Origin of the sequence: Collinsella sp. AF37-9 (assembly GCF_003475115.1) — a bacterium.
GTDB lineage: Bacteria > Actinomycetota > Coriobacteriia > Coriobacteriales > Coriobacteriaceae > Collinsella.
This window is the reverse complement of the sequence record NZ_QROQ01000001.1, coordinates 1-57,671: the sequence shown is the minus strand read 5'-3', so window position 1 is coordinate 57,671 and position 57,671 is coordinate 1. Positions and strand designations below refer to the sequence as shown.

The following is a 57,671-nucleotide window of genomic DNA, read 5'->3' as shown; positions in this document are numbered from 1 at the left end:
GCGGCATCATGGACACCCATTCGCGTACCGCCGACTGCCGCGCGGAGATTCTGGCCGCCCACGCGGCCTTGGCCGGCGCGGGCGCGAAGACCGTGCGCGAGATCATGTCGTCGGTCACGACCACGGCGGCGCTCGAGGTAATCGAGGCCGCCGGCGTGGGGGACGCTGCGCGCGCCTCGCTCGCTGCGGCAATCGAGGACAGGTTGCGCCGCCGCGCGGCGGGCGCATGCGACATCGCCGCGGTCGTGTTCGACGCGGAGCGCCGTGAGCTTTTCCGCACGTCGGGCGCCGATGCAGTTATCGGGGAATTGGGGGCGACGTATGAGTAAAGGCGTGCTGTATGGGGTGGGCCGCGCAATCGGCTGGCCAGGGACGAAGGTGGCTATGAAGGCGCGCCGCTCGCTTGCGGACACGAAGCGTATCCTTCGCGAGGAGGGCACCTTCGACGGTGCCGAGCTCGTAGAGGACTGTGGGCTTCCGGGCGAGCGCGTGTACCGCTCGCTCGACGATGTGCCCGATCGGGGCAGCTACTTCTCGACGATGGTGGTGCGCTAGATGAGGGTTTCCTGCATAGCGTTCACTGAGAGGGGGTATGCGTTGGCGGAGCGCACCGCACGCGCGCTTTCCGATTGCGCGCAGACAGGTGAAGATGACCCTGGCTGGGACGTTTCCGTTTCGCGCGGGTTCGGCGAGGGGAAGGCCGACCTGCGCGCATGGACGGCGCTCACGTGGGAAGCGTCGGACGCGCTTCTGTTCGTGGGCGCGGCGGGCATCGCCGTGCGGGCGATCGCGCCGCATGTCGCCTCGAAGGTAAACGATCCCGCGGTTGTGGCGATCGACGAGGCGGGGCGCTTTGCCGTCCCGCTTTTGTCGGGGCATTTGGGCGGTGCGAACGAGCTTGCGCAAACTGTGGCACGCGCGGCAGGGGCCATCCCCGTCATCACCACGGCGACCGACGTCCGCGGCGTGTGGGCGGTGGATACGTGGGCGCGCTGTGCGGGGCTCCCCGTTTCGAATCCCGAGGCCATCAAGCGAGTGTCGGCGCGGCTGCTTTCTGGCGGGCGCGTGGCGCTCTATTCCGACATGCCGATTTCGGGACAACCGCCTGAGGGAGTTGACATTGCGTCCGACCGCGCTCGGGCCGATATCGTCGTGTCGCCGTTTGCTGGCGCGAATGAAGGTGCGTCCGTTCGCGTGGCGGAGACAACGGGCAAGGTCGTGCCCGCCGGTGAGACGGGGAAGCCGGCGGGCGTGCGGGCGCAGGCGCCTGCGCCCGAGCCGCTTCGCCTTGTCGTGCCCTGCATCGTTGCGGGCATTGGGTGCCGTCGCGGTGCGTGCGCCGAAGCGATCGAGGAGGCGTTTCTTCTCGCGTGCGGGCAGGCGGGTATCTCGCCTTCGGCCGTGCGCAAGGCGGCGACGATTGACGTGAAGGCGCACGAGGAGGGTCTGCTCGCCTTCTGCCGCGCGCGCAACATTCCGCTTGCGACGTATTCCGCAGATGAGTTGTCGCAAGTCGAAGGCAGCGTTTCGCCATCTGATTTCGTGCGCGCGACGGTGGGGGTTGACAACGTGTGCGAGCGCGCGGCGCTCGCGGACGGGGGCAAACTTATCTTCCCGAAGCTCGCTCATGGCGGCGTGACCGTCGCGTTTTCCAAGGTAACTATCGAACTTTCGTTTAAGGAGCGGTGATGGGAAAGCTCTTCGTGGTGGGGATCGGCCCGGGCGGCCCCGACGGCATGACGATTGCGGCCCGGCGCGCGCTCGAGGCGGCCGACATCGTTGTGGGGTACACGAAATACGTGGAGCTCGCGCTCGCCGCCGTGCCCGACGCGGCGCATCTCGCGACGCCGATGATGCACGAGGTCGAACGGTGCCGCCTGGCGCTTTCGCGCGCGCAGAGCGGAGAAGCCGTGGCGCTCGTGTGCAGCGGTGACGCGGGCGTGTACGGCATGGCGAGCCCCGTGCTGGAGCTTGCGGAGGACTACCCCGATGTAGACGTGGAAGTTATCGCCGGGGCCACCGCGGCTCAGAGCGGGTCGGCGGTGCTCGGCGCCCCGCTTGCCCACGACTTCGCGGTCGTGTCGCTCTCCGACCTGCTCACGCCGTGGGAGGTCATCGAGCGCAGGCTCGCCGCCGTGGCGAGCGCCGACTTCTGCATCTGTTTGTACAACCCGCGCAGCAGAAAGCGCGCCGACAGGCTCTCACGCGCGGCGAAGATTATGCTCGAATGGAAGGCCCCCGACACGCTCTGCGGCTGGGTACGCAACATCGGGCGCGAGGGGCAGCAGTCGGGCATGTGCAGGCTCTCCGAGCTGGGGGAGATCGACGCCGACATGTTCACCACCGTGTTCGTCGGCAACGCGGACACGAAGCTCGTAGGCGGCCGTATGGTCACGCCGCGCGGGTATCGGGAGATTCCATGCGAAAGGTAACGATCATCGGGGCGGGGCCCGGAAACCCCGACTTGCTCTCGCGCGCGGCGCTCGACGCGATCGACATCGCCGATGTGGTCATCGGCGCTCATCGCGCGCTTGCCGGCATCGACGTGCCGCCCGACGTGGTGAGATGCGAGCTCGTGAAGACGGCGGACATCGTCGCCGCGCTCACCGATGCGGCGTCGTGGCAGCGCGCCGTGGTCGTGATGACGGGCGATGTGGGGCTGTTCAGCGGCGCGCGCCGCCTGGTGGAGGCGCTCTCCGGCAACGCGCAGGTGGACGTGCGCGTCATTCCCGGCATAAGCTCAGCGTCGTATCTCGCCGCGCGCCTCGCGCGTCCATGGCAGGATTGGCGCTTTGCGAGCGCTCACGGCGTGGCGTGCGACATCGTGGCCGAGGGCGAGCGCGCAGGTGAGCTCTTCCTCGTCACGTCGGGCGGGGAAGACCCCTCGCGGCTTTCCGGCGAGCTTGTGCAGGCGGGCTTCGGGGACGCGCGCGTGACGGTGGCCGAGCGCCTGTCGTACCCCGACGAGCGCATCATCTGTGCGACCGCAAGTGAAATCGCAGGTCAGACGTTCGACGACTTGAACGTGATGCTTATCGATTTCGCAGGCGGCGCCGGGTCGCCTGCGGGCTCTAGCGCAGCCTCCGAGGCGCCGGCCGGCGCGTCTGCGCCCGCGGCGACTTCTTCCGTGGTGGACTCTGCGGGCGCATCCCGCGCCGCGAGCTCCCGCTGGCCGTACGCTTCCTCGGGCATTCCCGACGAGCTCTTCATCCGCGGTGACGTTCCCATGACCAAGCAGGAGGTGCGAGCCGTCGCGCTCGCGAAGCTGCGCCTTACCGCGACCGACACCGTGTGGGACGTCGGCGCCGGCACGGGGAGCGTGTCGATCGAGGCGGCGCTCGTCGCGCGAGCGGGGTCGGTATGGGCGGTCGAGCGCAACGCGACCGGCGTGCGGCTCATCCGAGAGAACGCGGATGCATTCGGGTGCGGCAACGTGTATGCGGTCCCCGGCGTCGCTCCCGAAGCGCTCGCGAAACTGCCCGTCCCCGACGCCGTGTTCGTCGGCGGGAGCGCGGGCGAGCTTCCCTCCATCGTGGAGGCGGCGCTCGAGAAGAATTCGCAGGTTCGCCTGTGTGTGCCATGCGTCACCATTGAGACACTCACTGAGGCGTGCGCGCTCCTCTCGGGTTCGCGCTTTAAGGGGTTCGAGGCGTGCCAGGTGTCGGCCGCCCGTGCCGAGGCTGTAGGCTCGCATCATCTTATGAAGGCGCAAAACCCCGTGTTCCTCGTCAGCGCGCGTGGTGCAGGTGGGGAAGGCGGTGCCCGGTGAGCACGTCCATCCCGCGCTTCATGGTCGCTGCGCCCTCGAGCGGGAGCGGCAAGACGGTCGTAACGTGTGCGCTCCTGCGCGCGCTCGCGCGCCGCGGCCTTGCATGCGCGGCCTTCAAATGCGGCCCCGACTACATTGACCCGCTCTTTCATCGCCGCGTCGTGGGTGCGCGCTCGGGCAACTTAGACGGTTTCTTCACCGACGCCCCGACGCTGCGCGCCCTGCTCGCACGCGGCGCCGCGGGCGCGGATGTCGCGGTGCTCGAGGGGGTCATGGGCTTCTACGACGGCATGGCGCCCGGCGTGGCCTACGCGAGCAGCTACCAGGTTGCGCGCGACACGGAAACGCCGGTCGTTTTAGTGGTGAACGGGCGCGGGGCGTCTTTATCGCTCGCCGCCGTAATCCGCGGCATCGCCGAGTTCCTGCCTTGTGCGAACGTGCGCGGCGTCGTGCTGAACAAGACGAGCGCCGCTGCCTGCGCCTACGCGAAGCCTGCGATCGAGAAGCACACGGGCGTCGCGGTTTTGGGGAATATCCCCGCCGACGAGGCGTTCTCGCTCGAAAGCCGGCATCTGGGGCTTGTGACCGCCGACGAGGTCGAGCAGCTCTCCGCGCGCATCGACAAGATGGCCGAGCTGGTGGAAAAGAGCGTCGACGTCGACCGCTTGCTCGAAATAGCGGTGACGGCACCCGATATCCGCGAGGAACCTTACCGGTTGGAGCCGATCGCGGGAGCGCGGCCCATCGTCGCCGTCGCGCGTGACGAGGCGTTCTCGTTCTACTACGAGGAGAACCTGCGCGCGCTCGAGGACCTGGGTTGCGAGCTGGCCTTTTTCAGCCCCTTGTGTGATAGCGAGTTGCCCCGGGGGACAAGCGCCCTCTATCTGGGGGGCGGCTACCCGGAACTCCATGCGCGGCAGCTCTCCGAGAACGCGCCGATGCGCGAGGCGGTGCGGCGCGCGGTGGAATCCGGCATGCCGACGGTCGCCGAATGCGGTGGGTTTCTGTACCTGCAGCGCGAAATCGCCGATAGCGAGGGGCGGCGCTGGCCTGTTGCGGGCGCCCTTGAGGGCGCAAGCGAGAACGGGGGAAGGCTGTCCCATTTCGGGTACGTGGAGCTCACTTCCCAACGCGACGGGCTCTACGGGCCGCGCGGCACACGCATCCGCGCGCACGAGTTCCACTACTGGCAGTCCGCCTACCCGGGCGGCGACTTTTGGGCGCAGAAGCCCCGGCGCGACAAGGGCTGGCCGTGCATGACGACTACCCCGTCCCTGGTGGCGGGCTTCCCGCATGTGTACTATCCTGCGAACCCCGACGTTGCGCGCGCGTTCGCGTCTGCCGCAGCGTCGTTCGTAGAGAGGAGACTGCATGGCTGAAGCAACCGAAACCGCGCTTGCCTGCATCCGCGAGGAAGTCGAGCGTGCGTTCTCGTCGGCGCCGGGCGCCGTGCTCGAAGCCACGCTTTCCCGGATCGCGCCCGCAGACGAGTGTGCCCGCGCCGCCGCGTACGCCGCGTGGGATTCCATCGCGCACCCCTTGGGGGGATTGGGCGACTTTGAAGACGCCGTCGCGTGTATCGCCGCAGCTCAGGGGAGCGCCGAGGTGGCCGAGTTTCCCCGTGCGCTCGCGGTATTCTTCTCCGACAACGGGGTCGTTGCCGAAGGCGTGTCGCAAAGCGGGCAAGACGTGACGCGAGCCGTCGCGCGCAACATGTGCGAGGGGGCCACGAGCGCCTGCCGCATGGCGGCGTTCGCGGGTGCCGAGGTCGTGCCCGTCGACGTGGGTATGGCCCGGGGCATAGAAGACGCGCGCATGGTGCGCGCGAACGTGCGGCGGGGGAGCGGCAACATCGCGCACGGCCCCGCTATGTCTCGCGATGGGGCCGTGCGCGCGATCGAGGTCGGTATCGCCGTCGCGTGCGGGCTTGCCCGCGCCGGCGTGCGCCTTCTGGCCTCGGGCGAGATGGGCATCGGCAACACGACCACCTCGGCGGCGGTGGCCGCAGTGCTCATCCGGGCGGACGCGCGGAGCCTCGTCGGGCGCGGCGCGGGGCTCTCGGACGCATCGCTCGCGCGCAAGCGCGACGTGGTCGAGCGCGCTATCGACGCGAACTCGCCCGATCCCGCCGACCCGATCGACGTGCTCTCGAAGGTGGGCGGCTTCGACATCGCGGCGATGTGTGGCTTCTACCTGGGGGCCGCGGCCTCGAAGGCGCCGGCGCTCCTCGACGGGGTCATATCCTGCACGGCGGCCCTGTGCGCGGCGCGCCTGTGCCCCAACGCCTTGGGCTACCTCGTGGGCACCCACGCATCAAGCGAACCCGCAAGCCAGGAGCTCCTTCGCGAGCTCGGCATAAAGGCACCACTCGACGCAGGCATGCACTTGGGCGAGGGCGCGGGCGCCATGGCGTATCTGCCCCTTCTGGATTCGGCGTTGCGCGTGTACCGGGATGGGAAGACGTTCACGGCGACTGGCATGGCTGCTTACGAGCATTTCGAGGCCGGGAAATGACGGTGACACTCGTCATCGGCGCCGCCGCGAGCGGCAAGAGCGCCTACGCCGAGTCCCTGTGCCTCGGGCACGACGGCCCCCGCGTGTACCTGGCAACGATGGAGCCCTTCGGGGAAGAGGGCGCCCGCCGCATCGCGCGCCATCGGGCGCTGCGCGAGGGCAAGGGGTTTTCTACCCTCGAGTGCACGCGTGACGTGGGCGCCGCAGTGCCCGGGCTTCCGCGCGGCTGCACGCTTCTTTTGGAGGACGTGGGCAACCTGGTTGCGAACGAGCTCTTCGCGGAAGGCGGCTTGTCCCCGCGTGACCCCGACGCTGCGGCGCGCGAGGTGCTCGGAGGCATTGAACGGCTCGCTCAGGCCGCTGCGTATACGGTGGTGGTCACCGTCGACGTGTTCGCCGATGGGATGCGCTACGATGAAGGGACCGAGGCATGGAGGCGCGCGCTCGCGCGCGTGAACGCGGGTGTGGCGGCGCTGGCCGACCGCGCAGTCGAAGTGGTATGCGGGATTCCCGTGTGGATGAAAGGCGAAGGACCTACAAGGTGAAGATAGTAGAGGCAATCGGCGCGGCGTTCGGAACGTTCTCGCGCATCCCCGTCCCGAAATCGGCCTGGACCGATTTCGGGTCAACCCATGCGCTTGCCGCGTTTCCCCTGGTGGGCCTTGCGGAAGGCTTCCTCATGACGGCGTGGGGGTACGTGGCGAACTTGCTCGGCGTGCCCGCGACCATCGTCGCGGCCGTGCTCGTGGCGCTGCCTGTGGCGGTGACGGGAGGCATCCACCTAGACGGGCTCTGCGACACCTCCGATGCGCTTGCAAGTTGGGCCCCGCGCGAGCGAAAGCTCGAGATCATGCACGACCCGCGAGCGGGCGCCTTCGGGGTCATCGGTGTTGTTGTGTACCTTATTCTGCAGTTTTCCCTTTTCACCGCGCTGTCGCTTACGGCGGGGGCGTTCCTCGCGCTTCTGTGCTCTCTCGTGTTCTCCCGCTCGCTTTCGGGGCTCGCCGTTGAATGCTGGCCTGCCGCGCGGGCGGACGGCATGGCCGCGGGGCTCTCGCCTGCGAAGAAGCGCGCGGCGATCGTCGTGCCGCTTTGCGCTTTCGCTGCGGCTTCGGCTGCAGGGATGGTCGCGTGCGCTCAGGCCGTCGGCGCCTTTATGGCGGTGGCGGGGCTTTTGGTGCTCGCGTGGTACCGCCATGTTGCCCTGTCCCGCTTCGGCGGGGTGACGGGGGATTTGGCCGGATGGTTTCTGCAATGGGCCGAGCTCGCGATGCTTGCCATGCTGGTGGTGGGGGGCATGCTCCTATGATGCTCGTGGTAGGTGGCGCGCATTCGGGGAAGAGGACCTTCGTGCGCGAAAAACTCGGGTTCGCGGCGGACGATTTCGTCGACGCGGCGCAGCTTGCGGAGGGCGGCGTGCCCGCGGCTTTTGCCGGCCGCGTCGCATACCGTGCTGAGGAACTCGTACGCGCGCTCGACGCTGACCGGGCGCTCGAGCGGCTGATCGGCTTCGACGCAGTGATTCTGCCCTTGGTCGGCTCGGGGGTCGTCCCCATGAGTGCGGAAGACGCCCAATGGCGCGAGCGCGCGGGGCGCCTGGGATGCGCGCTCGCTGCGCGCGCCGACGTCGTCGTGCGCATGACGTGCGGGATTCCCCAGGTCATCAAAGGAAACCTTGCCGATGCACCTCGAGGGACGCAGGGCGCGGGTGCGCCTTTGGAAGTCGTCTTCGTGCGCCATGGTGCCACGGCGGGCACGGAAGACCATCGCTACAGCGGGGCGGGCACCGACGAGCCCCTGTCGAGTGCGGGCGAGCGCGCTTTGCGCGACCTCGCGTGCGATCGTGACGTGTTCCGTGTTATCACGAGCGGCATGGCCCGCACCGACCAGACGGCGCGCATCCTCTTCCCGAACGCGGAGCTTATGGCGTGCCCCGGTCTGCGCGAGATGGATTTCGGCGACTTCGAGGGGCGAAGCGCCGCCGAGCTTAAAGAGGATGCGCGCTATCGCGCCTGGGTAGACTCCTGGTGCGAGACGCGCTGCCCGCATGGCGAGGGCAAGAGCGATTTCACCCGCCGCGTCATCGCGGCGTTTCGGGAGGCGTGCGAATCGGAGCGCGCCCAGGGGAGTGGGCGCGCCGTCTTCGTCGTTCACGCGGGTACCGTGAAAGCTCTGCTCTCCGAGCTAGCTGTCCCGAAAATGGGATACTTCGACGTGCATACCGAGCCGGGCGGCGCATGGGCCGCCACTTGGGATGGGCGCTGCCTTCGCGACGTTCGCCCCGCTTCGGGGGGCGATGCCCGGTGATGACGATTCTTGCCGTCGCCGCCGGGTTCGCGGCCGACCTTGCCTTCGGCGACCCGCGCTGGCTTCCCCATCCCGTCGTCGCCATGGGGCGCGCGATCACGTGGGCCGAAGGCCGCCTGCGGCGCGCATTCCCGCAAACGTCCGCGGGTACGCGCGCCGCAGGGCTTGTGCTCGCCGTGGCGCTTCCGCTTGCGTGTGGGCTTTTGACCTGGGGAATCCTGCATCTTTGCGGCATGGTTCACTCCGGCTTGCGCTTCGTGGCCGAGGCATGGGCGAGCTATCAGATTCTCGCGGCATGCGAGCTGCGCCGCCAGAGCCTGGCCGTTGCCCGCGCGTTCTCGAAGGGCGGACTTGTCGCGGCGCGCGAAGCCGTCGGGCTCATCGTGGGACGTGACACGTCTGTTCTCGACGAGCAGGGCGTCGCGCGCGCCGCCGTGGAAACGGTGGCGGAGAACGCGAGCGACGGTGTCATCGCGCCGCTTTTCTACCTTATGATCGGGGGTGCGCCCTTGGGCATGGCGTACAAGGCGGTGAACACGCTCGACAGCATGGTGGGCTACAAAAACGAGCGCTACATCGACTTCGGCTGCGCCTCGGCGCGCCTCGACGATGCGGTGAACTGGATTCCCTCGCGGTTATCGGCCCTGTTCATGATCGCCGTGTGCCCGATCGTCGGGCTCGACGCGCGCGGGGCGGCGCGCATCTGGCGCCGCGACAGGCGTCGCCATGCGAGCCCGAACGCGGCGCAGACCGAGTCGGCGTGCGCGGGTGCGCTCGGACTGCGCCTGGCAGGACCCGCGGTGTATTTCGGCAAGCTCGTTGAGAAACCGACGATAGGCGACGCGTCCCGCGAAATCGAGTGGGGCGACATCGCCCGGGCGACAAGGCTCATGCTCGCCGCGTCCGTATGCGCGCTCGTCGTCTTCGGCGCCGCGCGCGCGGCGGTCGTACTCGCCGTGGGGGCGATGGCATGAGGAAAGACCACGCCGCGCCCCGGGCTGCCGGGGGAATCCTGCGCGCCCGCACGCATGGGGGCAGCGCGCAATCGCTCGGCATCGCTTGCGAAGGGGGTGCCTCCGACCTCATTGACTTCTCGGTGAACGTGAATCCGGCAGGCCCCTCGCCGCGCGCCGTCGCCGCAGCTTGCAAGGCGCTTTCTCGAATCGACGCCTACCCCGATAGGGAAAGCCTCGCCCTCGTTCGCGCGCTAGCGCGCGACCAGGGCATTCCCGAAGATACTATCGTCTGCGGCGCGGGCGCGTCCGACATCATCTGGCGGCTCGCAGCGGCGGTGCGCCCGAAACGCATCGTCGTGTGCGCGCCGACGTTCTCTGAATATGCGGAGGCGGCATCGTACTACGGCGCATGCGTGCAGGAGTTCCCGCTCTCCGAAGCGGACGACTTCGACGTGCCCGCCTCCTTCGCCCGCGCGATCGAGGGGCCGGGAGACGTGGCGTACCTCTGCAATCCGAACAACCCGACGGGGCGCCTCGTCGACCCCCGTGTGATCGATGCCGCGGCTTGCCGCTGCGAGCAGGTGGGCGCGCTGCTCGTCGTGGACGAGTGCTTCCTCGGATTTGCGCCCGACGCCCGCGAAAGGAGCGTGGCCGCACGCGCCGCGTGTTCGCGCCATGTGTCCGTGCTCTCCGCGTTCACCAAGCTCTACGGAATGGCGGGGTTGCGGTTGGGATATCTGATCAGCGGAAACGCCCAACTCATCGAGGGGATTCGCCGGGCGGGGCAGGCGTGGCCCGTCTCTTCGGTCGCCGAGGCCGCGGGTATCGCCGCCCTGGAAGACGTCGAATACGTCTCGCGCACGCGCGATGTATTGGCGGGCGAGCGAGCGTGGCTTTCCCACGAGCTCTCCTCGCTCGGGCTTTCCGTCGTGCCGTCGGATGCGAACTTCCTTTTAGTCCGCACGCCGGCGAAAGACATCCCCGAGCGCCTGTATAAACAGGGGGTTTTGGTCCGCACGTGCGACTCGTTTTCGGTACTGTCCCGTTTCTGGTGCCGCGTCGCGGTGCGCACGCGCAAGGAGAATGCCCGGCTTGCGATGGCGTTCGGCCGTGCGCTTCGGGCGGAAGGCGCATCGGGCGAAGGCGAACCCGACGAACGGGGCGGCGCTTCTTTCAGCGGCGCTATGGCGGGCGCGGATGGCCGAGGCTCGGCGAAGGAGGTCGATACCCGTGGGTAGGGCGAAGCCCATCATGATCCAGGGCACCATGTCGAACGCGGGGAAGAGCCTGCTTGCGGCTGGGCTGTGCCGCGTGCTTTCGCAGGACGGCCTGCGCGTGGCTCCCTTCAAGAGCCAGAACATGGCACTCAACAGCGGTGTCACGGCCGACGGGCTCGAGATGGGGCGCGCCCAGATCATGCAGGCCGAGGCGTGCGGCATCGCGCCCGACGTGCGCATGAACCCCATCCTGCTCAAGCCCGAAAGCGGCCACCGAAGCCAGCTCATCGTGGCCGGCAAGGCGCAGGGAGCCTTCGCTGCGAGGGACTACTTCGCGCGAAAGAAGGCGCTCATGCCGCAGATTTTGGAGGCGTTCGATTCGCTCGCGGAGGAAAACGACGTCATCGTCATCGAGGGCGCCGGCAGCCCCGCCGAAATCAACCTTACCGAAAATGACATCGTCAACATGGGGCTCGCGCGCGCCGTGTCCTCCCCCGTGCTGCTTGCGGGCGACATCGACCCGGGCGGGGTATTTGCCCAGCTCTACGGCACGGTCGCGCTCCTTGCGCCCGAGGACCGCGCGCTTTTGCGGGGGCTTGTGGTGAACAAGTTCCGCGGCGATGTGGAAATCCTGCGCCCGGGTTTGTCCCCGCTCGAGAAGATGTGCGGGGTTCCCGTCGTGGGTGTCGTGCCGTATCTTACGCTCGACCTGGACGACGAGGACTCGCTCGCGCCGCGCCTATCTGCCCGCGAGGCGCGCGGCGTCATCGACGTCGCCGTCGTGCGCCTTCCGCACCTGTCGAACTTCACCGACTTCGACCCGCTTTCGCGCGTGCCCGGCGTGGGCGTGCGCTACGTTTCCTCGACGACCGATCTGGGCCGGCCCGACCTTGTGGTGCTCCCCGGCTCGAAGACCACGCTTGACGACGCGCGCTGGCTTGCGGCTAGCGGCATCGGAGCCTGTGTACGCGCGCTTTCGGGCGCGGGCACGCCGGTGCTCGGCATATGCGGAGGCTACCAGCTTTTGGGAGACGAGCTTTCCGACCCGCACGGCAGGGAAGGCGTTGGCACCGCGCGCGGGCTCGGGCTCATCCCTGCAAGTACGGTGTTCAAGGAAGAAAAGCACCTCGCCCAGTCGGAGCTGCGCATCACGGGTGCCCAAGGCGCGTTCTCGGTGTGGAACGGCATGACGGCGCGCGGGTACGAGATTCACGACGGCGAAACGACCGTCTCCTGCGCCCCTGCGGGCACGATTGGCGGCAAACCAGAAGGCGCGGCCTGCGGAAACGTGTTCGGAACCTATCTCCACGGCCTGTTCGACGAACCGGGGGTGGCACTCGCCCTCGCGCGCTCGCTCGCGCGCATGCGCGGCCTGCCCGAGAGCGTCGTGGGTGCTGAGGGCGCGGTGTCCGCGGCCGATCACCGTGCGCGCGAGTTCGACCGCCTGGCCGACTCCGTGCGCGGGGCGCTCGACATGGAGTATGTCTACCGCATTATCGAGGAGGGCGTATGATCCACGTGTATCATGGCGACGGCAAAGGCAAGACCACGGCGGCGATGGGCCTCGCCCTTCGCATGCTCGCCGCGGGCCGCCGCGTCGTCGTCGTGCAGTTCCTGAAAGACGGCGAAAGCGGGGAGGTGCGCCTGCTCGCCGAGCATTTCGGCGTGCCCGTGTTCGCGGGGAAGGCGTCGGACAAGTTTACCTGGTCCATGACGTCGGAAGAACTTGTCGCGACGCGCGAGCTGCACGATGGGAACCTCGCTTCCGCGCTCGCCGAGCTCGAGGGCGCGCAGGAGGGGCTGCTCGTGCTCGACGAGGCGCTCGACGCACTTTCGAAGGGGCTTGTCGACGAGGCACTCGTGGACCGCGCGCTCGATATGTCCGCGCGCGGCATCGAAATGGCGCTCACCGGGCGCGCACCTTCCCGCAAGATCGTGGACAAGGCCGACTACATAACCGAGATGCGGTGCGAGAAACACCCCTACGCTCAGGGGATATGTGCAAGGGAAGGAGTGGAGTACTAGATGGATTCCAAGGAGATGGCGCCCGGCGACATCGAGCGGCGCAGCTTCGAGATCATCACCGAAGAGCTCGGCGGCCGGACGTTCCCGCCGCTCGAAGAGCCTGTCGTGAAGCGCGTCATCCACACCACTGCCGACTTCTCGTACGCCGATTCACTCGTGTTCACCCATGACGCCGCGCACTGTGCGCTCGACGCACTACGCGCAGGGGCCACGGTGCTCACCGACACGAACATGGCGCTCGCAGGCATAAGCAAGCCCGCGCTCGCGAAGCTCGGCTGCAAGGCCGTGTGCTACATGGCCGACCCTGATGTCGCCTCGGCTGCGCGCGCCGCGGGCACGACTCGCGCCGTTGCGAGCATGGACAAAGCTTGCGGCATCGAGGGTCCGTTCATCGTGGCCGTCGGCAACGCTCCCACAGCACTTCTGCGCCTCGCCGAGCTCATGGACGCGGGGAAGATCGCGCCCGCGCTCGTCGTTGGGGTGCCGGTCGGGTTTGTGAACGTGGTCGAGGCGAAAGAGGAGCTACTCGCGCGACGCGTGCCGGCCATCGTCGCGAGGGGTCGCAAGGGCGGCTCGACCGTGGCGGCCGCCATTATGAACGCGCTGCTCTACCAGATCACGCGCCCAGGCGGCCCGAAGTGACGGCGCCCGCATCCGCGCCGGCGCTGCGCATCTTCGCCGGCACCACCGAGGGCCGCCTTCTGTGCGAATGGGCGAGCGGGGCGGGCATCCCCGCCCGTGCCTACGCGGCAACCGAGTACGGAGGCGAGCTTTTGGGCGAGCTTCCGGGCATCGAGGTGCATGCGGGCAGGCTCGACGAGGCCGACATGGAGCGCGAGCTTTCCGGCGCGCGCATCGTCGTCGACGCCACGCACCCCTTCGCTACGCTCGCAAGCGGCAACATCCGGGCCGCTTCGCTCGCTGTGGGTGCACGATGCCTGCGCCTTGCGCGCCCGGTCGAGGCGCTGCCCAAAGGCGTCGTGTCGGTCGCGTCGATCGCCTGTGCGGCGCGCTTTCTCTCCGAGAACCCGGGTCGCGCGCTTCTCACGACGGGGAGCAAGGAGCTTGCTCCCTACACACGCGTTGCCGATTTCGCGGAGCGCTTCTTCGTGCGTGTGCTCCCGCTGCCCGGTGCTATAACGAAGTGCATCGACGCGGGGTTCTCGCCGTCGCACGTCATCGGCATGCAGGGGCCCTTCACCCGCGAGCTCAACGAGGCGATGCTTCGGCAGGTGGGCGCCCAGTGGCTTGTGACCAAGGACTCGGGAACCGTAGGCGGCACGGCCGAGAAGATCGCCTCCGCGCGCGGCGTGGGAGCGCACTGTATCGTGGTCGCCCGTCCCGCCGAGGGAGGCGGAGCCCTTTCGCTTCGGGAAGTGGAAGACGCGCTCTTACGGGAGCTCGCGCGCTAGGCGCTCGCCACGCCTGCGCGCCCTCTCGCCCGCGAGGAGGAGCGCCCCGAGCAAGCTCGACCCGTACAAGCCCGTCATCCGCCAAAAGCTCGAGGACGACGCCCGGAACCGGCGCAAGCAGCCCTTCAATAAGTTGCGGTGAAATAGTGTCTGTTTTTGCTGCTAGATAGCATATTCAGTCCCTAATTCACCGCAACTTGTTGGTGGTGACTTACTGGTAGCGTAGGCACTCCACCGGGTTGAGCTTTGCCGCGCGTCGAGCGGGGTAGAAGCCAAAGATTACGCCGATGCCGACGGAGACGGCGAAGGCCAGCAGCACCGTGGCGATTGAAAAACTCGGTGTGATTTGCCCGCTGGCACCGAGCTCGCCAAGAATCCCGGATCCGGAGGCAAACATCGCAAGAGCCCAGGCCAGCAGATAGCCAATCAGGACACCCAACAGTCCGCCGGTGACGCACAGCGCCGAGGACTCGGCCAAAAACTGGGCGGTAATATCGCGACGACTGGCGCCCAGAGCGCGGCGGATGCCGATCTCGCGGATGCGCTCAGTCACGTTGGTGAGCATCATATTCATAATGCCGATACCGCCGACAAGCAGCGAGATGCTGGCGACAGCACCCATGATGAGCGAGAACGCGCCCATAAAGGAGTTGAGTGCATCGATGGCGCTTTTCATGGATGTCGCCGATACACTGTCGTACTCATCCTCCTCCGCGATGCCCTTTATCGCGTGCACCTTGGACTCGATGGTCTTGCAGAGCTCATCCATGTCCGTGCCCTCGGCGGCAAGTGCCGTCACGCTGGGGAATGAAGGATTCTCGTCACCAAACAGGCCGGAGATGGTTTCGCGTGGCATATACAGCGTGAGCGAGCCCATGGAGTCGCTGCCACCATCTATCACGCCTACAATCTGCACCTCGCCGTTGGACACCTTGATGGTTTTCCCCAGCGCATCCTGTTCGTTGCCGTAAAGCTGATCGGCGCCGTTGCGGCTGATGAGCGCCACGCGCGAGCCTGACTGGGACTCGGCCTGGGAATAGGTGCGCCCCGCAACGAGCTTGCTGGCCCCCACGGCGTCTAGCATGTCGCTATCGACACCTTGTGCCATGACGGTATAGCTTTTATCGCCGGTCTTGTACTCGGTATACGCGCTGTCGACAATGCCGATCTGCTCTATCTGCGGCACCAGTTTTTGAAGCTTCTCGATGTCCGACTCGGTGAGTTCTTGCGACGAATAGATTTGCACCATGCGTGCCGCATTGAGACCCAGACTGTTGACCAGGCTGTTTTGGATGCCGCCGATGAGCGAAGTCATGGCGATTACCGAGGCGATGCCGATGACAATGCCCAGGATGGTGAGCAGGCTGCGCCCCTTGTTGGCTTCGAGCGAGTGAAGGGCTTCCTGGATGAGATCGCGGGCGCTCATGCCACCACTCCTTTCGGCGGGTTGGCGGGGGCGGAAATCATGGGCAGGCTATCTACGGCGCTGCGTAGGGTCCGCGGTGCATGTGGAATATACGCGCCGTCGTGAATGCGACCGTCGCGGATGGTCACGGCACGGTCGGCCTCGGCGGCGATGCCGGGGTCGTGTGTGATAAGCACGATGGTTTTGCCGCGCTTCTGGAGCTTATGGAAGGTCTCCATCACAAGCGCTCCGGTGGCGGAGTCTAGGTTTCCCGTTGGCTCATCGGCCAGGATGATGGGCGGGTCATTGACGAGGGCGCGCGCGATGGCGACACGCTGCATCTGGCCGCCCGAGAGCTCGGATATGCGGTGGTCCCAGTGGTCGACGGGCAGCGTGACGGCCTGCAGCACGTGCACGGCGCGCATTTCGCGCTGGCTACGGGACACATTGGTGTAGGCCAGCGGCAGCATCACATTTTCGATAACCGACAGGCGCGGCAGCAGGTTGAAGCTCTGAAAGACAAAGCCAATGCTCAGGGCGCGAACTTCGGTGAGCTCGTCATCATCGAGCTCGGCCACGTTGAGCCCTTGCAGGTAGTAGTCGCCCGCCGTCGGCTTATCCAGGCAGCCTAGGATGTTCATGAGCGTTGATTTTCCCGAGCCCGAAGGGCCGGTAATGGCGACGAACTCGCCGGGATTTACCGCCAGGCTCACGTTATGCAGGATGTGGGCGCAACCTGCCTCGCTCTCAAAGATGCGGTGCACGTTGCGGATGTCGATAACGGGACGCATTACATGCCCTCGTCGGCAGACATACTGCCCGAATCCGCGCCGTAGCCGCCGTCAGCCGTTGCGTCCGCTCCGGTGTCCATGACGAGGGTGTCGCCATCGCGCAACTTGGTAACCGGCACGTTGGGGTTGATCTCGTTGCCCTGGTCGTCGCGCTTGACCTGTGTCTTGCCGACTACGGCTTCGTTGTCGTTTTGCGTCACGACTGTCACCTTCACGCGACGGGTTTGCTTGCCCTCGTCATCAGTCGCCACGTTGACGTAATAGTGTTCGCCGTCTTCGGTCATGAGCGCCATCGTCGGCACCATCACCACGTCGTCGAGCTGCTCGGTCACCACTGATACCTCGGCCGTCATGCCCGGCTTCAGGCGCGCGTCGGGCGCCTCTATGAGAATGTCGACGTTAAAGGTTACGCTGCTGCCGTCACCGTTGGCGGCGTCAGAGTTTGCCACCGAGGCGATAGCCGTGACGGTGCCCTGGCTCACGATATCGGGAAACGCGGGATACGTGACGTTGGCGCTCTGCCCAACGGCGATCTTGGCGATGTCCTTTTCGCCCACCTGCACGGTCACCTTCATCTTGGATAGGTCGGCGATCTGCATGCACTGTTTGCCGCCGCTCGTATCGCTTTCGCCCATGATCATGCCGCCTGTTACCGTGGCGCCCACCTTGGCGTTGAGCTCCACGATACTACCCGAGCTCGGGGCCGTGACCGTGCGACTGGCGGCCTTGGCGTTCGCCTGGTCGAGGTTTGCCTGGGCCGATGCCAGGCTGCGCTGCGCGGCCGATACGGCGTTCGTGTCCGCTGATGCGGCGGAGACGCCAGCCGCTGCGGAAGCTCCATCGACGTCCGTCGTTGGGGTGGTCTGCGCGGCGGTTGCGGCTTTCTGCGCGTTGGCGAGGTCTTCCTGGGCGGCTGCAACTGCACGCTGCGCCTCGGCAACGTTGCGATCGAGCTCGTCGTTTTTAATGGTCATAAGCACGTCGCCCTCGTTGACGGATTGGCCTGCCTGCACGTTGATCGAATCGACCGTACCGTCGACAGAAGGGGAGACCACTGAGGACGAAATGGGTTTGAGCTGGCCTTTCGCCTCGACCGTTGTGGTAAACGTGCCCTCGGTCACCATGTCGGTCACCGGCCCGTTGTTGCCTGCGGGCCGTGCGTTGATGGCTAAGGTCACGACAACGGCGATGAGCACAATGGCGGCCACGACGCCGGCCGCAATGCCGCGTCGGATGAGCTTTTTGCGTCGATGTTCGGCACGTTTTGCCTTGAGCTTGGCATATGCCTCTTCATCGGAAATCTCGGTCGCATCGTTCGCGCGTCCGCTCTGCTTATCGGCATGTACGTTTGTAATCAGAGGAATCGTTTCGGTGGCACCTTCGGGCGTGCGCTCGGTATCATCTGGGCCCGGGGTGATCGTGGGGACATTCGGCATAGCGTCTCCTTTATAGAAAGAACCTCGATAATTATATGCGCCCACCGGTTGGGGCGGGCGCATAGAACGGTTTCTTTCGGAACTGTTAGATTGGTCGCAGCGGTTCCACGTTGTATGAATGTGCGCGTTGCACTACGAGTGCACGACCACGCACAGGCCGACTTTGATGCAGTCGTGAAGTGCCTTGGCGTCTGCCAGGCGCAGGTTGATGCAGCCGTGGCTGCCGCACCATTTGTACGACTCGGCGTTATCGAAGCTCTTGTCGTTTTGCCAGGTGGCATCATGGAAGCCGATCATGTTGCCCTCAAACGGCATCCAGTAGCTCACCGGACTCTCGTATTTGGGCTTGCCGGTCTCGGGGTCCTTGGCTCCGATCAGGGTGCTGCCGCCGTCGTTGCTGTTGATCTGCCAGACGCCCTCGGGCGTGGCGTCCTCGCCCGGCTTGCCCGAGATAAAGTTGGCCTCCCAAACGATATTTCCGCTCTCGTCATAGTAGCGCGCGTGCTGCTCGGACAGGTCGACGTCGATATACGCCTTCCAGTCGGGCTCTCCCTTTGCGGTAAAGGTGTCGGCCTTCTGGGAGTACTTGATCTCGATTTCGCCGGTCTGCTTGTTGTTAATGGCGTCCTCGACCTGCTTGGCGAGCGAGCTGCTGTCGATGGACCAACCAAAGTCGCCGCCTTCGACGGCGCACTGCTTGCCATCGGCGCGCGTCCACCAGCGAGTGGAGCCCACGGTATTAAAGCCGTTGGCGAGTTCGGCTGCCCAGCTGCTGATCTGCGACGTATCGAGCGTGGGGTTGGCCGGATCGGCAAAGCTGATCCACTGCAATACGGAGCTGCCATCAACCTTGCCGGCATCCTCGCCGTTGAGCTTGAGGGTCACGTTGACGCCCAGGAAGTTGTTGGCGGCATCGCATGCGGCCTGAATCTGATCATCGGTTAGCGTTCCATTGAGCGGCTCATAGGCATCGTTGCCGAGCTTGGAAAGATCTACGGTCTCGGCCAGCGAGGCAAGCTCGAGCTCGGCATATTTAATGACATGCTCGCGGTTGAGTTTTTCGTTGGAGCGCGCCTTCTCGACGGCAAACTTGCCGGCCTGCTCGTCATAGGAGCTATTGGCCTCGAACGTGCCCGAACGGCCCTCGTTAAACTCGTCGATGGCGGCGCCCAGATCCTTCTCAAACTTCTTTTGGTCAAAGGTGTCGGAGAGCATGGACAGGTCGACGTCTTGATCAAGATCGACTTCGTTGGAGGTAGCGGTTGTTTTGGTTTTGCCGCTTAAGGATTCCACAAGGCGGACCGGCCATACAAAGGCTTCGTTGTGGCTGATAATCTCTTTTGCGGCAGCTTCGCCGTCGACAATGGGCTCATCGGACTCGGGCTGATAGGTCCAGCTAAAGTCATCGCCTGTCACGGTGAGCTTATAGTGCTTCCATGCCGAGTTGACCTTGGTGGCGGCAGACGAAGCGTTGGAGAACGAGACGTCGACGCCGGCGATGGTGGTATTGGGGTAGGCTACCTGTGAAAACGCTACGATGCCTACGATATAGACAATGACGATAAGACCTAAGACGACAAAGAGCGTCGTCTTTTTGCCTGACTTATTGTTCTCGGGGGACTTGCGCGCGGGGCCGCGATCGCCTCGGGCGTGCGTTGGGGGCTGCTTGGGCGCATTGCCGTTTGCCTGGCGCTGCTGACGTTGTTGACGATGCTGTCGCTGTTGGTTCGGGCGTTGAGAAGCGTTTGCCGCACCACGCTGCTGACCGTGGCTCGGCGCGATAGGACGCGGCGACTGAACGCCGCCGGTGTGCCTGCTCGGCTGCTGCGGATCGGGAATCAGTTGAGTTCGATCGTTTTGCGACATCGTATGCATATCCTTCGAATTTCGCCTTGCGGCTCATCGTGTTTTTACTGGGCTTGCATTATAGCGATTGCCCTGCTGTTTGTGGTACGGAAACGGTGGCATTCAAAAGAGGTGGGACATTTGTCCCACCTTTGAGTCGTTCTTAGCCGTTATCCGCACACACCGCATTTTGCACAGGCTGAAAGTGCGGCCGGAGCCTGCGCGATGCCGCCCTTTGCCGTCTCGCGCAGCGTGGCCGGCAACGCGTGGCCCACTGAGAGCATGACATGTGCCATCTGGTCAAACGGAACCAGGCTCTTAATTCCTGCGAGGGCGAGTTGTGCCGAACTAAAGGCCGCTGCCACGCCGATGGCGTTGCGGTTTTGGCAGGGCACCTCCACGAGGCCACCGACGGGGTCACAAACGAGGCCCAGCAGGTTACTCAGCGCGATGGAACTGGCGTCGAGCGCCTGCTCGGGCGTGCCGCCGAGCATCTGCACCAGCGCGGCGGCTGCCATGGCGGCGGCGCTTCCCACCTCGGCCTGGCAGCCGCCCTCGGCACCGGCGACGCAGGCGCTCGTGGTGAGGTTGAGGCCGATAGCGGCTGCGCAGTAGAGCGCGTCCATGACCTGCTCGTCGTCGAGCTGAAGGTGATCGGCCAGCGCCAGCACGCAGCCGGGCACGACACCCGCGGAGCCTGCCGTCGGAGCTGCGACGATCACACCCATCGTGGCGGAACGCTCGAGCACGGCCATCGCGCGGGCCACGGCGTCGGTCTGGACGACGCCCATCAGGCTTTCACTCAAATCGTTGCGGCCTGTGGCATCGACGAGTTTAGCCTCGCCGCCGATAAGCCCGCCGAGTGAGCGCAGCGGATTTGCGAGTGGGGCCGTGGTCTCCTCGCGCATGACGTCGAGCACGCGGCGCATGGCGGCGACGGCGTGGGCCTCGCCGGTCAGACGCGCCTCGCGAACGGCCATGACGGCGCCGATGCTGAGCCCCTGTTCCTCACACGCATCGAGCAGCTGCTCGCCGTCGTCGAAGATTTCCTTGGCCGAGACGCCGGGGGAGAGCGACGAGGCAGAACCGGGGAGCTCGATAAAGGTCGCGTAATCGACATTGTCGAGTTTGCGTAGCATGGGGATAACGGTGTCGTCGGGCGCGCCGTCGGTCTCAAAGACGGAGTAGGCCTGGCCGCCCACTTCGGTGCGGTAGGTGCGGCAGAAGGCGATGTTCACGTGGGCGTAGGCGAGCAGGTTGGTGAGCGCGGCGAGCACGCCGGGGACGTCGTAGTGCGCCACGAAGAGTGTGGAGTACATGCCCGAGATGTCGACGCCGACGCCGTTAATGCGGCTGATGCGCATCTTGCCGCCGCCCAGGCTCTCACCGCGGACCTGTGCCGTGGCGCCCGTGTCGTCGACCATGTCGATGTCGACGGTGTTGGGGTGGATGGAGGCGTCGTCGCCCTTGATGTCAAAGTGATATTCGAGGCCCTGCTCGTGCGCGAGGTCGAAGGCCTGCTTGATGTTCTCGTCATCGGTGTCGAGGCCCAGGATACCCGCGACGAGCGCGCGGTCGGTGCCGTGGCCGCGGTAGGTGTGGGCGAAGGAGTTCCACAGGCCAAAGGTGACTTTGGTGATGCGGCCTTCCAACAGGCTGGCGGCAACTTGGGCGCAGCGCAGGGCGCCGGCGGTGTGCGATGAGCTGGGGCCGACCATGACGGGCCCCAAGATCTCGAATGCCGAGGTCGTAGCTAGTGTTTGCGGCTTGCCTGCCATATGCGCTCCTGTTCTATCCCGTCGTTCCGAGGGACGGGGCATACTCTGTCCCGCCGTTCCGAGGGCTTTAGTATTTGGTCGCCTGCTCGGACAGTCCTGCTCGCACGGAGGCCACATTAAGTGGCCTCCGGCTCGTGCGGAACTCGCGATCGACCAAATACTAAAGCCCTCGGAACTTAGGATACATGGTTGGAGTCGCTCTGCTGCGAAATTTATAGGCCTATGACCTATTCCATGTCCCAGGTCGGCTCATCTTCACCACCTTTAAATAAAAAAGAAGTACCGGTTGGAGCCGGTACTTCTTTTGGTGCGTTGTTTCTTGGCTGTAGCTTTTGCCGTTAGCTTAAAGTCCGCAGGCTGCTTTGAGTTCTTCGACTCGGTCGGTATTCTCCCAGGTGAAGTCGGCGTCTTCTCGGCCGAAATGACCGTAGGCTGCCGTCTTCTCGTAGATGGGGCGACGCAGGTCCAGGTCGCGGATGATTGCGCCCGGGCGCAGGTCGAAGGTCTTCTCTACGGCTTCAACGATCTTATGCTCAGCAACATGTGCGGTACCGAAGGTGTCGACCATGATTGACAGGGGCTTGGAAACGCCGATGGCGTAGGCAAGCTCGACTTCGCAGCGGTCGGCCAGACCGGCGGCGACCACGTTCTTGGCGACCCAGCGCGCGGCATACGCGGCGGAGCGGTCGACCTTGGTGCAGTCCTTGCCACTAAAGGCACCGCCGCCGTGACGGCCGTAGCCGCCGTAGGTGTCGACGATGATCTTGCGGCCGGTGAGGCCCGTGTCGCCCATGGGGCCGCCCACGACAAAGCGGCCGGTGGGGTTCACGTAGATGTCCGCGTTGTCCCACGGCATGTTCTCGGCGGCCATGACCGGGGTGATGACGTGCTCGATGAGGTCGGCCTTGATCTTGCCCATGTCCTCGATCTCGGCGGCGTGCTGCGTGGAGATGACGATGGTCGTGACCTCGACGGGCTTGCCTTCCTCGTAGCGCACGGTGACCTGGGTCTTGCCGTCGGGGCGCAGGTAGGCGAGGGTGCCGTCGTGGCGCACGGCTGCCAGGCGCTCGGCCAAGCGGCTGGCAAGGTAGTGTGGCATGGGCATGAGGGTCTTGGTCTCGTTGGAGGCATAACCGAACATCATGCCCTGGTCGCCGGCACCGATTAGGTCGATCGGGTCGGTGGTAGCGCCGGTCTGGGTCTCGAAGGACTCGTCGACGCCCTGGGCGATATCGGGCGACTGCTCGTGGATGAGGCTCATAACGCCGCAGGTGTCGCAGTCAAAACCGAACTTGGCACGGTTGTAGCCAATGCGACGGATAACGCCGCGGGCGATTTCCTGTACGTCGACGTAGGCCTGGGTGCGGATCTCGCCGGCGACGATGACGGTGCCGGTGGTCACGAGGGTCTCGCAGGCGCAGCGGACGTTCTCCACGTTGGCAGGCACGCCGTTGGGGGCGATGTAGCCCTGCTCCTGGAGCTCTATTTCTTTGGCGAGAATTGCGTCGAGGACGGCGTCACTGATCTGGTCGGCGATCTTATCGGGATGACCTTCGGTCACCGACTCCGACGTAAAAACAAAGGACCCGTGTTGGGGCGGGATGGAACGAAGTTCTTCTGACATGATTGTCCTTTCAAAAACGTGTCCCGGCGACCGTTACCATTCCGCCGGGCTCTCTATGCAAGGGCACATCATAGCGCGTAAATCAAACATTCACACCCTTTCCGCACCTACTCATTGGGGACAGACTTAAATGATCAGCCTTGCCTAAGTGCCGACAGGTTGCCCAAAGAATGGTCATTTAAGTCTGTCCCCAATGAGTAGGTAGGTGCCCTTTGTGCGGAGGTTGCTTTGATGCTTTATACTGATGCGGTTAGACATCCATCCTGCAATCGAGGAGATTTCCATGGCATCAGACGTTCGCGTCCGCTTTGCACCCTCACCGACGGGCAAGCTGCACATCGGCGGCGCCCGCACCGCTATCTATAACTGGGCTTTCGCCCGTGCTAACGGCGGCACGTTCATCCTGCGCATCGATGACACCGACCCCACCCGCTCCACCGACGAGAACACGCAGATCATTCTGCGCGCCATGCGTTGGCTGGGCCTGGACTGGGACGAGGGTCCCGAGGTGGGCGGCGATTTTGGCCCCTACGCCCAGACCGAGCGCCTGGACCTGTACAAGCAGGCCGCCCAGAAGCTTTGGGACGAGGGCAAGGCCTATCCCTGCTTCTGCACCAAGGAGCAGCTCGACGCCGACCGCAAGGCCGCGCAGGAGCGCAAGGACCCCTTCCAGGGCTATCAGCGCCGTTGCCGCAATCTTGATCCCGAGGAGGCCCGCCGTCGCATCGAGGCCGGCGAGTCCTACGTCCTTCGCATCAAGGTGCCCGAGGACCGCGGCGACGTCGTTATCCACGATGCCGTCCACGGCGAGGTGACCTTCGACGCCAAGGAGCTCGACGACTTTGTGATCTTCCGCTCCGATGGCACGCCCACGTACAACTTTGCGACCGTCGTCGACGACGCCATGATGAAGATCACCCATGTCATCCGCGGCGACGACCACCTGTCCAACACCCCGCGTCAGGTCATGGTCTACGAGGCCCTCGGCGCGCCCGTGCCCACGTTCGCCCACATCTCCATGATCCTGGGCGCCGACGGCAAGAAGCTCTCCAAGCGCCATGGCGCCACCTCGGTGGAGGAGTACCGCGACGCCGGCTACCTTTCCGACGCCTTCGTCAACTACCTGGCGCTGCTCGGCTGGTCGCTCGACGGCGAGACCACAATCATCCCGCGCGATGTCCTGGCCAGCAAGTTCTCGCTCGACCGCATCTCCAAGAACCCGGCGACCTTCGACCCAAAGAAACTCGACTGGGTCAACGCCGAGTACATCAACGGCATGTCCGATGCCCAGTTTGCCGACGAGATCATGGTCCCCGAGCTGCACGAGGCGGGTCTCATCGAGGGCAACGTCGAGTACGGCGAGGATTGGATCGATGCGCTTGCCGCCATCGTCAAGCCGCGCACCAAGATGCCGGCCGACGCCGTGACCGTCGCCGCTCCCATCTTTGCTACGGCCGAGACGCTCGAGTATGACGAGAAATCCGTCAACAAGGGCCTGGCCAAGGAAGGCATGGGTGCCATCCTGGACGCCGCCAAGGCCGCGCTCGAGGGCGTGGACGAGTGGGCAGCCGCGAACATCGACGCCGCGCTTGAGCCGCTTCCCGAGCAGATGGACCTCAAGAAGCGCGTGGTGTTCCAGGCCGTGCGCGTCGCCGTTTGCGGCAACATGGTGAGCCCTCCGCTGGGCGAGACCATGGCGCTCGTCGGCCGCGACGACTGCCTGGCACGCATCGACCGCGCCCGCACGATGGCGCTATAGTAGACGCGTAAACGCATGTATCCGAGCCCCGTTCCCCCGAGCGGGGCTCTTGTTTCTGTACCGATGAGTGGGTTGCTGGGACAAAATAATCAGTAGTGTTTGTCCCATGTTCGAATGACGCAACAAGCTCGACACTCGTATCGGCCATGGGACAAACTCTACTGATTATTTTGTCCCACCCCTTTCAGGTCCGTTCGTTAGAGGTGGTGTATGGCTCAACAACTGTCGCTGTTTGGTTCTCCGGAACCGGAGGAGGCTCTGGTGAAGCTCATGCCTGCCGCTGCCTCGGCTCAGCCTAAGCCTGCACCTGAGCCCATCGCTGCCTACGCGAGCGTGGTTCTCGACATTCCTACCCGAGCGCTGTCCGAGCCATTCGCCTACTGCATTCCCCAGTCCCTTGCCAACGAGGTCCAGATCGGATCCACGGTCCTGGTCCACTTTGGTAACCGTGCCGCCGCGGGCTATATCGTCGACATTGCGCCTGAGCTGCGCGACCTGCAGGGTAACAACGCCCTCGACCCCGTGCGCATCAAGCCCATCGAGGCCATCCTCAGCAAACCGCTCTTTACCGCCGAGGCTGCCCGCATCGCACGCTGGATGAGCCGCGAGTATGTCGCGACGCTTTCCGAGTGCCTGCGCCTGTTTTTGCCCCCGGGCGGCAGCCCGCGTGTGGTCAAGGGCGACGACGATGCGTGGACTGTTGAACGGCCCGCCGTCAAGCCTATCCAAAATCGTTGGGTGATGCTTACGCCCGAAGGCTTTGACTATACGCCGCCCAAGACCGCGGTCCGTCAGCGCCAGCTCATCGAGGCGCTGCAGTGCGGCCCGGTTACGACTCGCGACCTTAATCTTCTCTATAACAGCATGTCGGCGACCATCAAAGCGCTCGAAAAGCGCGGCGTCGTGGTGGTGGAGGAGCGCCGCGCCTGGCGTGGCTGCAGCGAGCAGACCACGCTGTCCTCGGCAAGCGGCAAGGCGCCGGTCTCCCTTACCAACGGCCAGCAACGGTCACTCGCGCAGATTGAGCGCGCCCGTCTGGACGCTCATGGCGACGTGGTGTTGGTCGACGGCGTCACCGGCTCCGGCAAAACCGAGGTTTACCTCTCCGCCATCGAGCGCGTGCTCGCAGCCGGTCGCTCTGCCTGCGTGCTGGTGCCCGAGATCTCGCTGACGGCCCAGACCGTCGGCCGCTTCCGCTCGCGCTTTGGCGAGACGGTGGCCGTTTTCCATTCGCGTCTTTCTGCTGGCGAGCGTCTCGACCAGTGGGATATGGTCGCCAGCGGTGCGGCCCGCGTGGTGGTCGGCGCCCGCTCGGCGCTCTTTTGCCCGCTCAGCGACTTGGGCCTCATCATCATCGACGAGGAGCACGAGACTAGTTACAAGCAGGGCTCCAGTCCGCGCTACCACGCTCGCGAGGTGGCGGCCGAGATGGCGCGCCGCTACCGCTGCCCACTCGTGCTGGGCTCGGCCACGCCTTCTGCCGAAGCGCTCGACCGCTGCCGTCGCGGAACGTACGGCGGTGCCACGTGGACGCGCGTCGAGATGCCCGAACGCCCGGGGCACGCGGTCCTGCCCACGGTTCGCATTGCCGACCTGCGCCGCGAGTTTTCGCACGGCAGCCGCTCAATGTTCTCTAAACCGCTGATGGAAGGCCTGGAGCGCGTTGTAGAGCGGCGCGAGAAGGCCGTGCTGCTGCATAACCGCCGCGGCTTTGCGCCGTTCCTGATGTGCCGCGAGTGCGGCTGCGTCCCCACCTGCAACCACTGCTCCACCGCCCTTACGTATCACGAGCGCACGCACACGCTGCAATGTCACACATGCGGATCCTCCTGGCGCGTGCAGCCGTATCCCGCGCCCACGAGTCGTTGCCCCAAATGTGGTAGTCGCTACCTTGCAAAAATGGGTCTGGGCACGCAGCAGATCGAGGACGCACTGCACCAGATGCTGCCCGAGGACGTCGCCATCATCCGCATGGATGCCGATTCCACGCGCGGCAAGGATGCGCACAAAAAGCTGCTCGAGCAGTTCGATGCCGCCGATTGCGCGGTGCTGCTGGGCACCCAGATGATTGCCAAGGGCCTCGACTTTCCCGAGGTCACGCTTGTGGGCGTGGTCAATGCAGACTTTGCGTTAAAGCTGCCCGATTTTAGAGCAGGGGAGCGCGCCTACGATTTACTGGAGCAGGTCGCCGGCCGTGCCGGTCGCGGCGATCGTCCCGGTGAGGTGATCATCCAGACCTACCTGCCCGAGGATCCGGTCATTCGCGCCGTCGCCGAGCACGACCGTTCTATCTTTACCGACTACGACCTTGACCAGCGGCGCGACGCGCTGTATCCGCCCTTTGTGCGCCTGGTCAACATTTTGGTGTGGTCGGCGAACGCGGATGACGCGCAGGACTACATTGGGCGCATTGCAAAGCTTCTTAAGCGTCGCTGGCATGCCGCCGCGCCCGATTTTTTGCGGGCAGGGAGTGCCGTGCCGCAGGTGCTGGGCCCGGCTTCGTGTGTAATCGAGAGAGCCAAGGACCGTTACCGCTTCCATCTGCTTGTGAAGTCGCCCGTGGGGTACCATGTCTCTGATGATATCGACGCCTGCCTCAAAGAGGTGGGCTCCGTGCGCGGCGTGAGCGTGAGCGTTGACGTCGACGCCTATGATTTGATGTAACAACCTGAAAGGATGGCCATGGAAGCCAACGGAATCGTACTGTCGCCCGACCCTCGTTTGCGCCAGGAGTGCGCCGTCATCGAGGAGATCACCCCGGCGATCGAGGCGCTTGCCGAGAAGATGAAGAAGATGATGTTCGAGAACGGCGGCTGCGGCCTGGCTGCTCCGCAGATCGGCGAGCTTATTCAGCTCGTCACCATCGACTGCGACTACAGCGACAAGAACGACTACGACCCGTACGTGCTCATCAATCCCGTGATTGTCGAGCAAAGCGACCATCTCGTTCCGTATAGCGAGGGCTGCCTATCCATTCCTGGCATTAGCTGCGAGATCGAGCGTCCCGACCATGTCGTCGTCGAGGCGTATGACCTGGACGCCAACCTGATTCGCTATGAGGCCTCGGGCGATCTGTTCTGCGTGTGCCTGCAGCATGAGATCGATCACCTGCACGGCAACACCATGTTCGAGCGACTGAAGCCGATGCAGAGGATCAAGGCAGTCAAGGAGTACCAGGACGCCCTGGCCCGCGGCGCTCGACCGGGCGAGACGGAGTAGGTTAATTGTCCGTCCCTGGGATGGGGCCCACACATATCATCCCGTGCTCAAACATTCTCGCTTTGCTGCGAAACTGCGCGCGGGACGATATGTGTGGGCCCCATCCCAGGGACTACGTTGTCGCTCTTCGTTTCGCCCGGGTGCCGTCGGGCCAGGGAGGGGCGTCTTCGCTGATAGGTGCTTTGTTGGGAGGGCTGCTTTTATGCGGCTCTTTCTTTGTTTTTGGGTATATTTGTTTCTGTTGAACTATTCTTGCGGCTGGGCGCGCTTGCGACCAAGAACGCTTTTTTGTAGCCGTCTCGGCTCGTTATTGAGAGGAGACTAACTTTTATGCGTATTGTGTTTATGGGTACGCCTGATTTTGCTGTGCCTTCTTTGACTTCGCTTGTTGCGGCTGGTAATGAGGTTGCGCTCGTTATTACTCGTCCCGATGCTGTTCGTGGGCGAGGTAAGAAGCTAGAGCCGTCTCCTGTTAAGGCTAAGGCGCTTGAGCTGGGGTTGCCGGTTGTTGAGGCTAATCGTATGACGCCTGAGGTTGTTGAGGTGCTCCAGGCTGCCCAGGCTGATATTTTCTGTGTGGCTGCTTATGGCTGTATTTTGCCTGATGAGGTGCTGCATATGGCGCCGCTTGGTATTGTGAATGTTCATGCGTCCTTGCTGCCTCGTTGGCGTGGGGCTGCTCCTATTCAGCGTGCCATTCTTGCTGGTGATGAGATTGCTGGCGTTTCTATTATGCGCATTGGGCATGGCGTGGATACCGGCGCCTATTGTGCGCAGGCCTCGACCTCGGTTGCCGGTAAGCATGCTGAGGCGCTGACCATGGAGCTCGCTGAGCTCGGCGGCAAACTGCTTACCGATACGCTTCCCTCTCTTGCCGATGGCACTGCCGTGTGGACTGAACAGGATGAGGCGCTCGTTACCCATGCTGCCAAGATTTCTAAGCAGGAGATGCGCTTGGATCCGCAAATGGCGGCGCTCGATTGCGTGCGTCATGTGCTCGCTTCGTCCGATACCGCGCCTGCTCGTTGCGTGATTGCCGGCAAGACCGTGCGTGTGCTCGATGCTGCGGCGGCTGATGTGTCGCTCGGCGAGGGTCAGGTTCTCGTTAAGACCAAGCGTGTTTACCTGGGCCTTTCTGATGGCTCGGTTGAACTGCTCGAGGTTAAGCCCGATGGCAAGCGTGCTATGACTGCTTCTGCTTGGTCTGCTGGCCTGCAGGGTGCCGATCTTATCTGGGGTGTTTTGTCATGAGCAGGCTGTCTCCCGCGCGCAAGCTTGCGCTCGATGTGCTGATGGAGGCCGATCGCCGCGGCATGTATGCACGCGACGTGCTGTCCTCTCGCGCATCGGCCAAGGCTATTGACCAGCGCGATTCCGCTTTTGCCGCCCGCTTGGCGCTGGGTGTTGCCGCCACGCAGGGTATTTTGGACGAGCTGCTCGATCAGTTTCTCGATAAGCCCAAAAAGGTTGCGCCGCGCGTTCGCATGGCGCTTCGTATTTCTGCCTTCGAGATGCTCTACCTGCATTCGCCTGGCCGCGTTGCCGTAAGTCAGGGAGTTGAGCTGGTTCGCTGCGGTGCTAAGTCCGCCGCCGGTCTGGCGAACGCCGTTCTGCATAAGGTTGCGGACAACGTCGATGATTTTGCCGCCGCGGTGGATGCCGATGAGTCTGAGCGACGCTTGGTTCGCCTGTCTCGCCTGATGGGCTTGCCGCGATGGCTGTGCGCTCGCATTATGGCATCGTTTGACACGCCAGAGGGTGCGCTTAACTTTGCCGGCAATCTGGCCCCCGCGCCGCTGGCCCTGCATGAGAACGCTTTTGCTTCCAAGCCCGATCCGTATATCTCGCAGCTCGTCGCGCCTGTCTTCCCGGGCTGCCATGCCCCGGTTGATGCCCAGGTTACCGTTGCTTCGGGTGTGTTTGAGCGTGCTGCCGCGGTGGCCTCTGATCTCAACGCGCAACTTATCGCCACAGCTGCCACGCGCCCTGGTTGCTGCCTTGAGATTGGTGCCGGCCGTGGCACCAAGACCTATGTGATGATGTGCCAGGCCAAGCGTGCGGGCTATGAGCGTCAGCATACGGCGCTCGATTTGCATGATCGCAAGTGCGACCAGAATCTCGCTCGCCTGCATAAGGCAGGTATTCAGGGCGTTCGTACGGTTTCGGGTGATGCTTGCGAGCTTGATGAAGTACTGACGTCGTTTGATGCCATGCTTGGCGAGCCGGTTAAGTTCGATACGGTCTTTATCGATGCGCCGTGCTCTGGCACCGGAACCATGCGTCGTCATCCCGAGATCCCGTGGCGCCTGACCGAAAAGGATGTGACGGTTGAGCTGCCCAAGCTGCAGCTTACGATGCTCAAGGAAGCCGCTACGCGCGTGGCTGCCGGCGGCGAGCTCATCTATGCCACCTGCTCGGTCTTTGAAGAGGAGAACGCGCAGGTCGTGGATGCCTTCCTGGCTTCTCCCGAGGGCGCCGGCTTTACCGTGGCGCCGCTCTCTGAAGCGCAGATTCTGCAACTCCCCGAGTTCGATCAGGCCAAGAAGCTCGTATCCGTACGCCAGAACGATCGTGGCCTCTTCCAAAGCGTGCCGGTAAGCGCCGATTCCTACGACGGCCACTTTTGCGCCAGGCTGGTCCACAAGTAATTACTACGTTGCGGTGAAATAGGGATTGAATAGCGGCATCTACCCGCCATAAAGTCCTTCTTTCACCGCAACTCATAAGGAACCTGGGCAGCTAAAGAATCAGCCCCGCGATTGGTGTTGGTCGCGGGGCTGATTGGTTTCTAGTGGCTGTGCGGGCAGTTGGCGCAGCAACCGCTCGTGGCGCTGGTGCTTGAGCCACCGCTGCGCTGGTCGGTGTTGTAGAAGCCGCTGCCCTCAAATTTAATACCGCTGGCCGAGAACGTCTTGGCGGCCGGAGCGCCGCAGTTGGGGCACACGACCTCGGGGGTCTCGGACATGGGGTGCTCAACCTCAAACACGTTGCCGCAGCTCGAGCACTTGTAATCGTAGCGCGCCATAATACTTCCTTTTCAGCACAAAGCGGGCAGATTACTCTGCCCGCAATAATTCAAACGTCTGTAACTGTACCCTATATCGGGGGTTTTATCACGCTTCGCCCCAGAATCTATGGGTGTTGCGCAGGAGCTGTGCAGTTTTATCCTCAGCCGCCTCAACATCTCCCTCATCGGCCTGCCAGGTCCAGTTGCCCGTGGCCACGCCCGGTACGTTCATGCGCGTGTCGTCGCCAAGCCCCAGCACGTCCTGCAGCGGCATCATCACCAGGGGAGCGTCGCTTGTCAGCGCGTCGCTCATCAGCTTGGCTGCCACCTCAACACCGCTCGGCTCGTCGCCACCCGCAAAGGAGCGCGTGCACCAGCCGGCAAGCGTCGAGGTGTCGTGCGTCGAGGTGTACAGGATCTTGCCCGGTGTGGGATGAATTCCGCAGCGAACGTCGTAGTCGCTAAACTCCAGCACGTCCATGCCGGGGAAGCCGCAGGTCGAAGCCATCGCACGAACGCCAGGCGTCAGATAGCCCAGGTCCTCGGCGATAAAGTTGAGCGGACCCAGCTCGTCATAGGCGGTCTGGAACAGGTCCTTGCCCGGGCCTGCCAGCCAACGCCCGTCGGCGCAGGCCTTACCCGCGGGAATGCTAAAGTAGCTGTGGAAGCCCAGGAAGTGATCCAGGCGCACGCGGTCGTAGAGCGAAAACGCACGACGTAGGCGATCCATCCACCAGCTATAGCCGTTCTGCTTCATGTGGTCCCAGCGGAACGTCGGGTTGCCCCACACCTGGCCCTCGGGCGCAAAGTTGTCGGGCGGCGCGCCAGAAATCTCAATCGCCTTACCGGTATCGGACAGCCAGAAGTTCTCGGGCTCGCTCCATGCATCGGCCGAATCGTCCGAGACATACATCGGGATATCGCCGATGACCTCGATGCCCTTCTTGTGCGCGTAGTTCATGAGCTCGCACCAGGCTAGGTCAAAGCGGTACTGCATGTACGCCTGCAGCTCTGCCTCATCGTGGAAACGCTTGTCGTCAATCAGGTGCTCGTTGTAGCGCGCGACATCCGCCGGCCAATCGTGGCGCGACTCGCCCTCAAAGTACTTCTTAACGGCCGTGTAGACGCAGTATTTCTCGAGCCAATCGGCGTTGCGATGTTTAAACGCGGTGTAGAGCGGATCGGCATCTTCGCCGCCACGGGCCTTCCAAGTCTCAAAGTCGGCCGCCAGCTCCTCTTGGCTCTCGGGCAGCAGGTTAATATTGCCCGCAAAGGCCGAAGGCCCGGCGTAAGGGGAGCGGAAGAAGTCCGTTGGGTTGACAGGCAGGACCTGCCAGTAGCGCATGCCCATAGCGGACAGATGATCGATAAAGCGACGCGTGGGTGCGCCGATCGTGCCGGGCTTGCCGTCATCGGTCGGTACCGAGGTGATATGGCACACAACGCCCGCGCCGTGATCGAGCGGCTCCTGCAAGCGCTGCTCGGCATGGTGATAGATGATCGACGAGCCCAGCGGATACAAATCGAGCGTGACCGTGCCGTTGTGGATCTCGCACTCGTGACCGCTGATCACGTCACTCGCGCATTCGTCGAGCGCCGGAATCGTCACGCGGTGCGAATTGCGCAGACTACGATTAATGATAACCGTCGCGGACTCGCCATCCTTGCCCGTGCGGTTGTATGCCAGCACCTCGTCGTTGAGCGCGAAGGCCTTGATCTCGCCGTCGATCATAAACGGCAGTGCGCGGCGTACGGCGGAGGCGTTTTTGACAATAGCCAGCGTGTCGAAGTCGTGCAGTTGGTCCTTGGTCGGCAGGGTGCGGCGGTTGCCCGGATCGGTTAGGCCCTCCAGGCCGTATTCGTCGCCGTAGTAGATCGAAGGCACGCCGGGGAAGGTCATCTGCATGAGCGTAGCGAGCCAAAAACGGCTCTTGGCCAGGCCCATCGAGTTCTCGTCCAGGCGCCATTTGCTGCGCTCGCACTCGGGCAGCTGCGACTCGTCGGGGCCGCCGCCGAGCACCGAGATGATACGCGGGCGGTCGTGGCTCGACAGCAGGTTGAGCGCGCAGGACAATGCCTCGCTCGGGTAGTTCTCGCGCAGGGTCTCGATATCCTCAGCGGCCTCGTAGGCGTTCTTGTAGCCCATCAAAAAGCCGATGACCATGTCGCGGAAGGGGTAATCCATAGCAGAGTCCAACTCGGAGCCCTGTAGGTAGCGACGCAGATGGCCGTAGCTAATCTTGTTGGAGGCGTCTTCCCAGACTTCGCCGAGCAACAGCGCGTCAGGCTTTTCGGCAAGTACGGCCTTCTTGATCTCGGTCAGGAAATCGTCCGAAAGCTCGTCGGCCACGTCTAGGCGCCAGCCATGAGCGCCGGCACGTAGCCATTTACGGATCACGCCGTCCTTGCCCAGGAGCCGCTCGCGTACCAGCTCGGAGCTCTCATTGATGGCGGGCATATTGCCCACGCCCCACCAGCAGTCGTACGAGCCGTCCTCGTGGAAATAAAACGCATCGCGCCATGGCGAGTCCTCGCTCTGCCACGCGCCCACGCCGGGGTAGTTGCCGTAGCGGTTGAAATAGATGGAGTCGTCACCCGTATGGTTAAAAACGCCGTCCAGGATGATGGAGATGCCCAGCTTCTCGGCCGCCTGGCACAGTTCGGTAAAGTCCTGCTCGGTGCCCAGGATTGGGTCGATCTTGGTGTAGTCGGCCGTGTCGTAGCGGTGGTTGCTCGCGGCCTCAAAGATGGGGTTGAGGTAGATGGCCGTAAAGCCCAGCTCCGCGATGCGGGACAGGTCATTTTGGATGCCCTTGAGCGAGCCGCCGTAGAAGTCCCAGGTCTTGATGGAGCCGTCCTCGGCGCGCTCGTATACGGGCGGCTCGTTCCAGTCCTCGACCATGCGGCGCTGGATTCCGTTGCGCGGTTTTTCGACTTCGGCCAGCGTGCGCTCGCGCCAGTTTTCGTCGCGGGCGTAGCGGTCGGGGAAGATCTGGTAGACCATGCCGCGCTCGTACCAGGCGGGGCGGTTTTCGCGGTGCTTATAGACGGTAATCTGGAAAGACGGCACCTCGGCGTAGCCGTAGGTTACGCCCTCGCCGCCGGTGCGGCCTTGCGGCGCGCCCAGGCGAACCTCGGGCTGGCCCTCGATATTGCAGATAAAGCTGTACCAGATAAGACAGGGCTCGGTGCACTCAAGCTCTACGGTAAATATGCCGTCGCCCTCGTGCGTCATGGGATACCGAGACTCACCGATCTCATCTACCCAGGTGCGCAGCGTAAGCGTTGCCTGGTTGGGATCGGCATCCTCCAAAATCACCGAGAGTGCAACGGAAGTTCCAGTGGTCACAGCGCCAAACGGAGTGCGAAACTGCGGTAGACGGCTGTTGTGTATCAATCTCATAGTACGGTCCAGTTCAATAGAATCATGGCCTGCGGGCCATGGGTTTTACGCCTAAGATGTAAGTATATCTGTAGTACACAGGGTGTATAAACAACATCCGTTTACCATCGGCGAACGGTTGTCCTAGAAAATCGTTTTACCACTACCTACAGAGAAGGGGCACCCGGTTGGAGCGCCCCTTGCTTAGGGTTTGATGAGGTTTTGGATCGTCTGTGGGCTAGCGACGCTTGCGGGTGGCCGTTGCCTTGCGGACGGAGGTCTTCTTGGTCGGAGCCTTTTCCTCGGTCGAAGCGGCGGGGGAGACCGGGGCCTCCTTGGCGGGTTCGACCTTTGCCGTAGTCTTCGGAGCGGTCTTGACCTTAGCGGCCTTCGGTGCCGGCTTGGGCTTTGCCTCGGGCTTGGTCTCCTCTTTGACGGCGGCGGTCATAGCCTCTGCCTTAGGAGCGGCAGCCTTTGCCGTGGTCTTCTTGGCCGTCGTCGTTGCGCGCTTGCGCGTGGTGGTCTTGGCGGTCGGCTTGGCCTCGACAGCTGCTTCGGCCTTGGGCTCGGCAGGCGTCTCCTCGACCTTGACGGCGGGCTTTGCGGCAGCCTTCGGAGCGACCTTGGTCGCAGTAGCCTTGGCGGCCGTCGACTTCGTTGCCGTGGTCTTCTTGGCAGCTGTAGTCTTCTTGGCGGTCGCGGTTGTCTTCTTGGCAGCGGTCTTTGCCGGAGCCTTGGCGGCCGGTTTGGCCTCAGCGACCTCGGCCTTTACCTCGGGAGCAGCCTCGGCCTCGGCGGCCTTCTTGGCAGCGGCGGTCGTGCGCTTGCGCGTGGTCGTTGTCTTGGCAGCCGTTGTTTTAGTCGCGGCAGCTTTGGTCGTCGTAGCCTTCTTAGCGGTCGTCTTGCGGGTCGTGGTCTTCTTAGCTGCGGGCTTTGCAGCGGGCTTGACCTCGTCCTTTGCCTCAAGAGCAACCTCAGCCTTCACCTTAGGCTCGGCCTTTGCGGGCTCAGCCTCAGCAGGCTTCTCCTCGGCCTTGGGCTCCTCGGCGGCCACCGGTTCAGCAACAGCCTCAGGCTCGTCGACAACAGCCGCCGGCCTCTCAATCTCCGGATGCATAAAGAAGTACAGGTCCAGATACTTGTCGGCCGAGCGCGTCCAGCTAAAGTCCTGGCTCATGGCCTGCGTGACCAGCTGGTTCCAGGCATCGCGGTTGTCCCAGAACAGGCGTGCCGCGCGGAACACCGCGTCGCCCATCTCGTCGCCGTTAAAGTTGGTAAACGAGAAGCCCGTGCCCTCGCCGGTAAACTCGTTGTACGGCTGCACGGTGTCCTTCAGGCCACCGGTCTCGCGCACGATGGGCAGGGTGCCGTAGCGCATGGCGATGATCTGCGACAGGCCGCAGGGCTCAAACTTCGAAGGCATCAGGAACATGTCGGCGGCAGCGTACATGCGCTGCGACAGCGCCGGGTCAAACTCGATGCGCGCGGCCATGGTGCCGGGGTACTTGTCCTGGAAGTAGCGCAGACCGTCCTCGTAGTCGCGGTCGCCGGTGCCCAGCACCGCCACCTGCACGCCTCCGGCCAAAATGCGGTCGAGCGCGTACATGACCAGATCCAAGCCCTTCTGGCGCGTCAGGCGCGTGACCATTACCATGAGCGGACGATCGTCACGAACCTCGAGCCCCAGCTCCTCCTGCAGCTTGGCCTTGCACACGGCCTTGCCCGCGCGGTCGTCAACCGTGTAGTTGGCGGCAATGCGCTTGTCGGTTGCCGGGTCAAAGGCCGCCACGTCAATGCCGTTGAGGATGCCCTGCAGTGCGTAGGAGCGCTCGCGCAGTACGCCGTCCAGGCCCTCGCCAAACTCGGGCGTCTGGATCTCGCCCGCGTAGGTGGGGCTCACCGTGGTGATGGCATCGGCATAGTGCAGCGCGCCCAGCATGTAGTTGATGCTGCAGGCGTCGCAACGCAACTGCGTGGCGGCCGCGGGAATATGCGCCACACCCAGGATGTCCTCCATCACGGTGTCGCTAAACTGGCCCTGGAACGCCACGTTGTGGATCGAGAACACGGTCTTGACGCGGTCGTACAGCGGCAGTCCCTGGTAGAACTCGCGCAAGAACACGGGCGCTAGTGCCGTCTGCCAGTCGTTGCAGTGCAGGATGTCGCACTCAAAGCCCTCGGGCAGGTGCTGCAGGCTCTCGGTGATAGCCTTGGAGAAAAACGCGAAGCGCTCGCCGTCGTCAAAGAAGCCGTACGGATAGTCGCGCGCAAAGTAGCGCTCGTTGTCAACGAACATATAGGTGACGCCGTCGTGCTCAAGCTTCTCGAGCCCGCAGTACTCATTGCGCCAGCCCAGGCTCACGTAAAAGTCGGCAAAGTGCTCCATCTGCGCCTTGTACTCGTCCTTGATGGTGGCGTACTTGGGCACCATCACGATGACCTCGGCGCCGGCGCGCACAAGCGCCGCAGGCAGCGAGCCCGCCACGTCGCCCAGGCCACCGGTCTTAACAAACGGTGCGCACTCGGCCGAGGCAAACACGATCTGCATCTTTTTGCTGGAATCTGCCATATTGTCTCCCATGTTGCAATTCGAGAATAGCCGCCTGGCGCTAACCGGGCGGCTATTCTACCTGTTACGAGCGATGTTGCGGTGCCAACGTTAACGTACGATGGTGGTGTCGGAAGTTAACGGAGCCTTGCCCAGCACCAGGATGTTCTCGGGCGTGCCGCGAAGCTCGGTGTTGGTGGGAACCACGTTGTTCTTGTCCAGAATGGCGTTCTCGACGCGTGCGCCGCTCTTGATGATGCAGCTCTGGTTGATGATCGAGTTAGTCACCGAAGCGCCTTCCTCGACCACGACGCCGCGCGACAGGATCGAGTTGCGCACGGTGCCCTTGATGATGCAACCGGCCGAGATGATCGAGTTGCACGCGTGGCTGCCGGTCGCATAGCGCGAAGGCGGCACGTCGTGAGCCTTGGTCAGGATCGGGCGCTCGGGATCGAAGAGCTGGTCGGCCACGGTCTGGTCGAGCAGGTCCATGCTGCGGCGATACAGTGACTTCTCGCTAAACACGCCCACGACCTCGCCCTTGTACTCGTAGCTGCACACGTCGATGTTGCCAAAGTCGCCCTGGAGTGCCTCGAGCAGGTCCAGATAGTCGGCGGCCTGGTAGTGGTCGATGATCTCGAGCAGCGTATCGCGGTTGACGATGCAGCAGTCCATAGAGGCGTTGTCGCCGTACACGACGCCAGCGCTCACGCCCGTCAGGCGACCGTTCTCGTTAATCTCGAGCTTGGTCTCGTCATCGACGTTGCGCGTGGCCTTGCAGTACACCACGGTCATCTGGGCACCGGAGTTCTCGTGCGCGTCGATGATGGTATTGAGGTCCATGTTAAAGATGATGTTGGTGCCCATCATCACAACATAGGGCTTGTCCGAGCGCTGGAACAGCGTCTTGTTGGAGATGATGTCACGCAGCAGGAAGCGCATGCCGCCCTTGGTGGTGCCATACGCGTTGCCGGGCACCATGAACAGGCCGCCCTTCTTGCGGTCCAGGCCCCAGTCCTTGCCCGAACCCACGTGGTCGATCAGCGAGCGGTAATTGCCCGGCATGACGACGCCGACGGTCTTAATGCCGGCATTCATCATGTTGGACAGCGGGAAGTCGATCAGGCGGTAGCGGCCCAAAAACGGAACGGACGCGATGGGGCGGTCCTTGAGCAGCACGCTGCCGTAGGTCGAAGAGTAGTTAGCGGTGATATAACCGATGGCCTTGCGATTGATCATCGGATCATTCCCCCTTCCCGATAACGACGTCATTTCCAACGACGGCCGTATCCTTGGTGGTATCGACAGAGCCGAGCTTCACGCCCTCTTCGACCGTGGAGTTCTCGCCCAAAATAGCGCGGCAGATGTGCGCGCCGCTCTTAACGTGCGCACCCGGCAGCAGCACGGAGTCCTCGACCACGGCGCGCTCCTCGATGATGACATCGGTCGAAAGGATCGAGTGGCGAGAGGTGCCGTAGATCTTGCAGCCGTTGGAGACCAGGCAGTCGTCCAGGCGGCCGTCCGGGCCAATGTAGTGCGGCGGACGCGTGGTGATGTTGGACATGATGGGGAAGTGCTTGTCGAACAAATCGAACTCGGGGTTGTTGCCCAGCAGGTCCATCGAGGTCTCGTGGAAGCTGGCGATGGTGCCAACGTCCTTCCAAAAGCCGTGGAACTCGTAGCTGTACAGGCGCTTGCCCTCGCCGAGCAGCTTGGGGATGATGTCCTTGCCAAAGTCGTGGCTCGAGCGCTGGTCTAGAGCGTCCTCCTCGAGCGCCTCGATCAGCACGTCGGCCGAGAAGATGTAGATGCCCATGGACGCGAGATTCGAATCGGGCTTATCGGGCTTCTCGGTGAACTTGGTGATGCGGCCGTCCTCGGGGTCGGTGGTCAGGATGCCAAAGCGGCTGGCCTCCTCCCAAGGCACGGGCATAACGCTCACCGTGAGGTCGGCGTTGTTCTCAATGTGCGTCTTGAGCATCTTGCGGTAGTCCATGCGATACAGGTGATCGCCCGAAAGAATCAGGACGTACTTGGGGTCGTTGGCCTTGATGTAGTCGAGGTTCTGCGTAATGGCGTCGGCCGTGCCCGCATACCAGGCGCCGCCGGTCTGCGTCTCATACGGCGGCAGAATCGACACGCCGCCGTCGCGGCTGTCCAGATCCCAAGCCTCGCCAGAGCTCACGTAGGCATGCAGCAGGTAGGGACGGTACTGCGTCAGAACGCCCACCGTGTCGATGCCAGAGTTGGAGCAGTTGGACAGCGAAAAGTCGATAATGCGGAACTTGCCACCAAAACTAACCGCCGGCTTAGCGATCTTTTGGGTGAGTGCCCCCAATCGGCTGCCCTGTCCTCCTGCGAGGAGCATCGCGATGCATTCTTTCTTACTCATCGATTTCTCCTTCTGTCATCGATGTTCCTAAACCCATTAGCGACGGGCGCGGCGCAACGTCACGCCCGTCGAGTAATGCCGTGCTGGCATAGGGGAGCTCGTGCGCCTTTACGCGTGCCAGATCTCGTCGCGGTACTCGCGAATGGTGCGGTCGCTCGAGAACCAGCCGCTCGAGGCGGTGTTGAGCAGGGCCTTGCGGTTCCAGGTCTCCTGGTCGCCGTAGCTGCCCGTGAGCTTCTCCCACGCATCCACGTAGCTGCGGAAGTCTGCCATGACCAGGTCGGGGTCGTTGTTGTTCATGAGCTCGTTGTAGATGCTCTCGAAGTTGCCCGAAAGACCCGCAAAGGTGTTGTCCTTGAGCTCGTCCATCACGCGGCCCAGGCGCTCACGGTCGCCGTTGAGGGTATCCCACGCAAAGTAGCTATTGGATGCCCAGAGCTGCTCGACCTCGGGAGCGGTCAGGCCAAAGATAGCCTCGTTCTCGCGGCCGGCCAGGTCGGCGATCTCGATGTTGGCGCCGTCGAGGGTGCCCAGCGTAATGGCACCGTTCATCATGAGCTTCATGTTGGACGTGCCCGAGGCCTCCTTGCCGGCCGTGGAGATCTGCTCCGAGATTTCGGCGGCAGGGTAGATGAGCTGGGCGTTGCTCACACGGAAATTGGGGATAAAGCAGACCTTCATGACCTCGTTGACGCGGGCATCGTTGTTGATGACGTCGGCCACGGAGTTAATGAGGCGGATGGTCTCCTTGGCGAAGGTGTAGCTCGAGGCGGCCTTGCCGCTAAAGATAAAGGTCGTCGGCGTCACGTGGAAATTGGGATCGGCGATGCGACGGTTGTAGATGTCCATCACCTTCATGATGTTCATGAGCTGGCGCTTGTAGGCGTGGAAACGCTTTACCTGAACATCGAAGACGGTGTTGGGGTCAATGACCAGACCGGTTTCGGACTTGACATAGGCGGCCAGGCGCTCCTTGTTGGCGCGCTTGGAGGCACCCACGGCCTTCAGGAACTCGGAGTCGTTCTGGAACTCCTTGAGCTTCTCCAGCTCAAAGGCGTCCTTCAGCCAGCCGTCGCCAATGGCCTCGGTTACGAGCTTGGCATAGGTGGGGTTGGCCTCGGCAAAGAAGCGACGGTGCGAGATGCCGTTGGTCTTGTTGTTGAACTTCTCGGGCGTCAGGGCGTAGAAGTCCTTGAGCACGATGTTCTTGATGATGTCGGAGTGGATCTTGGCCACGCCGTTGACGCTGTGGCTGCAGATCACGGACAGGTTGGCCATGCGAATCTCGCCGTCCCACAGGATGGCGGTCTGGCGCAGACGCTCCTGCCAGCCCTCCTGCGTGGTGTCGAACGACTCGTGCCAACGACGGCTGATCTCGTCGATGATCTGGTACACACGGGGGAGGAGCTTGGAGAACATGCCGATGGGCCACTTCTCCAGGGCCTCGGGCAGGATGGTGTGGTTGGTGTAGCTCACGACCTGCGTCACGATGCTCCAAGCGTCATCCCACTCGAGCTTTTTCTCGTCGATGAGGATACGCATGAGCTCGGGACCGCACATGGCGGGATGCGTGTCGTTGGTGTGGATGGCCACAAACTGCGGCAGCAGCTCCCAGTTCTCGCCGTGCTCCTTCTCAAAGGTGTCGAGCAGGCTGTAGATGCCGGCCGAGACAAACAGGTACTCCTGCTTCAGACGCAGCAGACGGCCGTGCTCGCCGGCGTCGTTGGGGTAGAGGATGGCGCTGATGGCCTCGGCCTCGGCGCGCTCGGCATCGGCCAGGGCATAGTCGCCGCGGTTGAAGGCCTCAAGGTCAAAGTGCTCCTCGACCGGCTCGGCGGCCCAGACGCGCAGCTTGTTGACGGTCTCACCGGCATAGCCCACCACGGGGATGTCATAAGGGACGGCCAGAATGTCCTGCGTGTCCACCGTGCGGTAGAACGTGCGTCCGTTCTCCTCAAAGCCCTCGACGTGGCCGCCAAACTTAATGGTCACGGCCTTGTCCTGACGTCGGACCTCCCAGGGATAGCCGTGGGTGAGCCACTCGTCCGTGGCCTCGACCTGGCTGCCGTTGACGATCTCCTGCTTAAACAGGCCGTAGCGGTAGCGCATGCCGTTGCCGTAGCCGGCGATGCCCTCGGCTGCCATGGAATCCAGGAAGCATGCGGCCAGACGGCCCAGGCCACCGTTGCCCAGCGCCGGATCGGGTTCCTGGTTCTCGATGACGGAAAGGTCGAAGCCCATGTCGTCGAGCGCCTCGGCGACCATGTCGCGCACGCCAAAGTTGAGCAGGTAGTTATCGAGCAGGCGACCGATCAAAAACTCGATCGAGAAGTAGTACACGCGCTTCTTGCCCTCGGCGGTGACGCGGGCGTCGCTCTTGGTGGCAACGGTGCGGGCCTTCTCGGCCACGAGCTTGGCCAGGGCGTTAAAGCGGTCCAGATCGCTGGCGGCCTCGACGCTCTTGCCGCTGATGCTCATGACGGCATCGCGATAGAGCTCGGTAAACTCCTGCTTGTTGTCGAAGATCTTATTCATACGTTCCTTTCCCCCGGGGATGTTTCTCCCGGAACGGTTATGACATGTATCCTACGCCCCCGCGGGGCGGTTAATTACAGCTGTAACGGTTTTGTTACGCATCCTTGGCAGACGGCTTAACAGAAGCAGACTTGGCCTTGGTAGCGGCCTTTTTGGCAGCCGGTTTCTTGGCTGCGGCCTTAGCAGCGGGCTTTGCGGCAGCCTTGGCCTTGGCCTTGGTCGTCGTGGCCTTCGCCTTAGCCGGAGCCTTCTTGGCAGCCGCAGGCTTGGGCTTCACCGAGGACGCCCGCTTGCGCGTCGCCTTCTTGGGCTCCTCGACCACAGGCGGCTTATAGCTGCTGGGGCCGCGGCGCTTAAGCACCACGCCAGCCAGCCCGGGCACCTTAATCTCGATGGAGTCCATCTGCCCGTTCCAGGGATAGGGCTCGCTCGAGCAGGTGTAAGGCTCTTCGCCGGCATAGCCGCTGCCGCCAAACTCGGGACGGTCGGAGTCAAAGATGACCTCCCAGTCACCCTCGCGCGGCACGCCCACGCGGAAGCTCTCGTAGCTCGCCGGGTCAAAGTTAATCAGGATCACTAGGTCGTCATCGACGTCCTCGCCCTGGCGCACAAAGCTCACGATGGACTGCTTGGAGTTGTCCGCGTCGATCCAGGTAAAGCCGTCGTCGGTGTAGCCGCGCTCGTACAGGGCGGGCTCGGCGGTGTAAAGGTGGTTGAGCGCCTTGATAAACGCCTGATGATGACGGTGGGTCTCGTACTCCTCGGTCAGGAACCACTGGATGGACTCGTAGTAGCGCCACTCAATAAACTGGCCGATCTCGTTGCCCATAAAGTTGAGCTTGGCACCGGGGTGCGTCATCTGGTAGAAGGCCAGCGTGCGCAGGCCGGCAAACTGGCGCCACCAGTCGCCCGGCATGCGGCCGATCAGCGAGCACTTGCCGTGCACGACCTCGTCGTGGCTCAGCGGGCAAATAAAGTTCTCGGTAAAGGCGTACATGATGGAGAACGTGAGCAGCCCGTGGTTGCCGGGGCGCCACGGAAAATCGGTCTGCATGTAGTGCAGGGTGTCGTTCATCCAGCCCATGTCCCACTTGTAGTGGAAGCCCAGGCCGCCGTCCTGCGGCGGATAGGTCACGAGCGGCCACGCGGTGGACTCCTCGGCCATCATCATCACGTCGGGGAAGTGGGCCTCCACAGCGCAGTTGACCTGGCGGATAAACGCGCTGGCGTCCAGGTCCTCCTCGGTACCGTACTTGTTGAACTTCTTTTGGCCGGGATCATCAATGCCAAAGTTGAGGTACAGCATGCTGGACACGCCGTCCATGCGAATGCCGTCAACGTGGAAGTTCTCGAGCCAATAAAGCACGTTAGAGACCAGGAAGGAGCGTACCTCGCCGCGGGCGAAGTCAAACTTGTGCGTGCCCCAGTTAGGGTGAATCTCGTGCTCAAACAGCATGTGGCCGTTAAAGGTGGCAAGGCCGTGGGAGTCGGCGCAAAAACCGCCGGGCACCCAGTCCATGATCACGCCGATGCCCGCCTCGTGGCACGCATCGATAAAGTGCATGAGCTGCTGCGAGTTGCCGTAGCGTGACGTGGCGGCATAGTAGCCGGTCGTCTGGTAGCCCCAGGAGCCATCGAAGGGATGCTCCATGAGCGGCATGACCTCGATATGCGTGTAACCCATGTCGCGCACGTAGTCCACGAGCTCCACCGACAGGTCGTCGTAGGTGTAGAACTCGCCGCGCTGGGCGGGGAAGGGATCCATGGGACCGGCGTAGTTGCCGTACTCGTCGGGTTCGCCCTGCGGCGCGTCGCCGTGGCGCTTCCATGAGCCAATATGCACCTCGTAGATGTTAAGCGGCTGCGACATGTGGTTGTGGCCGGCGCGGCGCTTGAGCCACGCGTCGTCGTTCCACTTGTAGCCATCGAGGGTCCACAGCACGCTCGCGGTACCCGGAGGGCACTCGGCCTTAAAGGCATACGGATCGGCCTTATAGAGCTTTTCTCCCTCGTTTGTCTCGATGAGATATTTATAGAGTTGGCCCTGCTCGGCGCCAGGAATAAAGCCTTCCCAGATAGCGCTCGTATGCACGGGCACCAGCGGGTTGGCTTCCTCATCCCAGTCGTTAAATTCGCCAATGACATGGACGCTCTTTACGTCGGGCGCCCAAACGCAAAAACGCCAGCCGCGCGTACGGTTCTGCGTGTCGGGGTGCGCGCCCATCTTTTCCCAGCTGCGCTCCCACGTGCCGATGCCAAATAGATAGACATCGTCCTTGGTGAGCTCCGGTGCGTGCGGGGCGGCTTTACGGGTTGCGGGCTTTTTAGCCGTTGGCTTTAGCTTTGTATCGCTCACGTTTGATCCCATCATGACGCGGCAGCGTGTTGCCTTGGTGACTAGATGCGAAAGGTCCAAGGCTGCACGAATCGAAGGGACGGCGATAGTTCTATGATTCGTTCCACCTCGCGTGCTCGGTGGAACTTTCGGCAGAAACTACGATAACACCTGTACGTTACTTTTATGAAGGAAAGTGGTTTTAGGGCGGCGTTTAATCGGTAAGCGCCATGTTTAGACCACTGGCAGAATTGCCGTGGTAAAACTCTTGACAGTTTTACCAATTAGGGTTTCTAAATTGTTAGTCAGACGTTTGGTAAAACGTTTTTAGCAGGATGTTTACCATTTGACATCGAAAGGTTCGTTTATGTCCCAGACCGCCGCCCCCAACGTTGCTTTTATTTTCGATTGCGACGGCACACTGGTTAATAGCACCCCCGTTTGGGCCTATGCCCAGCCCGAGTTATTGCACCGCCACGGAATTGACGTGACGGTCGACGATTTTGCCCAGTTTGAACATTTGTCGCTCGAGGACGAGTGCCAGGCCTACCACGACACGTGGGGCATTGGCGAGAATGGCGAGGAGCTGTATCGCGAGCTGAGCGACATCCTGATCGATGGCTACTCCAAGGTGCCGCCGCGCGAGGGGCTCCTGGCATTTTTGGAGCAGGCGAAGGCGGCGGGCATTGCCATGTGCGTGGCTACGTCCACGCCGGCCGAGCTGGTGCAGTCCGCGCTTGCGGGCGCCGGGCTCGATGCCTACATGGAGTTTGTGACCACCACGGGCGAGGCGGGACGTTCCAAACAGTTCCCCGACGTATACGAGCTGGCGCTTCGCCGTCTGGAGGGGCGCCATGGGCACAAGTTTGAGCGCTCATGGGTGTTTGAGGACGCCGTCTTTGGCCTAAAGAGCTCTGGCTCCGCCGGCTTTAAGCGCGTGGGTATCTATGACCCGCATGGCCGTATGGAGCGCGACGATGTGCGCGCCAACTGCGATATCTTTATCGACTGCTACGAGGAGCTGGATCTGGCCCGCGTGCTTGCGTTTGAGGGATAGGCGAGGGCTGTGGCTTGTAAGGTATTAGTGGTCTGCGGCTCGCCCGTGGTTGCGAGCGCTGATCTGTTGCGTAGGCTAGCAGGGGAGTGCGACCACGTTGTCGCCGTGGACCGCGGGCTCGATGCGCTGCTGAGCGCGGGGCTAGGCTGCGACGTTTATGTGGGGGATGCCGACACGGTGAGCGATGCGGGTCGTGCGTTGGTCGATGCCGCCGAAGCCTTTGAGGTAGAGCGCCACGACCCGTACAAGGACTATACCGATCTGGCGCTGGCGCTCGACTCCGTCCGCCGTCGCTGGACGGGTGCCGAAGTGGTTGCGACCTGCGCCACCGGCGGCCGTCCGGACATGGCCCTATCCGTGCTGGGCTTGCTTGCAGGCTATGATGACGCCCCAGTCTGTATTGCTGAGGACAAGGGAGTCGCCCGCATTCTTCACGCAGGTGAGTCGTGGACCATCGAGGGCGCCGAAGGCAAGAGGTTCTCCATCATCGCCATAGCCCCTGGGACGGTGGTAAGCGAACATGGCTTGGAGTGGGAGCTAGACCACAGCCCGCTGGGCTTGTTGGCCGACACGGGCATCAGCAACGTCGTCAGGTCAACAGCCACGATCCAAGCCCACGCCGGCACTGCCATCGCTTACCTATATCAATAGGCATTTATAGTCTGACCCAAAAAAGTCCTTGCACGTCGCGCCAACTTCCCCTATAGTATTTCATCGTCACGGGGGCGTAGCTCAGCTGGGAGAGCGCTTGACTGGCAGTCAAGAGGTCAGGGGTTCGATCCCCCTCGTCTCCACCATCGTGAATGCAAAGGCCTTCGGAATTCCGAAGGCCTTTTTTCATGCCAAAACACCACGCGCTGCAAACCCCACCTACGCCAACAAAAAGTTGCACAATTTATTTCCCATGTCTGTACATAGTTTGTTGGACAAACGCAATTACCAGTACGCCTCGCTGGTCAATTCGGGCTTCAGGAGCATCCATAACCTTCGCTAGCACCCCAATATCCTGCGCCAATGTGAACAACATCCCAAAACAACCCCCTTGAACACGCTAAATGAACGATATGTTGTCCACCACAAGCCAAATCAGTTTCGCTACCAGCTTGTGCTAGGATACCTAACGTTACATGAGTTCAACTGTGCTCACGGCTCCAGCAAGCCACAAAGCGCAGGGTCGATCAGCATCCGGCCGTAACGGCGGTGCCAGAAACACCACGAGCTCCAATAAAGAAGTCATGCGACGTTGTTATTTGTATTGATGTAATTCAAAGATGCATTTAATAGCTTGCGTGTCGAAGCGTAGTAGTTTTCAGCTGTTTGCGTGCGGTCCAGTTTTGTTCCCGCTTGACTGGTTCGCACGCAGCCAGCTGGAGTCGCGGTCTTTTTGCGATACACGGCCGCGACTCTAGTAACTGCACTCATACATACCGTTCACGGTGGGGCAGAGCCACGTGCTTGTCTAACTGGGCTCAGGGTTTGAATATGGAGCGCCTTCGCGCACAAGCGCCCTGGCGAAGCCATACCCAAACCCCGCGAGCCACACGTAAGACAGCAAGGGGGTGGTGCTTGTGTGGTATGTAATCCAGGTCATTAACGGTCGCGAAGACGTAATGCGCGAGCGCATCGAGCACATGGTGCCGGCGAGCGCCATGCAGGAGCTCTTTTATCCCCAATTTCAAACCGAGATTAAGGTACACGGCGAATGGGTCAAAACGACCAAGCCACTCTTTCCCGGTTATCTCATCTGCGATACGGCAGATCCTCGCACCGTGCAACAGTATCTGCTGCGCATGGACGACTTTGCCCGGGTGCTCTCCCAGGACGGTCAGTTTGTGCCTCTGGCTAAAGAAGAGGTCCAGCTTATTGGAGGCTTTACGCATAGGGGAGACCGCGTTGTGCCCATGAGCGAGGCCCTAAAAAACGGTGATCAGGTCGTAGTGACGGCAGGTCCACTGCTGGGCCACGAAGGCCTTATTAAAACCATCAACAGACGCAAGAGCACTGCTTATTTGGAGCTCAACCTGTGCGGCCGACGCGTAACTACGCGCGTCGGCCTCGCGGTGCTTTCAAACGAGCAGCGCACAATGCGAAACCTTAAAAAGGCGATCGCCTAGCTGCAGGCGACTGCTTAAAGGAGCAAAGGGGATCCCCGGGCCGGGGATAACGGGATCAACAGGGAAGAGAAGAAGAGTTTTGAACACCGAATCCAAGGGCGCAAAGCAAAAGGGGAAGCTGATTGCCTTTGAACCGTATGCGTTGATGGCATATGACATTGTTGCAACTTTTATTGCTGTGTTTGTTGCATCGTGGGGAACGCAGCATTGGGCGACGCTCAGCGGAGCAGCCGGCGCATGCCCGGCTATTCTTGTGCTTGCGCTTGTTAACGTTGTTGTCTTTTGGTTCTTTCATATGTATAGCAGCTTGTGGCGCTATGCGAGCATTTCCGAGGCTGGACGTATTGTTGCTGCTGTAACGGTAGGCTCAGTCATTGGCGACGTTATCTTTAACCTGTTATTTGGCAAGGGCATGACCCTTCGTGAGGACGTCATGGCATGGGCTGTCATCCTCATCATTTGCGGAGGCGGACGCTTTGCTATTCGTGCAATTTATGGTAGCCAGGCATGGCGTTTTAAAAGCAAATCAGATGCTCATTTACCTCGTACGCTCATCGTGGGAGCAGGGGAGACCGGTTCGCTTACTATTAAGCGCATGCTCAGCAACGATCCCGATATGGTTGGAGATCCTGTTGCCGTCGTTGATGACGATCCCAATAAACAAAATCAGCGAATTCACGACATTAAAGTCTGCGGTACCTGTGCGGATATTCCGACGATTGCGCATGCCTGTGAAGCCGAACAAATCGTAGTCGCCATTCCAAGTGCTACTTTTGATGAACGCCAGAGAATCTATGACCTCTGCATGAAAACGGGGATTAGGGTATTAACCTTGCCCAATGTGCGCGACATTCCTATAAGCGGTCTTGGCAGGGTTGCCCTTCGCGAAGTCGAAATCAGCGATCTGCTATCTCGTGAAGAAAAATCACTTAATCTAGACCAGATGGGCTATGTTGCGGGCAAACGCATTTTGGTTACCGGCGGTGGCGGTTCTATCGGTTCTGAGCTCGTGCGTCAGCTACTTCCGGCAAAGCCTGCTCAAATCATTTTGTTCGATATCTACGAGAACACGACGTATGAGCTGTACCATGACATTATCAAGTCGGCTCGGGATCAAGGCACCGATATTCAGGTGTTTATCGGTTCTATCACGCACTCGCCTGCAATCGAGCATGTTTTCGAAACTTATCAGCCGCAAGTTGTCTTCCACGCGGCGGCACACAAGCATGTTCCCCTTATGGAACATAATGCGCGTGAGGCAATTGAAAATAACGTGTTTGGCACCCTCAATGTTGTGCGATTAGCTGATAAGTATCAGTGCAGTCATTTCGTACAAATTTCTACTGATAAGGCCGTTAATCCCGCAAATGTAATGGGTGCTACCAAACGCATGGACGAGATGATCGTTCAGTATTATGCGGCCAACAGCAAGACCATTTTTACTGCAGTCCGTTTTGGCAATGTTCTTGGTAGCCATGGTTCGGTCATCCCGCTCTTTAAGCGTCAACTTCACGAGGGCGGTCCCATCACCATTACACATAAGGACATCACACGTTACTTTATGACGATTCCTGAGGCCAGCAAATTGGTCATTACTGCCGGTGCGCTTGCTCATGGCGGCGAGATTTTTGTTTTGGACATGGGTGAGCCTGTCAAGATCTACGACCTTGCCATCAACCTTATTACGCTGAGCGGTCTTAAGCCCGGCAAGGATATCGAGGTCAAAGAGGTCGGCCTGCGTCCTGGCGAAAAAATGTATGAGGAGCTCCTTATGGACAACGAGCAACTCCTGCCTACCGAGCATTCCGAGATTCGTATTTCCACGGCCGAGGCAGACAAGATGGAAGAGATTAAGGACAAGCTCGAGAAGCTCGAGGCCTGTCTGAATGGCACGAACGACGAGATTAAAACGGTTCTTGCCGAAGTTGTCCCAACGTATCACCCACAGTACAACGACTAGTTGGAAGAGGCAGAATAATGACTGTAAAGATGAACATCCCGTTTTCGCCGCCTGATATTACCGAGGCAGAAATTGTCGAAGTTGCAGAAGCCCTTCGATCCGGATGGATTACTACTGGTCCACGTACCAAGAAACTCGAAGCAAGGTTGGCAGATTATTTGAAAGCCGAAAGGGTCTGCTGCCTAAATTCACAGACTGCATGTGCAGAAATGGCGCTTCGTCTTCTTAATGTGGGACCTGGCGATGAAGTAATTGTTCCTGCTTATACTTACACGGCAAGCGCCTCTGTTGTGTGCCACGTGGGTGCCAAACTCGTGCTTATCGATTGCCAGCCGAATAGTTTCGAAATGGATTACGATGCTGTTGAGGCTGCCGTTAATGAGAACACAAAAGCAATCATTCCTGTTGATCTTGGTGGTGTTCCTTGCAATTACGATCGTATTTTCGAAATCGTTAAGTCTAAGCATAATCTGTTTAAACCAAATGGCGAAATTCAGGAAGCTCTGGGGCGCATCGCGGTTTGCGCAGATACTGCCCATGCCTTAGGCGCAATTTGGCATGGCAAGATGGTTGGCTCTATCGCCGATTTCAGCTCGTTCAGCTTCCATGCCGTAAAGAATTTGACCACTGCCGAGGGTGGTTGCCTTGCTTGGCGTGCCATTTCCGGCATCGACTCTGAGGCCATGTATAAGAAGCTGCAGCTCCTGAGTCTTCATGGCCAAAGCAAGGATGCCTTGGCTAAGACCAAGCTTGGTGCTTGGGAATATGACATTGTTGGTCCTTGGTATAAATGCAATATGACTGACATGCAAGCTGCTTTAGGTCTCGTTCAGCTCGATCGTTATGAGGGCATGCTTGCGCGACGCAAAGAGATTATCGAGCGTTACAATGCTGCTCTGACCCCGCTGGGTATTGAGCCTCTAAATCATTTTACAGGCGAGCGCCAGTCTTCGGGTCACCTGTATATTTGTCGTATCCCCGGGTTTGATCTCGAAAAGCGCAATGAAATTATCATAAAGATGGCAGAGCTTGGTGTTGCTACAAACGTTCATTACAAGCCTTTGCCCATGCACACGGCATATAAGAATCTTGGGTTTAACATTTCCGAATTTCCGAATGCGTACAAACATTTTGAGAATGAAATCACCTTGCCGCTGCATACTCGCCTTACTGACGACGAAGTCAATTACGTCATCGACTACTTCAAGGCCTGTCTCTTGGAGCTTGGTGCGTAGTGGTACTGCTATCATGGGCTGATTTGCCCAAAGATATGCGCGTTGATGAGGTTCGCCCTTACTATGACGAACTTGCAGGGCATCGTATGGGGCTATTCGCGAAACGTATTTTCGATATATGTGGTTCCCTATTTTTATTTGCCTTAACTTGGTGGCTATTCATCATTCTTGCTGTTGCAATTAAGTTCGATTCTCCCGGTCCGGTTTTTTTCCGCCAAGAAAGAGTTGGGCGATACGGCAAGACGTTTCGTATTTTCAAGTTCCGAACCATGTGCGTCGATGCCGAGAAAAAGGGCGCACAAGTCACCAGCGCTGGTGACTCTCGTATAACGCGTGTTGGTTCCGTTATACGTAAATGTCGACTCGACGAAGTCGCGCAGCTGATAGATATCCTGCGCGGAACCATGAGCTTTGTCGGCACCCGCCCCGAGGTTCCTCGTTATGTAGCAGCGTATACAGCCGAGATGCGAGCAACTTTGCTGCTCGCTCCCGGTGTTACTTCGAGAGCGAGTATTGAGTTCAAAGATGAAGATGCCTTGTTAGAGGGTGCAGAGGACGTTGATAGCGCATATACCAATCTGGTGCTGCCAAAGAAGATGGAATTAAACCTGCGCGATCTTTCTCATTTTAGCTTTTGGGGAGAGATAGCCACGATGTTCGCTACTGTTGTGGCGGTAGCCAGGAGAGGGTAAATGAAAGACGGTTTAGTATCGGTTATTACACCGGCATATAACTGTGCAAAGTACATTGGAAAAACCATTGAGTCTGTTCAGGCGCAAACCTACGATAATTGGGAAATGGTTATTGTGGATGATTGCTCTACCGATAATACCCGGGAAGTTGTTGAGTCCTATTCCAAAGATGATCCCCGTGTTCGTTATATTTGCTTAAATGAAAATTCCGGAGCCGCCGTAGCAAGAACTGAATCCATGAAAGCTGCCCAGGGCGATTTTATGGCCTTTTTGGACAGTGACGACATGTGGAAACCGGAGAAGCTGGCTAAACAGTTGGCTTTCATGCGCGAGGAGGGACATCCCTTTTCATGCACCGCCTATGAGCAAGTTGATGAGCAGGGAAATCCTCTTGGAAAGGTGATCAAGACTATTCCTCGAACTAGCTATAACAGGCTATTGCTTGATTGCCCGGTAGGAAATTCAACGGTTATGTATAGCGTCCGCAAGATGGGCAAGTTCGAGGTCCCCAATATTCGCAAACGTAATGATGACGCTTTGTGGCTACAGATGCTTAAAAAGGAACCCTACATTTGGGGCATGCCGAATGTACTGGCAGAGTATCGTGTTCGCGAGGGCTCTATATCGCACAACAAATTTGACTTAGTGAAATATCACTGGATGCTTTATCGAGATATCGAACACTTGAGCGTATTTCGATCTGTGTTTCATATCGGGGTGTGGGGCGTTATCAAAATTTTTGGAATTAAGTAACGAGGTGCGAGTATTCGCTATGGACATGCCCATGCAGATAAATAACGTTGGAATCATAGGGCATTTCGCCGAGGGTATCGATATGGCGGACGGACAGGTCGTAAAGACTCGTACTGTCCGCGAACTGCTTCGTGACGTTTGTGGTGCAGAAAACGTTCGCTCAATTGACACAAGAGGCTGGCAAAAGCATCCAATTGCGCTTGCTCGTGAGTGCATTAAGTTAGCGAAGCTCACGGATGCCTTGGTTATGCTACCGGCGCACAACGGGGTGAAAATCTTCGCCCCGTTACTCGTGTATTTACGAAAACGCTATGGTTGCAAGATCGTATATTCAGTAATCGGCGGATGGCTCGCAGAGTATATAGTAGGACAGCCTATTCTGGCCAAGAAACTCAAATCCTTTGACGCGATACTTGTTGAGTCAGATCGAGTTCGGGTCCTACTTGCCGAGCAAGGCTTCGACAACGTGCTCGTCGCATACAACTTCAAGCGTTTGCCACAGCTCAAGTTTACCGAGCTCAAACAGCCGTCCGGTGAACCATGGCCTTTGGCTGTTTTCTCGCGCATCTACGAGGATAAAGGTATTGATGACATCGTGTGGGCTGTGCACAAGGCGAACTGCCGTCTTGGTCGCCGTGCTTTTAGGCTCGATATCTACGGCAATGTGCTGCCCGAGTATAAGGAGCATTTCGATGCGCTAATAGCTGGCTGCGATATCTCCGAGATCGTCTATAAGGGTGTGGCTCCTGCGGGGGAGAGTACGTCTGTTCTTAACGGGTACCTCGTCTTGGCCTTTCCGACGAGGTACCCGGGCGAGGGTGTCCCGGGCACTGTGGTAGATGCCTATTGTGCGGGCATTCCAGTGATTGCTTCACGTTGGCCAAGCTATGCGGAGATGGTCGACGAAGGTGAAACGGGTTTGACGTATGATTTCCTTAATCGCGATGCGTTGCTGGACGTACTTCTTAATCCCGATCTGCCTAAACAATTACTCGCAATGAAGGAATCTTGCCTTCGCAAAGGGCGTAACTACTCGTATGAAGCAGGCTTGAGGAAATTTAAGCATCTTGTTGAAAGCGATTTCGATGTGCACAACCAATAAACCCAAACGACTGCTTTGCATTGTGTCGAATATGGATGCAGGTGGAGCTGAGACATTCTTAATGAAGATGTATCGCCAGCTTGACCGAACGTGCTATCAGATGGATTTTGTGGTCTCGGGTGATGGTCGCGGCTACTACGAGCACGAAATCGAAAGACTCGGAGGAAGAGTATTTCGAATCACTCGTAAAACGAAGGATTTCTCCGCCTATCGTCGTGAGCTCTTCGATGCAGTTCGCGAAGATGGATGCCCCGTCGTGCTGAGGATTGGTTCGAATGCTTTTTCAGCTATCGACCTGTGGATCGCGAAACGTGCAGGCGCGCGAAGGCTTGCGTTGCGTTCGAGCAATGCCAGCGACGGTCAGGCCGGTCTTGGCATGCTTCTGCAGAGGGCCCTGCGTCGACCGTTAACGTCGGTGGCCAACGTGAAGATAGCGCCGTCGGACCTGGCGGCCGAGTATACGTTCGGGCCCATGGCCATGAGAAAAGGCGAGGTTCATTACTTACGCAACGCGCTCGACCTAGATGCCTATGCATTCTCGGCAGAGAAGCGCACAGCCATACGCGCTGAGCTCAGCATCGACGCAGACGCGTTGGTTGTGGGACACGTGGGACGCTTTGCTCCGCAGAAGAACCACGGGTTCCTCATTGAGGTCTTCACGGAGCTTTTGAAGAGCAGGCCCGACGCACGGCTCGTGCTTGTGGGCAAGGGCGAGCTTGAGGACGAGGTGTGCGCCAAGGCCGAGGCTTTTGGCGTGCTTGGCAGCATTGTTTTCACCGGCGTGCGTTCCGACGTGCCTGCGCTGCTTTCTGCCTTCGATGCGCTGGCGCTGCCCTCGCTGTACGAGGGCATGCCCAACGTTGTGATAGAGGCGCAGGCGGCCGGGCTCTCCTGCGTGGTGTCGGATACGGTGACGAGACAGGCCGACGTGACAGGTCTGGTGGAGTATTTGCCCATAGATAACACGACGGCCTGGGCGAAGGTTTTGGAGTCTGCCGCTACGGTGGAGCGGCTCGATACGAGGACAGCCATGACTGCGGCGGGGTACGATATCTCAAGCGAAGCTAAGAAGTTCGTAGAGCTGGTGTACGGGGTTGCTACGATTGAATCGGAGCTTGACTAGATGACTCCTTACCTGACATTCGTTGCAATTGCGGGCCTCGTTGCGCTAATCATTCGTGGCACATCTGAGCAAAAAGGCAAATTTATTGCGATTTCGGCTAAGGAGCGAGAGCTTACATGGACTCCTTACCTTGTGTGCCTTTGCGTAGCGCTAATATTCTTCGTTTCAATGCGAGACGTAACTGTTGGTGCTGATACCGGGAACTACTTGGGCTCACTCAACTACTATGCTGGGATTCCTTGGAGCGACGTGCTGACGGCTAAGCTCGTATACCCTTACGACTACGAGCCTGGCTATTTCCTGCTCACCAAGATTTGTGCGCATTTTTACATGTCCGATCACGTTTTTTTCCTCTTGATCGCGGTTCTCATATACTCGCCGCTAATGGAGTTCTTCGGTCGGTACAGCGACTCGCCTTTCTTAAGCTTTCTAATTTACTGTGCGCTAAGCTTATTTGTATACAGTCTCGGTATCTTTAGACAAATGATTGCACTTTCGATTTGTCTATTTGCGACGAGGTGGGTTGATTCAAACAAGCCTGTGTTCTTTGCGATTGCTATCGGCGTTGCGATGACGTTCCATTCCTCGGCGATTTGTTTCGCTTTACTCTGGTTCTACAAGCGTTTCGACGTAATCAAGCTCTTGAAGATCGCCATTCCCGCTTCTATTGTCTGCTTGATTTTCGGCCGTGTCATCGCATTGATCGCGGTTAGGGCTCTGCCTCAGTATGCGGGCTATATCGGCTCCAAATACGACGTTGAGGGCGGAAGCTATACGATGTTCATGCTTCTATTATTCATTGCCTTCATTGTGCTATATGCTCTCCGCAATAAATCGATATTTGATAAATGCCCCGATGTCATTAGGCTCTCTATTTTTTCCCTTGGGATTGCCCTGTGTCTTCAGGGCGCTTCTTATTCTCTTGGTATTATGGGACGAATTATGTCCTACTACACCATCTTTTTAACAATTCTGGTTCCATATTTAATGATGCATTGCTTAGGAAGACACGGTCGCATACTAAGCTTATATTTTGTTGTACCTATTTCCCTTGTGCTATTCGTAAGCAGCCTTGGTTCCGTTGTTTAGCTCTGGTTATCGTTCTAAAGATATTAGAAACTATATACAAAGCTTTTGTAGGTAAGAATGAAGAAAACAAACGTAGCAATAGTTATTGATTCGTTGATCGTTGGCGGCGCACAGCGTATGGTGTGCGAATTGATTCGTAATTTAGATTTTCGTGAATTCGACGTCTCACTCCATTGTTTTTTCGGGGGAAGCGATAAGGAGTTTATGCAGTTAGTCTCCGGAACCCCTGCTCGGGTCTATTTACATGGAATTGGTAACCGTATTGATCCGCCGACGCTAATTAGGATTTACAAGTCTCTCTCTAGGGAGCGTCCAGATGTAGTTCACGCGCATCTAGGTGGAGCGCAAATATCTATTCCATGGGCACTGATGCATCATAGAAATACTCTAATTACACTTCATAGTACTCTTCCCGCCGCTCTTAATACTACTGCCCAACGGATGGTACGCCTCGCAGGTGAAAACCGTGTAAAATTAGTTGCGGTGTCTAAGGAGAACCATAGGCAAGCTTGCGACTATTTTGGAGTCGAAGACAGTCTGATAGATGAGATAGATAACGGCATCACGCTATCTGACTATTCGCCATGCGATATCGCCAGTGCGCCAACATTCATCAATGTTGCAACGCAAAACCAGAACAAAAATCAAATGCTCATCTTGCGTGCATTTAAACGACTCGAGATGGAGTGTCCTGATGCAAGGTTAATTCTTGTCGGTGACGGCCCACTTCATGAAGAATTGTGTCGCGAAGCTGGTGACGACCCTTCTATAGAACTGCCAGGCGCTCTTACGAATATTCCAAACGTTCTGCGTGGAGCCAATGTCTATGTCCAAAGCTCCAATCGTGAGGGTATGCCGATGTCTATTCTCGAGGCGATGGCATGTGGCCTCCCCGTAATTTCTACGGATGTTGGAGGCATACGTAATGTAGTTTCTAATTCTAACGGCATTCTTATCGATGCTGGATCTGAGGACCAGCTCTTCAGGGCGATGTGCGAGCTCGTAGATTGCAAGTTACGTTGCAAAATGGGAGCAAGCTCTCTCGCGAACATCGACGGATATTCGGCGGCTCATATGGCAAGAAAATATGAAAAGCTGTATCGGGAACTTGGACACTCCGCTCCGTTTTAATGCCAGGGTTTTAATCAGTTTGTTTTTCGCTAGAAGTACTGGAGATAACTTGAAGAAATTTCTTATCAGCATAGACACAGAGGGAGACAACCTCTGGGAATGGAATAAAAATGATCCTATCGGGACGCGCAATGCAAAGTATTTAACAAGATTCCAGGCTCTTTGCGATCGATACGGTTACAAGCCGACATATCTTTCTAACTGGGAGATGGTAAGTGACCCTGGTTTCTGTGAAATGGTTGGGTCATGGGCGGCCGAAGGGCGATGTGAAGTTGGCATGCACTTGCATGCTTGGAATACTCCGCCCAGTTTCGAGCTTACCGGAGAGAAGAACGATGACTGTGGCCTACCTTATCTTATTGAATTTACTGACGACATCATGGAAGCCAAAATTGACGCAATGACCGATGCAATCATGGACCGCATCGGCATTCGCCCTATTTCGCATCGTGCCGGACGATGGGCAATGGATCAAAGGTATTTTGAGCTTCTTGCTCGTAAAGGGTATATCTGCGATTGCTCCGTGACTCCACACATTAATTGGATAACATCCCCAGGCCTGACGAAAGGGGTCTCCGGTGCAGATTATTCCAACGCCAGCGAGGAACCATATTTGGTCAGATGTGACAAAGCAGATATTGTTGAGGTTCCTTTGACCGTTAGGGATACGCATTCATTTATTAAACCAGCCACCTGCAAGGCTAAGCCACTAGCCAAGTCGCTTTACAATGTCGCGCGAGGGCAGTCGCTTCAGCTTAGACCGAATGGGAAAAACCTCAATGAAATGCTATGGCTTGAACGGCGAGTAGCGAATAGCTCCTCTGAATACATCATGTTTATGCTTCATTCATCTGAATTTATGCCAGGTGGAAGCCCAACATTCAGGGATGAAGCAGCAGTAGAGAATCTCTATGTTCAGCTGGAAAAACTTTTCGATCGTGCTTCTTTAGATTTTGAGGGTGAAACTATCGGCGCTTACGCTAGGGAGCTCATATCCAACAACTCACTTGAGAGGAGTGGTTGGATTGCCCGCTAAGACCGACAGTCGCAGCAGGGATTTACTTAAAAACACTGGAATTATTGGCTTTGGTACGATGTGCACCAAAGCCCTTTGGTGACGCATAATTTCTTTCGCAAATTGACAACCGCATAGCGGAAC

At 60.5% G+C, this 57,671-nt stretch carries 46 protein-coding genes and 1 tRNA gene (1 of these 47 running past the window's edge); 34 read left to right on the top strand and 13 right to left on the bottom strand.

What is annotated here, in order from left to right:
* The 16 genes from cbiD to cobK form a co-directional block, all read left to right on the top strand.
* Positions 1 to 329 carry the end of a cobalt-precorrin-5B (C(1))-methyltransferase CbiD gene (cbiD, locus tag DW024_RS00230; RefSeq protein WP_233504585.1) on the top strand. 856 nt of this gene lie to the left of the window's left edge, so only the last 329 of its 1,185 coding nucleotides appear in the window; the start codon falls outside the window, past its left edge; the stop codon is at positions 327 to 329.
* Positions 322 to 555 (top strand): hypothetical protein, encoded by a 234-nt coding sequence (locus DW024_RS00225; RefSeq protein WP_199576891.1) that lies wholly within the window; start codon positions 322 to 324, stop codon positions 553 to 555. The genes cbiD and DW024_RS00225 overlap by 8 nt, the downstream gene beginning before the upstream one ends.
* Positions 556 to 1,689, top strand: coding sequence for a cobalt-precorrin 5A hydrolase (locus tag DW024_RS00220; RefSeq protein ID WP_117769632.1), 1,134 nt, complete (start codon positions 556 to 558; stop codon positions 1,687 to 1,689).
* Entirely contained in the window at positions 1,689 to 2,432 is a 744-nt protein-coding gene (gene cobJ, locus DW024_RS00215; protein WP_117769633.1) for a precorrin-3B C(17)-methyltransferase, read from the top strand. The genes DW024_RS00220 and cobJ overlap by 1 nt, the downstream gene beginning before the upstream one ends.
* Positions 2,420 to 3,769, top strand: a complete 1,350-nt coding sequence (gene cbiE, locus DW024_RS00210; RefSeq protein WP_117769634.1) for a precorrin-6y C5,15-methyltransferase (decarboxylating) subunit CbiE — start codon at positions 2,420 to 2,422, stop codon at positions 3,767 to 3,769. Before cobJ ends, cbiE begins: the two co-directional genes overlap by 13 nt.
* Complete coding sequence (locus DW024_RS00205; RefSeq protein WP_233541286.1) at positions 3,766 to 5,148, top strand: cobyrinate a,c-diamide synthase; 1,383 nt, start codon at positions 3,766 to 3,768, stop codon at positions 5,146 to 5,148. The genes cbiE and DW024_RS00205 overlap by 4 nt, the downstream gene beginning before the upstream one ends.
* Complete coding sequence (gene cobT / locus DW024_RS00200; protein WP_117842463.1) at positions 5,141 to 6,283, top strand: nicotinate-nucleotide--dimethylbenzimidazole phosphoribosyltransferase; 1,143 nt, start codon at positions 5,141 to 5,143, stop codon at positions 6,281 to 6,283. The genes DW024_RS00205 and cobT overlap by 8 nt, the downstream gene beginning before the upstream one ends.
* Entirely contained in the window at positions 6,280 to 6,828 is a 549-nt protein-coding gene (locus tag DW024_RS00195) for a bifunctional adenosylcobinamide kinase/adenosylcobinamide-phosphate guanylyltransferase (protein ID WP_118372844.1), read from the top strand. Before cobT ends, DW024_RS00195 begins: the two co-directional genes overlap by 4 nt.
* On the top strand, positions 6,825 to 7,592 hold the full coding sequence (gene cobS / locus DW024_RS00190; protein WP_158572098.1) for an adenosylcobinamide-GDP ribazoletransferase: 768 nt from the start codon (positions 6,825 to 6,827) through the stop codon (positions 7,590 to 7,592). The genes DW024_RS00195 and cobS overlap by 4 nt, the downstream gene beginning before the upstream one ends.
* Before the next feature lie 245 nt (positions 7,593 to 7,837).
* Positions 7,838 to 8,590: a histidine phosphatase family protein gene (locus tag DW024_RS00185; RefSeq protein WP_233541285.1), complete on the top strand. Its 753-nt coding sequence runs from the start codon at positions 7,838 to 7,840 to the stop codon at positions 8,588 to 8,590.
* Positions 8,590 to 9,564: an adenosylcobinamide-phosphate synthase CbiB gene (cbiB, locus tag DW024_RS00180; RefSeq protein WP_118376664.1), complete on the top strand. Its 975-nt coding sequence runs from the start codon at positions 8,590 to 8,592 to the stop codon at positions 9,562 to 9,564. The genes DW024_RS00185 and cbiB overlap by 1 nt, the downstream gene beginning before the upstream one ends.
* A complete protein-coding gene (locus DW024_RS00175; protein ID WP_158572097.1) occupies positions 9,561 to 10,784 on the top strand; it encodes a histidinol-phosphate transaminase in 1,224 nt (407 codons plus the stop codon). Before cbiB ends, DW024_RS00175 begins: the two co-directional genes overlap by 4 nt.
* Positions 10,777 to 12,276 (top strand): cobyric acid synthase, encoded by a 1,500-nt coding sequence (locus tag DW024_RS00170; RefSeq protein WP_233541284.1) that lies wholly within the window; start codon positions 10,777 to 10,779, stop codon positions 12,274 to 12,276. Before DW024_RS00175 ends, DW024_RS00170 begins: the two co-directional genes overlap by 8 nt.
* Positions 12,273 to 12,788: a cob(I)yrinic acid a,c-diamide adenosyltransferase gene (locus DW024_RS10150; protein WP_199576890.1), complete on the top strand. Its 516-nt coding sequence runs from the start codon at positions 12,273 to 12,275 to the stop codon at positions 12,786 to 12,788. Before DW024_RS00170 ends, DW024_RS10150 begins: the two co-directional genes overlap by 4 nt.
* Positions 12,789 to 13,430 carry a precorrin-8X methylmutase gene (locus DW024_RS10145; RefSeq protein WP_117769640.1) on the top strand — a complete coding sequence of 214 codons (642 nt, stop codon included), beginning with the start codon at positions 12,789 to 12,791 and terminating at the stop codon, positions 13,428 to 13,430. It abuts the gene before it with no gap.
* On the top strand, positions 13,427 to 14,200 hold the full coding sequence (gene cobK, locus DW024_RS00160) for a precorrin-6A reductase (RefSeq protein WP_117769641.1): 774 nt from the start codon (positions 13,427 to 13,429) through the stop codon (positions 14,198 to 14,200). Before DW024_RS10145 ends, cobK begins: the two co-directional genes overlap by 4 nt.
* Positions 14,201 to 14,411: 211 nt before the next feature.
* On the opposite strand, the gene DW024_RS00155 is transcribed toward cobK, so the two are convergent.
* The 6 genes from DW024_RS00155 to metK all read right to left on the bottom strand — a co-directional run bounded on the left by DW024_RS00155 (position 14,412) and on the right by metK (position 23,079).
* Complete coding sequence (locus DW024_RS00155; RefSeq protein WP_117769642.1) at positions 14,412 to 15,626, bottom strand: ABC transporter permease; 1,215 nt, start codon at positions 15,624 to 15,626, stop codon at positions 14,412 to 14,414.
* The gene (locus tag DW024_RS00150; protein WP_118376661.1) at positions 15,623 to 16,396 is read right to left on the bottom strand and encodes an ABC transporter ATP-binding protein; all 774 of its coding nucleotides are present in this window, start codon (positions 16,394 to 16,396) and stop codon (positions 15,623 to 15,625) included. Before DW024_RS00150 ends, DW024_RS00155 begins: the two co-directional genes overlap by 4 nt.
* The gene (locus DW024_RS00145) at positions 16,396 to 17,832 is read right to left on the bottom strand and encodes an efflux RND transporter periplasmic adaptor subunit (RefSeq protein WP_158556886.1); all 1,437 of its coding nucleotides are present in this window, start codon (positions 17,830 to 17,832) and stop codon (positions 16,396 to 16,398) included. The genes DW024_RS00150 and DW024_RS00145 overlap by 1 nt, the downstream gene beginning before the upstream one ends.
* Positions 17,833 to 17,964: 132 nt before the next feature.
* Positions 17,965 to 19,698, bottom strand: coding sequence for a L,D-transpeptidase (locus tag DW024_RS00140; protein ID WP_158572096.1), 1,734 nt, complete (start codon positions 19,696 to 19,698; stop codon positions 17,965 to 17,967).
* 149 nt (positions 19,699 to 19,847) lie between these two features.
* The gene (gene sdaAA / locus DW024_RS00135; protein WP_117769646.1) at positions 19,848 to 21,455 is read right to left on the bottom strand and encodes an L-serine ammonia-lyase, iron-sulfur-dependent, subunit alpha; all 1,608 of its coding nucleotides are present in this window, start codon (positions 21,453 to 21,455) and stop codon (positions 19,848 to 19,850) included.
* A gap of 343 nt (positions 21,456 to 21,798) precedes the next feature.
* Complete coding sequence (gene metK, locus DW024_RS00130) at positions 21,799 to 23,079, bottom strand: methionine adenosyltransferase (protein WP_118376659.1); 1,281 nt, start codon at positions 23,077 to 23,079, stop codon at positions 21,799 to 21,801.
* Positions 23,080 to 23,362: 283 nt separating this feature from the next.
* Between metK and gltX the strand changes: the two genes are divergently transcribed.
* From gltX to DW024_RS00105, 5 genes are all read left to right on the top strand, one after another.
* Positions 23,363 to 24,838, top strand: a complete 1,476-nt coding sequence (gltX, locus tag DW024_RS00125; RefSeq protein WP_118376658.1) for a glutamate--tRNA ligase — start codon at positions 23,363 to 23,365, stop codon at positions 24,836 to 24,838.
* A gap of 210 nt (positions 24,839 to 25,048) precedes the next feature.
* Positions 25,049 to 27,502, top strand: a complete 2,454-nt coding sequence (gene priA, locus DW024_RS00120; protein ID WP_118376657.1) for a primosomal protein N' — start codon at positions 25,049 to 25,051, stop codon at positions 27,500 to 27,502.
* An 18-nt stretch (positions 27,503 to 27,520) separates the two neighbouring features.
* Positions 27,521 to 28,057, top strand: coding sequence for a peptide deformylase (gene def, locus DW024_RS00115; protein WP_117654708.1), 537 nt, complete (start codon positions 27,521 to 27,523; stop codon positions 28,055 to 28,057).
* A gap of 330 nt (positions 28,058 to 28,387) precedes the next feature.
* Entirely contained in the window at positions 28,388 to 29,308 is a 921-nt protein-coding gene (gene fmt / locus DW024_RS00110; RefSeq protein ID WP_118376656.1) for a methionyl-tRNA formyltransferase, read from the top strand.
* Positions 29,305 to 30,705 carry an RsmB/NOP family class I SAM-dependent RNA methyltransferase gene (locus DW024_RS00105; RefSeq protein ID WP_118376655.1) on the top strand — a complete coding sequence of 467 codons (1,401 nt, stop codon included), beginning with the start codon at positions 29,305 to 29,307 and terminating at the stop codon, positions 30,703 to 30,705. The genes fmt and DW024_RS00105 overlap by 4 nt, the downstream gene beginning before the upstream one ends.
* A 140-nt stretch (positions 30,706 to 30,845) precedes the next feature.
* Here DW024_RS00105 and DW024_RS00100 read toward each other — a convergent pair whose 3' ends face one another.
* The 7 genes from DW024_RS00100 to glgB all read right to left on the bottom strand — a co-directional run bounded on the left by DW024_RS00100 (position 30,846) and on the right by glgB (position 44,292).
* Positions 30,846 to 31,082: an FmdB family zinc ribbon protein gene (locus DW024_RS00100; RefSeq protein ID WP_117583493.1), complete on the bottom strand. Its 237-nt coding sequence runs from the start codon at positions 31,080 to 31,082 to the stop codon at positions 30,846 to 30,848.
* An 88-nt stretch (positions 31,083 to 31,170) separates the two neighbouring features.
* Positions 31,171 to 34,467 carry a 4-alpha-glucanotransferase gene (locus DW024_RS00095; RefSeq protein WP_118376654.1) on the bottom strand — a complete coding sequence of 1,099 codons (3,297 nt, stop codon included), beginning with the start codon at positions 34,465 to 34,467 and terminating at the stop codon, positions 31,171 to 31,173.
* A 217-nt stretch (positions 34,468 to 34,684) separates the two neighbouring features.
* Positions 34,685 to 37,015, bottom strand: a complete 2,331-nt coding sequence (glgA, locus tag DW024_RS00090; RefSeq protein WP_233541283.1) for a glycogen synthase GlgA — start codon at positions 37,013 to 37,015, stop codon at positions 34,685 to 34,687.
* A 90-nt stretch (positions 37,016 to 37,105) separates the two neighbouring features.
* Positions 37,106 to 38,233: a glucose-1-phosphate adenylyltransferase subunit GlgD gene (gene glgD, locus DW024_RS00085; protein ID WP_117583495.1), complete on the bottom strand. Its 1,128-nt coding sequence runs from the start codon at positions 38,231 to 38,233 to the stop codon at positions 37,106 to 37,108.
* 4 nt (positions 38,234 to 38,237) lie between these two features.
* Entirely contained in the window at positions 38,238 to 39,386 is a 1,149-nt protein-coding gene (locus tag DW024_RS00080; protein ID WP_118376652.1) for a glucose-1-phosphate adenylyltransferase, read from the bottom strand.
* Between the two features lie 108 nt (positions 39,387 to 39,494).
* Positions 39,495 to 41,921 carry a glycogen/starch/alpha-glucan phosphorylase gene (locus DW024_RS00075; RefSeq protein ID WP_118376651.1) on the bottom strand — a complete coding sequence of 809 codons (2,427 nt, stop codon included), beginning with the start codon at positions 41,919 to 41,921 and terminating at the stop codon, positions 39,495 to 39,497.
* 94 nt (positions 41,922 to 42,015) lie between these two features.
* A complete protein-coding gene (gene glgB, locus DW024_RS00070) occupies positions 42,016 to 44,292 on the bottom strand; it encodes a 1,4-alpha-glucan branching protein GlgB (protein WP_118376650.1) in 2,277 nt (758 codons plus the stop codon).
* A gap of 331 nt (positions 44,293 to 44,623) precedes the next feature.
* Here glgB and DW024_RS00065 point away from each other — a divergent pair, with 331 nt between their 5' ends.
* The 13 genes from DW024_RS00065 (at position 44,624) to DW024_RS00005 (ending at position 57,548) form a co-directional block, all read left to right on the top strand.
* Positions 44,624 to 45,313 (top strand): HAD family phosphatase, encoded by a 690-nt coding sequence (locus DW024_RS00065; RefSeq protein ID WP_118376649.1) that lies wholly within the window; start codon positions 44,624 to 44,626, stop codon positions 45,311 to 45,313.
* Positions 45,314 to 45,322: 9 nt separating this feature from the next.
* Positions 45,323 to 45,964 carry a thiamine diphosphokinase gene (locus DW024_RS00060; protein ID WP_118376648.1) on the top strand — a complete coding sequence of 214 codons (642 nt, stop codon included), beginning with the start codon at positions 45,323 to 45,325 and terminating at the stop codon, positions 45,962 to 45,964.
* Between the two features lie 70 nt (positions 45,965 to 46,034).
* A tRNA-Ala gene (locus DW024_RS00055) sits at positions 46,035 to 46,110 on the top strand.
* Between the two features lie 771 nt (positions 46,111 to 46,881).
* Positions 46,882 to 47,427, top strand: a complete 546-nt coding sequence (gene loaP / locus DW024_RS00050) for an antiterminator LoaP (protein WP_233541282.1) — start codon at positions 46,882 to 46,884, stop codon at positions 47,425 to 47,427.
* 79 nt (positions 47,428 to 47,506) lie between these two features.
* Positions 47,507 to 49,387, top strand: a complete 1,881-nt coding sequence (locus tag DW024_RS00045; protein WP_233541281.1) for a nucleoside-diphosphate sugar epimerase/dehydratase — start codon at positions 47,507 to 47,509, stop codon at positions 49,385 to 49,387.
* A gap of 17 nt (positions 49,388 to 49,404) precedes the next feature.
* Positions 49,405 to 50,622 (top strand): DegT/DnrJ/EryC1/StrS aminotransferase family protein, encoded by a 1,218-nt coding sequence (locus tag DW024_RS00040; RefSeq protein ID WP_199576889.1) that lies wholly within the window; start codon positions 49,405 to 49,407, stop codon positions 50,620 to 50,622.
* Between the two features lie 23 nt (positions 50,623 to 50,645).
* Positions 50,646 to 51,314 (top strand): sugar transferase, encoded by a 669-nt coding sequence (locus tag DW024_RS00035; protein ID WP_233541280.1) that lies wholly within the window; start codon positions 50,646 to 50,648, stop codon positions 51,312 to 51,314.
* Complete coding sequence (locus DW024_RS00030) at positions 51,315 to 52,067, top strand: glycosyltransferase family 2 protein (RefSeq protein ID WP_118376646.1); 753 nt, start codon at positions 51,315 to 51,317, stop codon at positions 52,065 to 52,067. It abuts the gene before it with no gap.
* A gap of 19 nt (positions 52,068 to 52,086) precedes the next feature.
* Positions 52,087 to 53,169, top strand: coding sequence for a glycosyltransferase (locus DW024_RS00025; RefSeq protein ID WP_118376645.1), 1,083 nt, complete (start codon positions 52,087 to 52,089; stop codon positions 53,167 to 53,169).
* A gap of 100 nt (positions 53,170 to 53,269) precedes the next feature.
* On the top strand, positions 53,270 to 54,292 hold the full coding sequence (locus DW024_RS00020) for a glycosyltransferase (RefSeq protein WP_233541279.1): 1,023 nt from the start codon (positions 53,270 to 53,272) through the stop codon (positions 54,290 to 54,292).
* A complete protein-coding gene (locus tag DW024_RS00015) occupies positions 54,293 to 55,381 on the top strand; it encodes an EpsG family protein (RefSeq protein WP_118376643.1) in 1,089 nt (362 codons plus the stop codon).
* A gap of 57 nt (positions 55,382 to 55,438) precedes the next feature.
* Entirely contained in the window at positions 55,439 to 56,512 is a 1,074-nt protein-coding gene (locus DW024_RS00010; protein ID WP_118376642.1) for a glycosyltransferase, read from the top strand.
* 49 nt (positions 56,513 to 56,561) lie between these two features.
* A complete protein-coding gene (locus DW024_RS00005; protein ID WP_147352033.1) occupies positions 56,562 to 57,548 on the top strand; it encodes a deacetylase in 987 nt (328 codons plus the stop codon).
* Positions 57,549 to 57,671 lie beyond the last annotated feature (123 nt).

Bases quoted from the DNA above. Each gene is read 5' to 3' on its own strand.
- DW024_RS00225 (WP_199576891.1), top strand. From the start codon at position 322: ATGAGTAAAGGCGTGCTGTATGGGGTGGGCCGCGCAATCGGCTGGCCA.
- DW024_RS00220 (WP_117769632.1), top strand. From the start codon at position 556: ATGAGGGTTTCCTGCATAGCGTTCACTGAGAGGGGGTATGCGTTGGCG.
- cobJ (WP_117769633.1), top strand. From the start codon at position 1,689: ATGGGAAAGCTCTTCGTGGTGGGGATCGGCCCGGGCGGCCCCGACGGC.
- cbiE (WP_117769634.1), top strand. From the start codon at position 2,420: ATGCGAAAGGTAACGATCATCGGGGCGGGGCCCGGAAACCCCGACTTG.
- cobT (WP_117842463.1), top strand. From the start codon at position 5,141: ATGGCTGAAGCAACCGAAACCGCGCTTGCCTGCATCCGCGAGGAAGTC.
- DW024_RS00195 (WP_118372844.1), top strand. From the start codon at position 6,280: ATGACGGTGACACTCGTCATCGGCGCCGCCGCGAGCGGCAAGAGCGCC.
- DW024_RS00185 (WP_233541285.1), top strand. From the start codon at position 7,838: ATGAGTGCGGAAGACGCCCAATGGCGCGAGCGCGCGGGGCGCCTGGGA.
- cbiB (WP_118376664.1), top strand. From the start codon at position 8,590: ATGACGATTCTTGCCGTCGCCGCCGGGTTCGCGGCCGACCTTGCCTTC.
- DW024_RS00175 (WP_158572097.1), top strand. From the start codon at position 9,561: ATGAGGAAAGACCACGCCGCGCCCCGGGCTGCCGGGGGAATCCTGCGC.
- DW024_RS10150 (WP_199576890.1), top strand. From the start codon at position 12,273: ATGATCCACGTGTATCATGGCGACGGCAAAGGCAAGACCACGGCGGCG.
- DW024_RS10145 (WP_117769640.1), top strand. From the start codon at position 12,789: ATGGATTCCAAGGAGATGGCGCCCGGCGACATCGAGCGGCGCAGCTTC.
- DW024_RS00155 (WP_117769642.1), bottom strand. From the start codon at position 15,626: ATGAGCGCCCGCGATCTCATCCAGGAAGCCCTTCACTCGCTCGAAGCC.
- DW024_RS00150 (WP_118376661.1), bottom strand. From the start codon at position 16,396: ATGCGTCCCGTTATCGACATCCGCAACGTGCACCGCATCTTTGAGAGC.
- DW024_RS00145 (WP_158556886.1), bottom strand. From the start codon at position 17,832: ATGCCGAATGTCCCCACGATCACCCCGGGCCCAGATGATACCGAGCGC.
- DW024_RS00140 (WP_158572096.1), bottom strand. From the start codon at position 19,698: ATGTCGCAAAACGATCGAACTCAACTGATTCCCGATCCGCAGCAGCCG.
- sdaAA (WP_117769646.1), bottom strand. From the start codon at position 21,455: ATGGCAGGCAAGCCGCAAACACTAGCTACGACCTCGGCATTCGAGATC.
- metK (WP_118376659.1), bottom strand. From the start codon at position 23,079: ATGTCAGAAGAACTTCGTTCCATCCCGCCCCAACACGGGTCCTTTGTT.
- gltX (WP_118376658.1), top strand. From the start codon at position 23,363: ATGGCATCAGACGTTCGCGTCCGCTTTGCACCCTCACCGACGGGCAAG.
- priA (WP_118376657.1), top strand. From the start codon at position 25,049: ATGGCTCAACAACTGTCGCTGTTTGGTTCTCCGGAACCGGAGGAGGCT.
- def (WP_117654708.1), top strand. From the start codon at position 27,521: ATGGAAGCCAACGGAATCGTACTGTCGCCCGACCCTCGTTTGCGCCAG.
- fmt (WP_118376656.1), top strand. From the start codon at position 28,388: ATGCGTATTGTGTTTATGGGTACGCCTGATTTTGCTGTGCCTTCTTTG.
- DW024_RS00105 (WP_118376655.1), top strand. From the start codon at position 29,305: ATGAGCAGGCTGTCTCCCGCGCGCAAGCTTGCGCTCGATGTGCTGATG.
- DW024_RS00100 (WP_117583493.1), bottom strand. From the start codon at position 31,082: ATGGCGCGCTACGATTACAAGTGCTCGAGCTGCGGCAACGTGTTTGAG.
- DW024_RS00095 (WP_118376654.1), bottom strand. From the start codon at position 34,467: ATGAGATTGATACACAACAGCCGTCTACCGCAGTTTCGCACTCCGTTT.
- glgA (WP_233541283.1), bottom strand. From the start codon at position 37,015: ATGGCAGATTCCAGCAAAAAGATGCAGATCGTGTTTGCCTCGGCCGAG.
- glgD (WP_117583495.1), bottom strand. From the start codon at position 38,233: ATGATCAATCGCAAGGCCATCGGTTATATCACCGCTAACTACTCTTCG.
- DW024_RS00080 (WP_118376652.1), bottom strand. From the start codon at position 39,386: ATGAGTAAGAAAGAATGCATCGCGATGCTCCTCGCAGGAGGACAGGGC.
- DW024_RS00075 (WP_118376651.1), bottom strand. From the start codon at position 41,921: ATGAATAAGATCTTCGACAACAAGCAGGAGTTTACCGAGCTCTATCGC.
- glgB (WP_118376650.1), bottom strand. From the start codon at position 44,292: ATGATGGGATCAAACGTGAGCGATACAAAGCTAAAGCCAACGGCTAAA.
- DW024_RS00065 (WP_118376649.1), top strand. From the start codon at position 44,624: ATGTCCCAGACCGCCGCCCCCAACGTTGCTTTTATTTTCGATTGCGAC.
- DW024_RS00040 (WP_199576889.1), top strand. From the start codon at position 49,405: ATGACTGTAAAGATGAACATCCCGTTTTCGCCGCCTGATATTACCGAG.
- DW024_RS00030 (WP_118376646.1), top strand. From the start codon at position 51,315: ATGAAAGACGGTTTAGTATCGGTTATTACACCGGCATATAACTGTGCA.
- DW024_RS00025 (WP_118376645.1), top strand. From the start codon at position 52,087: ATGGACATGCCCATGCAGATAAATAACGTTGGAATCATAGGGCATTTC.
- DW024_RS00020 (WP_233541279.1), top strand. From the start codon at position 53,270: ATGGATTTTGTGGTCTCGGGTGATGGTCGCGGCTACTACGAGCACGAA.
- DW024_RS00015 (WP_118376643.1), top strand. From the start codon at position 54,293: ATGACTCCTTACCTGACATTCGTTGCAATTGCGGGCCTCGTTGCGCTA.
- DW024_RS00010 (WP_118376642.1), top strand. From the start codon at position 55,439: ATGAAGAAAACAAACGTAGCAATAGTTATTGATTCGTTGATCGTTGGC.